The 56463-nt window shown below is 66.4% G+C and carries 53 protein-coding genes and 1 pseudogene (2 of these 54 running past the window's edge); 22 read left to right on the top strand and 32 right to left on the bottom strand.

From position 1 onward, the window contains the following. Positions 1–1430, top strand: the 3' portion of a protein-coding gene (gene glpD, locus B9N72_RS12195; RefSeq protein ID WP_085276671.1) for a glycerol-3-phosphate dehydrogenase. Its footprint begins 70 nt before the window's first position; 1430 of the gene's 1500 nt are visible here — the last part of the coding sequence; its start codon lies off the left edge, out of view; the stop codon is at positions 1428–1430. 145 nt (positions 1431–1575) lie between these two features. Here glpD and ugpQ read toward each other — a convergent pair whose 3' ends face one another. Beyond that, positions 1576–2322 carry a glycerophosphodiester phosphodiesterase gene (gene ugpQ, locus B9N72_RS12190; protein ID WP_085276670.1) on the bottom strand — a complete coding sequence of 249 codons (747 nt, stop codon included), beginning with the start codon at positions 2320–2322 and terminating at the stop codon, positions 1576–1578. 200 nt (positions 2323–2522) lie between these two features. Between ugpQ and B9N72_RS12185 the strand changes: the two genes are divergently transcribed. From B9N72_RS12185 to B9N72_RS21435, 5 genes and pseudogenes are all read left to right on the top strand, one after another. Beyond that, positions 2523–3278: a sulfite exporter TauE/SafE family protein gene (locus tag B9N72_RS12185; RefSeq protein ID WP_085276669.1), complete on the top strand. Its 756-nt coding sequence runs from the start codon at positions 2523–2525 to the stop codon at positions 3276–3278. Between the two features lie 230 nt (positions 3279–3508). Next, complete coding sequence (locus tag B9N72_RS12180; protein ID WP_085276668.1) at positions 3509–4669, top strand: Re/Si-specific NAD(P)(+) transhydrogenase subunit alpha; 1161 nt, start codon at positions 3509–3511, stop codon at positions 4667–4669. A gap of 17 nt (positions 4670–4686) precedes the next feature. Next, positions 4687–4983 (top strand): proton-translocating transhydrogenase family protein, encoded by a 297-nt coding sequence (locus tag B9N72_RS12175; protein WP_085276667.1) that lies wholly within the window; start codon positions 4687–4689, stop codon positions 4981–4983. Between the two features lie 9 nt (positions 4984–4992). Then, positions 4993–6363: an NAD(P)(+) transhydrogenase (Re/Si-specific) subunit beta gene (locus B9N72_RS12170; protein ID WP_085276666.1), complete on the top strand. Its 1371-nt coding sequence runs from the start codon at positions 4993–4995 to the stop codon at positions 6361–6363. Positions 6364–6506: 143 nt separating this feature from the next. After that, positions 6507–6667, top strand: a pseudogene (locus B9N72_RS21435) (IS110 family transposase); the annotation flags it as partial. 353 nt (positions 6668–7020) lie between these two features. Here B9N72_RS21435 and B9N72_RS12165 read toward each other — a convergent pair. The 5 genes from B9N72_RS12165 to parC form a co-directional block, all read right to left on the bottom strand. Continuing rightward, positions 7021–11280, bottom strand: coding sequence for an ATP-binding protein (locus B9N72_RS12165; protein ID WP_085276665.1), 4260 nt, complete (start codon positions 11278–11280; stop codon positions 7021–7023). Between the two features lie 3 nt (positions 11281–11283). After that, the gene (locus tag B9N72_RS12160; protein WP_085276664.1) at positions 11284–12009 is read right to left on the bottom strand and encodes a response regulator; all 726 of its coding nucleotides are present in this window, start codon (positions 12007–12009) and stop codon (positions 11284–11286) included. Positions 12010–12224: 215 nt separating this feature from the next. Further along, positions 12225–13571, bottom strand: coding sequence for a sigma-54-dependent transcriptional regulator (locus B9N72_RS12155; protein ID WP_085276663.1), 1347 nt, complete (start codon positions 13569–13571; stop codon positions 12225–12227). Beyond that, entirely contained in the window at positions 13555–15114 is a 1560-nt protein-coding gene (locus B9N72_RS12150) for a two-component system sensor histidine kinase NtrB (RefSeq protein ID WP_085276662.1), read from the bottom strand. Before B9N72_RS12150 ends, B9N72_RS12155 begins: the two co-directional genes overlap by 17 nt. Beyond that, a complete protein-coding gene (gene parC, locus B9N72_RS12145; RefSeq protein ID WP_085276661.1) occupies positions 15111–17486 on the bottom strand; it encodes a DNA topoisomerase IV subunit A in 2376 nt (791 codons plus the stop codon). The genes B9N72_RS12150 and parC overlap by 4 nt, the downstream gene beginning before the upstream one ends. 73 nt (positions 17487–17559) lie before the next feature. On the opposite strand from parC, the gene B9N72_RS12140 reads away from it, so the two are divergent. Then, entirely contained in the window at positions 17560–18027 is a 468-nt protein-coding gene (locus B9N72_RS12140; protein ID WP_085276660.1) for a GNAT family N-acetyltransferase, read from the top strand. A 280-nt stretch (positions 18028–18307) separates the two neighbouring features. Here B9N72_RS12140 and B9N72_RS12135 read toward each other — a convergent pair whose 3' ends face one another. Continuing rightward, complete coding sequence (locus B9N72_RS12135; RefSeq protein WP_085276659.1) at positions 18308–19057, bottom strand: BPSS1780 family membrane protein; 750 nt, start codon at positions 19055–19057, stop codon at positions 18308–18310. A gap of 219 nt (positions 19058–19276) precedes the next feature. On the opposite strand from B9N72_RS12135, the gene tkt reads away from it, so the two are divergent. From tkt to fba, 5 genes are all read left to right on the top strand, one after another. Beyond that, positions 19277–21265, top strand: coding sequence for a transketolase (gene tkt / locus B9N72_RS12130; RefSeq protein WP_085276658.1), 1989 nt, complete (start codon positions 19277–19279; stop codon positions 21263–21265). Between the two features lie 95 nt (positions 21266–21360). Then, the gene (gene gap, locus B9N72_RS12125) at positions 21361–22371 is read left to right on the top strand and encodes a type I glyceraldehyde-3-phosphate dehydrogenase (protein ID WP_085276657.1); all 1011 of its coding nucleotides are present in this window, start codon (positions 21361–21363) and stop codon (positions 22369–22371) included. Between the two features lie 137 nt (positions 22372–22508). After that, positions 22509–23687 carry a phosphoglycerate kinase gene (locus B9N72_RS12120; RefSeq protein WP_085276656.1) on the top strand — a complete coding sequence of 393 codons (1179 nt, stop codon included), beginning with the start codon at positions 22509–22511 and terminating at the stop codon, positions 23685–23687. Positions 23688–23997: 310 nt separating this feature from the next. Further along, on the top strand, positions 23998–24630 hold the full coding sequence (locus tag B9N72_RS12115; RefSeq protein ID WP_085276655.1) for a LysE family translocator: 633 nt from the start codon (positions 23998–24000) through the stop codon (positions 24628–24630). A gap of 90 nt (positions 24631–24720) precedes the next feature. After that, the gene (gene fba / locus B9N72_RS12110; RefSeq protein ID WP_085276654.1) at positions 24721–25785 is read left to right on the top strand and encodes a class II fructose-bisphosphate aldolase; all 1065 of its coding nucleotides are present in this window, start codon (positions 24721–24723) and stop codon (positions 25783–25785) included. A 213-nt stretch (positions 25786–25998) separates the two neighbouring features. Here fba and B9N72_RS12105 read toward each other — a convergent pair whose 3' ends face one another. The 5 genes from B9N72_RS12105 to B9N72_RS12085 form a co-directional block, all read right to left on the bottom strand. Further along, positions 25999–28122 (bottom strand): 3'-5' exonuclease, encoded by a 2124-nt coding sequence (locus tag B9N72_RS12105; protein WP_085276682.1) that lies wholly within the window; start codon positions 28120–28122, stop codon positions 25999–26001. 19 nt (positions 28123–28141) lie between these two features. Continuing rightward, positions 28142–28510 (bottom strand): response regulator transcription factor, encoded by a 369-nt coding sequence (locus B9N72_RS12100; RefSeq protein ID WP_085276653.1) that lies wholly within the window; start codon positions 28508–28510, stop codon positions 28142–28144. Positions 28511–28551: 41 nt separating this feature from the next. Next, positions 28552–31284, bottom strand: a complete 2733-nt coding sequence (locus tag B9N72_RS12095) for an ATP-binding protein (RefSeq protein ID WP_085276652.1) — start codon at positions 31282–31284, stop codon at positions 28552–28554. A 13-nt stretch (positions 31285–31297) separates the two neighbouring features. Further along, entirely contained in the window at positions 31298–31498 is a 201-nt protein-coding gene (locus B9N72_RS12090; RefSeq protein WP_085276651.1) for a hypothetical protein, read from the bottom strand. 152 nt (positions 31499–31650) lie between these two features. Continuing rightward, positions 31651–32814 (bottom strand): HPP family protein, encoded by a 1164-nt coding sequence (locus B9N72_RS12085; RefSeq protein ID WP_085276650.1) that lies wholly within the window; start codon positions 32812–32814, stop codon positions 31651–31653. A 113-nt stretch (positions 32815–32927) separates the two neighbouring features. On the opposite strand from B9N72_RS12085, the gene B9N72_RS21250 reads away from it, so the two are divergent. From B9N72_RS21250 to B9N72_RS12065, 5 genes are read left to right on the top strand one after another with little or no spacing between them, the layout of a single operon-like run. Further along, positions 32928–33065, top strand: a complete 138-nt coding sequence (locus B9N72_RS21250) for a hypothetical protein (RefSeq protein ID WP_200810974.1) — start codon at positions 32928–32930, stop codon at positions 33063–33065. Next, the gene (gene moaD / locus B9N72_RS12080) at positions 33066–33317 is read left to right on the top strand and encodes a molybdopterin converting factor subunit 1 (protein ID WP_085276649.1); all 252 of its coding nucleotides are present in this window, start codon (positions 33066–33068) and stop codon (positions 33315–33317) included. It abuts the gene before it with no gap. A gap of 1 nt (position 33318) precedes the next feature. Then, positions 33319–33777 carry a molybdopterin synthase catalytic subunit MoaE gene (gene moaE, locus B9N72_RS12075; RefSeq protein ID WP_085276648.1) on the top strand — a complete coding sequence of 153 codons (459 nt, stop codon included), beginning with the start codon at positions 33319–33321 and terminating at the stop codon, positions 33775–33777. Continuing rightward, a complete protein-coding gene (mobA, locus tag B9N72_RS12070; protein WP_085276647.1) occupies positions 33774–34364 on the top strand; it encodes a molybdenum cofactor guanylyltransferase MobA in 591 nt (196 codons plus the stop codon). The genes moaE and mobA overlap by 4 nt, the downstream gene beginning before the upstream one ends. Positions 34365–34395: 31 nt before the next feature. After that, the gene (locus tag B9N72_RS12065) at positions 34396–35190 is read left to right on the top strand and encodes a TIGR00266 family protein (RefSeq protein ID WP_085276646.1); all 795 of its coding nucleotides are present in this window, start codon (positions 34396–34398) and stop codon (positions 35188–35190) included. A gap of 100 nt (positions 35191–35290) precedes the next feature. On the opposite strand, the gene aroG is transcribed toward B9N72_RS12065, so the two are convergent. From aroG to B9N72_RS12035, 6 genes are all read right to left on the bottom strand, one after another. After that, positions 35291–36367 carry a 3-deoxy-7-phosphoheptulonate synthase AroG gene (gene aroG, locus B9N72_RS12060; RefSeq protein ID WP_085276645.1) on the bottom strand — a complete coding sequence of 359 codons (1077 nt, stop codon included), beginning with the start codon at positions 36365–36367 and terminating at the stop codon, positions 35291–35293. A gap of 179 nt (positions 36368–36546) precedes the next feature. Beyond that, entirely contained in the window at positions 36547–36957 is a 411-nt protein-coding gene (gene dksA, locus B9N72_RS12055) for an RNA polymerase-binding protein DksA (protein ID WP_008955367.1), read from the bottom strand. A 207-nt stretch (positions 36958–37164) separates the two neighbouring features. Then, positions 37165–37470, bottom strand: a complete 306-nt coding sequence (locus B9N72_RS12050; RefSeq protein ID WP_014088764.1) for a c-type cytochrome — start codon at positions 37468–37470, stop codon at positions 37165–37167. A 73-nt stretch (positions 37471–37543) separates the two neighbouring features. Beyond that, positions 37544–38125, bottom strand: a complete 582-nt coding sequence (locus tag B9N72_RS12045) for a YggT family protein (RefSeq protein ID WP_085276644.1) — start codon at positions 38123–38125, stop codon at positions 37544–37546. Between the two features lies 1 nt (position 38126). Continuing rightward, entirely contained in the window at positions 38127–38930 is an 804-nt protein-coding gene (gene proC / locus B9N72_RS12040) for a pyrroline-5-carboxylate reductase (RefSeq protein WP_085276643.1), read from the bottom strand. 50 nt (positions 38931–38980) lie between these two features. Beyond that, positions 38981–39676 (bottom strand): YggS family pyridoxal phosphate-dependent enzyme, encoded by a 696-nt coding sequence (locus tag B9N72_RS12035; RefSeq protein WP_085276642.1) that lies wholly within the window; start codon positions 39674–39676, stop codon positions 38981–38983. A gap of 165 nt (positions 39677–39841) precedes the next feature. Between B9N72_RS12035 and B9N72_RS12030 the strand changes: the two genes are divergently transcribed. Both B9N72_RS12030 and B9N72_RS12025 read left to right on the top strand, forming a co-directional pair. Continuing rightward, on the top strand, positions 39842–40879 hold the full coding sequence (locus B9N72_RS12030) for a type IV pilus twitching motility protein PilT (protein WP_008955372.1): 1038 nt from the start codon (positions 39842–39844) through the stop codon (positions 40877–40879). A 236-nt stretch (positions 40880–41115) separates the two neighbouring features. Next, entirely contained in the window at positions 41116–42252 is a 1137-nt protein-coding gene (locus B9N72_RS12025) for a PilT/PilU family type 4a pilus ATPase (RefSeq protein ID WP_085276641.1), read from the top strand. Positions 42253–42326: 74 nt separating this feature from the next. Here the strand turns inward: B9N72_RS12025 and B9N72_RS12020 are convergent, their stop codons facing one another. After that, entirely contained in the window at positions 42327–43541 is a 1215-nt protein-coding gene (locus B9N72_RS12020) for an EAL and HDOD domain-containing protein (protein WP_085276640.1), read from the bottom strand. Between the two features lie 33 nt (positions 43542–43574). Between B9N72_RS12020 and thpR the strand changes: the two genes are divergently transcribed. Further along, entirely contained in the window at positions 43575–44111 is a 537-nt protein-coding gene (gene thpR, locus B9N72_RS12015; protein WP_234985965.1) for an RNA 2',3'-cyclic phosphodiesterase, read from the top strand. A 302-nt stretch (positions 44112–44413) separates the two neighbouring features. Here the strand turns inward: thpR and B9N72_RS12010 are convergent, their stop codons facing one another. The 12 genes from B9N72_RS12010 to cyaY form a co-directional block, all read right to left on the bottom strand. Next, positions 44414–45325 (bottom strand): glutamate/aspartate ABC transporter substrate-binding protein, encoded by a 912-nt coding sequence (locus tag B9N72_RS12010; protein WP_085276638.1) that lies wholly within the window; start codon positions 45323–45325, stop codon positions 44414–44416. 29 nt (positions 45326–45354) lie between these two features. Further along, complete coding sequence (locus B9N72_RS12005) at positions 45355–45723, bottom strand: RidA family protein (RefSeq protein ID WP_085276637.1); 369 nt, start codon at positions 45721–45723, stop codon at positions 45355–45357. Positions 45724–45754: 31 nt separating this feature from the next. Further along, a complete protein-coding gene (locus B9N72_RS12000; RefSeq protein WP_085276636.1) occupies positions 45755–47005 on the bottom strand; it encodes a D-amino acid dehydrogenase in 1251 nt (416 codons plus the stop codon). Between the two features lie 226 nt (positions 47006–47231). Next, positions 47232–48140, bottom strand: coding sequence for a LysR family transcriptional regulator (locus B9N72_RS11995; RefSeq protein WP_085276635.1), 909 nt, complete (start codon positions 48138–48140; stop codon positions 47232–47234). Between the two features lie 136 nt (positions 48141–48276). Beyond that, entirely contained in the window at positions 48277–49011 is a 735-nt protein-coding gene (locus tag B9N72_RS11990; protein WP_085276634.1) for an amino acid ABC transporter ATP-binding protein, read from the bottom strand. 5 nt (positions 49012–49016) lie between these two features. Next, a complete protein-coding gene (locus B9N72_RS11985) occupies positions 49017–49691 on the bottom strand; it encodes an ABC transporter permease subunit (protein WP_085276633.1) in 675 nt (224 codons plus the stop codon). Next, a complete protein-coding gene (locus tag B9N72_RS11980; protein WP_085276632.1) occupies positions 49688–50431 on the bottom strand; it encodes an amino acid ABC transporter permease in 744 nt (247 codons plus the stop codon). Before B9N72_RS11980 ends, B9N72_RS11985 begins: the two co-directional genes overlap by 4 nt. A 246-nt stretch (positions 50432–50677) precedes the next feature. Further along, a complete protein-coding gene (locus B9N72_RS11975) occupies positions 50678–51583 on the bottom strand; it encodes a glutamate/aspartate ABC transporter substrate-binding protein (RefSeq protein WP_085276631.1) in 906 nt (301 codons plus the stop codon). Positions 51584–51678: 95 nt separating this feature from the next. After that, entirely contained in the window at positions 51679–52413 is a 735-nt protein-coding gene (locus tag B9N72_RS11970; RefSeq protein ID WP_085276630.1) for an amino acid ABC transporter ATP-binding protein, read from the bottom strand. A 142-nt stretch (positions 52414–52555) separates the two neighbouring features. Then, positions 52556–53332 (bottom strand): 16S rRNA (adenine(1518)-N(6)/adenine(1519)-N(6))-dimethyltransferase RsmA, encoded by a 777-nt coding sequence (gene rsmA / locus B9N72_RS11965; RefSeq protein ID WP_085276629.1) that lies wholly within the window; start codon positions 53330–53332, stop codon positions 52556–52558. Positions 53333–53611: 279 nt separating this feature from the next. Continuing rightward, complete coding sequence (locus B9N72_RS11960; RefSeq protein WP_234985966.1) at positions 53612–54025, bottom strand: YqaA family protein; 414 nt, start codon at positions 54023–54025, stop codon at positions 53612–53614. Then, positions 54025–54342, bottom strand: a complete 318-nt coding sequence (cyaY, locus tag B9N72_RS11955; protein ID WP_014088774.1) for an iron donor protein CyaY — start codon at positions 54340–54342, stop codon at positions 54025–54027. Before cyaY ends, B9N72_RS11960 begins: the two co-directional genes overlap by 1 nt. Positions 54343–54513: 171 nt before the next feature. Here cyaY and lptM point away from each other — a divergent pair, with 171 nt between their 5' ends. Further along, a complete protein-coding gene (gene lptM / locus B9N72_RS21245; protein ID WP_200810972.1) occupies positions 54514–54639 on the top strand; it encodes an LPS translocon maturation chaperone LptM in 126 nt (41 codons plus the stop codon). 121 nt (positions 54640–54760) lie between these two features. Continuing rightward, on the top strand, positions 54761–55858 hold the full coding sequence (locus tag B9N72_RS11950) for an aminotransferase class I/II-fold pyridoxal phosphate-dependent enzyme (protein WP_085276627.1): 1098 nt from the start codon (positions 54761–54763) through the stop codon (positions 55856–55858). Positions 55859–56205: 347 nt separating this feature from the next. Here the strand turns inward: B9N72_RS11950 and B9N72_RS11945 are convergent, their stop codons facing one another. Next, positions 56206–56463, bottom strand: partial view of a cupin domain-containing protein gene (locus B9N72_RS11945; protein WP_085276626.1) — the 3' portion only. Its footprint extends 75 nt past the window's final position; the window shows 258 of its 333 coding nt (coding positions 76–333); its start codon lies beyond the right edge, outside the window; its stop codon occupies positions 56206–56208.

Raw genomic sequence — 56463 nt, 5'->3', positions numbered from 1 at the left:
CCCAGTGCGGGCTCTCGGTGCTGCTGGTGGAGCAGGACGACCTGGCGGCACATACCTCGTCGGCGTCGAGCAAGCTGATCCACGGCGGCCTGCGGTACCTGGAGTACGGCGAGTTCCGCCTGGTGCGCGAGGCGCTGGCGGAGCGCGAGGTGCTGCTGGCGATGGCGCCGCACATCATCCGCCCGCTGACCTTCATCCTGCCGCATCACAAGGCGCTGCGCCCGGTGTGGATGATCCGCCTCGGGCTGTTGCTGTACGACCACCTCGGCAGCCGCGAGCAGCTGCCGGCCAGCCAGCGCCTGACGCTGGCCGAGCATCCGGCCGGCGCGCCGCTGCGCCCGTTCTACCACACCGGCTTCAGCTACGCCGACTGCTGGGTCGACGATGCCCGGCTGGTGGTGCTCAATGCGATGCAAGCACGCGAGTACGGCGCCGACGTGCTGACCCATACCCGCCTGGACGGCGCCTGCCGCAGCGAGGCGGGCTGGCTGGCGCGCCTGACCGACCCTTCGGGCGCGCCGCTCACGGTGACGGCGAGCGCGCTGGTCAACGCCGCCGGGCCGTGGGTGGAGCGGGTGCTGGAAACCACCCTGGGCCATGCCGGGCGCTCCCGGCTGCGGCTGGTCAAGGGCAGCCACATCGTGGTGCCGCGCTGCTACGAGGGCGAGCACGCCTACCTGCTGCAAAACGGCGACCGCCGCGTGGTGTTCGTGCTGCCGTATGGCGACTACACCCTGATCGGCACCACCGACGTGCCGTTCGACGGCGACCCGGCGACGCTGGCGGCGAGCGCGGAAGAGATCGACTACCTGTGCGGCGTGGTGAACGAGTATTTCCTGCGCCCGATCCGGCCGCAGGACGTGGTGTGGAGCTTTGCCGGGGTGAGGCCGTTGTTCGACGACGGTTCGCCCAGCGCCACGGCGGTGACGCGCGACTACCATCTGGAACTCGACGGCAGCGACGTGCCGCTGTTGTCGGTGTTTGGCGGCAAGCTCACCACGCATCGCCAGCTGGCACGCGCCGCGCTGGCGCGGCTGGCCAGCCGCTTCGACCTGGAGCTGCCGGACGAGCCGCCCCCGGCGCTGCCCGGCGGCGTCTTGCCGACACTGACGCTGAGCGCCTACCGGCACCAGCTGGCACAGCGTTATCCCTGGCTGCCGGCAAAACTGCTGACGGCGCTGCTGCAACGCCACGGCAGCCTGATCGAGCGGGTGCTGCACGGCGCGACGGCGCTGGCCGACCTCGGCACCGACCATGGCGGCGGGCTGTATCAGCGCGAGGTGGAATACCTGATCAGGGAGGAGTGGGCGCGCCTACCCGAGGACGTGCTGTGGCGCCGCAGCAAGTGCGGGCTGGCGATGAGCGCGGCCGAGCGGCAGGCTTTCGCTGATGCGTGGGAGACGCGCTATGCGGGGCTGGGGATGGGCTGAAAGTCCATTCCAGTAGGTGAGCGAGCCAAGGCAGGTTGAGTGCTGCCGGAGCACAGGAACCGGAATGGTCATGCAGTACATGAGGATCATGGCTGAGCACCGCCAGCGCTCAAGATGCGAAGGCGCAGCCACCTAATGGGATGGACTAGACCCGGCTTTGCAGCTCGCCCAGCCGGTCCGGCCTGTCGGTGCACAGCATGTCGACCCCCCAGGACTGCAGCAGCCGCGCTTCCATGACGTCGTTCACGGTGTAGGCCATGACGGCGTAGCCGGCGCTGTGGATGGATTCGACCAACTCCAGGTTGAGGCTGGCGTGGTGGCAGTGCAGCGCCAGGGCGCCGACGGCATCGAGCTGGGCGCGCCAGTTGGCCGGCACCCTGTCGAACAGCAGGCCGCGCGGCAGTTCCGGTGCCGCGGCACGGGCGGCGTGCAGTGCCTCGGCAGAGAACGACGACAGCAGTGGCGGCACCGCGGCGCGCTGCCATAGCCGCCGCGCCGCGCGGGCGACCACGCGCCCGGTCTCGGCCTCGTGCCCCGGGCAGGGCTTGATCTCGAGGTTGACCTGAATACCGCCACTGCGGCACAGCGTGGCCAGTTCCTCCAACAACGGCAACGCTTCGCCGGCGAAGGCGGCATGGAAGCGGCTGCCGGCGTCCAGTTCGCGCAGCTGCGCCAACGTCAGCGCGCGGGCCGGGCCGGCACCGTTGGTGGTGCGCTGCAGGGTGTCGTCGTGCAGCAGGAACGGCTCGCCGTCGGCCGACAGTTTGACGTCGCACTCCACCGCGCGCACGCCCAGCCGTGTCGCGATCAGCAAGCCGGCCAGGGTGTTTTCCGGTGCCAGCGCCCCGCCCAGACGATGGGCGAATACCAGCGGATAGGGCCATAACGGCATGGTCACTTCGGTACCTCGATCGGGATGACGGGCGGCATGACAAGCGGCTCATTACCGGCCCAACGTGAAAAACGTTGGAATCGATTATGCTTCACGTTCTCGCGTTTCCCCTTAATCGTAAACCCTGCTTTACAGCTCGTGTGACAAAAAGTTACTGTCATCATAGTTTGTGCGGCGCAACAAATAGAAGAAATAGCCCAATGGAAATGGTTTTTCTGTGCCTGATGGCGTTTTTTGCCGGGATGATCGATTCGGCCGTTGGTGGCGGTGGACTGATCCAGCTGCCCGCGCTGTTCAACGGTTTGCCGACGCAGGCCCCGGCCACGCTGCTGGGCACCAACAAGTTCGCCTCGGTATTCGGTACCGCCAGCGCCACGCGCAGCTTCGTGACACGGGTGAGGATGGCGTGGGGGCTGATTCTGCCGGCCACCGGCGCAGCCTTCCTGCTGTCGTTCGTCGGCGCCACCGCGGCGAGCCACGTGCCGAAGCAGGTGATGAAGCCGGTGGTGCTGGTGCTGTTGATCGCGATGGCGTTGTATACCTTGAAGAAGAAGGATCTGGGGCGGCTGCACAAGCCGACGGCGATCACCGCGCGGGAGAAGCGGCTGGCGCTGCTGATCGGCGGCGGCATCGGCTTCTACGACGGGATTTTCGGGCCGGGTACCGGGACGTTCCTGATCTTCCTGTTCGTGCGCTGTTTCGCCTTCGACTTTCTGCACGCCTCGGCCGCGGCCAAGGTGGTGAACCTGGCGACCAACATCGCGGCACTGTCGTTTTTTGTCACCACCGGCAACATTCTGTACGCGGTGAGCATTCCGATGGCGTTGTCGAACATCGTCGGCGCCCAGGTGGGGAGCCGCATTGCCATCAAGGGCGGGGCCGGGCTGGTGCGGGTGTTGTTCCTGATCCTGGTGACCGGGCTGATCGGCAAGTTCGCCTACGACATGCTGGGGTGACGCCTGGAGTCGGATTGACAGCGGCGCCTGACATGCCGGCGCAATCCGGGAGGCCTAAAGTCGCATTGACAGTGGACAAGTTTTCCGCAAAATTTGTCGCAAAAGTATAAAAGCGCTACGCTTAATAACAAATAAATACATAAAGATAAAACGAACGGCTGTTTAATCTTCGGGGAAAACAGCCGTTTGCCGTCTTTACTAACGCTTTTCACACAACTGAGGAACTGACCATGCAGATCGCAATCCCGGCCGAACGTCTGGCTGGCGAGGCGCGCGTGGCCGCTACACCGGAAACGGTGAAGAAACTCGTCGCCATGGGTCACACCGTGGTCGTCGAGTCGGGGGCCGGACGCCTGTCCGCCGTCCCCGATGCGGCCTATGCCGAGGCGGGGGCCAGCCTGGCCGCCAGCCGCGCGGCAGCGCTGTCGTCCGCCGACATCGTACTGAAGGTGCGCCCGCCCGAGGCCGACGAGATCGCCGAGTTCAAGACCGGCGCCACCGTCGTCTCGCTGATGAACCCCTACGCCAACCCGCATCTGGCGGCCATGGCGGCCAAGAAGCTGTCGGCCTTCGCCATGGAGCTGTTGCCGCGCACCACGCGCGCGCAGAGCATGGACGTGCTCTCTAGCCAAAACAACATCGCCGGCTACCGCGCGGTGCTCTTGGCCACGCACTACTACCCGCGCTTCATGCCGATGCTGATGACCGCCGCCGGCACCGTGAAGCCGGCGCGCGTGCTGATCATGGGCGTGGGCGTGGCGGGGCTGCAGGCCATCGCCACCGCCAAGCGCCTGGGCGCGGTGGTGGAGGCGACCGACGTGCGCCCGTCCACCAAGGAGCAGGTGGAGTCGCTCGGCGCCAAGTTCATCGAGGTGCCGATGACCGACGAGGAGAAGGCGGCCAGCGACGGCGTCTACGCCAAGGAGATGTCGGACGACTACAAGCGCCGCCAGGCGGAGCTGGTGACCAAGCACGCCATGGCGGCGGACATCATCATCACCACCGCCCTGATTCCGGGCAAGAAGGCGCCGCAGCTGATCAGCGCCGAGGTGGTGCGGGGGATGAAGCCGGGTTCGGTGATCATCGACATCGCGGCGGAAGCCGGCGGCAACTGCGCGCTGACGGTGCCGGGCGAGGTGAGCGTGACCGACAACGGCGTGACCGTGGTCGGCACCACCAACCTGCCGGCGCTGGTGGCGGCGGACGCCTCCAACCTGTACGCGCGCAACCTGCTGACCTTCCTGTCGCTGATGCTGAGCAAGGACGGTTTCACCCTCAACCTGGAAGACGACCTGCTAGCCGCCACGCTGATCACCCACGACGGCGCGGTGCGCTTCGGCCAAACTTCCTCCCCGTCCGCCGCCGCCCAGCCGGCCGCGACGCGGGCCTGACCTTCCGGGAGAGCATCATGATCGATCCTTTCATCACCAGTCTGACCGTGTTCGTGCTGGCCGTGTTCGTCGGCTATCACGTGGTGTGGAACGTCACGCCGGCGCTGCACACCCCGCTGATGGCGGTGACCAACGCCATCTCGGGCATCATCGTGGTCGGTGCGCTGCTGCAGGTGGTGGACATCAACGGTGAAACCCTCACCCTGACGTCCGTACTCGGCGCCATCGGCATCTTCCTGGCCAGCATCAACATCTTCGGCGGCTTCCTGGTGACCCAGCGCATGCTCGACATGTTCAAGAAGAAGAAAAAGTAAGGAGCCGCCATGGAAAATATCTCTGCAATCCTCTACCTGATCGCGGCGGTGCTGTTCATCCTCGCGTTGAAGGGGCTGTCCAGCCCCGTTTCCGCCCTGCGCGGCAACCTGTACGGCATGGTGGGCATGCTGATCGCCGTGGTCACCACCTTCCTGATCATGGACAAGCCGGTGCTGGCGCTGATCGGCGCGGCCATTGCCGGTGGCGCGGTGATCGGGGCGTGGCGCGCCAAGACCGTGCAGATGACCGGCATGCCAGAGCTGGTGGCGGCGATGCACTCGCTGGTCGGCCTCTCGGCGGTGCTGATCGCGGTGGCGGCGATCTTCCACAGCGGGGTGGAGCATACCCCGGTGCAGAAGGTGGAGCTGTTCATCGGCGCCTTCATCGGCGCGATCACCTTCACCGCCTCGGTGGTGGCGTTCGGCAAGCTGTCGGGCAAGTTCGGCTCCAAGGCGGTGTCGTTTAGCGGCCAGCATCTGCTTAACCTGCTGCTGGCGATCGCCATGGTGGGCTTCGGCATCGTCTACTTCGTCAGCGACAGCCACGCCGCCTTCCTGGCGATGGTGGCGGTGGCGCTGGTGCTGGGCGTGACGCTGATCATCCCGATCGGCGGCGCCGACATGCCGGTGGTGGTGTCGATGCTGAACTCGTACTCGGGCTGGGCGGCGGCGGGCATCGGCTTCACGCTGAACAACCCGGTGCTGATCATCGCCGGCGCCTGCGTCGGCTCGTCCGGTGCGATCCTGTCCTACATCATGTGCAAGGCGATGAACCGCTCGATCGTGAGCGTGCTGCTGGGCGGCTTCGGCGCCGAACCGGCCGCGGCGGCGGCGGGCGCGTCCGGTCCGAAGAACTACAAGTCGGGCTCGGCCGAGGATGCCGGCTTCCTGATGAGCAACGCCGACTCCGTGATCATCGTGCCGGGCTACGGCCTGGCGGTGTCGCGCGCGCAGCACGCGCTGCAGGAGTTCGCCGAGCTGCTGCACGAAGCCGGGGTCAAGGTGCGCTACGCCATCCACCCGGTGGCGGGGCGCATGCCGGGGCACATGAACGTGCTGCTGGCCGAAGCCGAGGTGCCGTACGAGCAGGTGCAGGAGATGGAGGAGATCAACTCCGACTTCTCCAACACCGACGTGGTGCTGGTGATCGGCGCCAACGACGTGGTGAACCCGGCGGCGCAGAAGGACAAGGCGAGCCCGATCTACGGCATGCCGATCCTGGAGGCGCACAAGGCACGCACGGTGATCGTGGTGAAGCGCTCGATGAACGCCGGCTACGCCGGTCTGGACAACGAGCTGTTCTACATGGACAAGACCATGATGGTGTTCGGCGACGCCAAGAAGGTGGTCGAGGACCTGGTGAAGAGCGTGGCGCATTAACGCCGGCCTTCGGCCAACCTTGACGCACTCGACCGCCCGGCCGGTAACGGCAGGGTGGTTACGGAGAAGGTCGAGCTGAATCAAACCGCCCTGCAGGCTATGCTGACCAGGGCGGTTTTTCTTTTCTGGCGAGAAGATCGGTCATGGCGGCCACCGCTTTGTTCGGACTGGATATTGGCAAACACACCGCTTCCACCTGGGAGAAGACGATGCCTGCGACAATCCGGTGTTCGAGCGACAGTTCACCCGAAGTGGCCTGATCGAGTTCCTTTCTCACCAAACCGCCTGCCGCATTGTGATGGAATAGTCGCCAAGGTCTAGCATCGCCCACAGCCCGGCACCTCGGTTTAGAAGCAAAACCGCCGTGGAGCATCCCGGCGGCGAATGAAGGCCTGCTTTTGCGACGGCAGACACTGATGATGACCACCGGCCCACGGCCTGACGGACAACCTGACCAACAAAACAGTCTTCAGACTGAGGGCTTTTTGAGGGCCGTCAGGAGCGGCTCACGGCAAGGATCGGGCTGAGCTGCCCGTCAAGCATCCGGATAGATTCGTGCCAGGCTTCAAAGTCAGTATGTGTCAGCGACCTGTTCTTCCGAAGCTCCGGCTGACCATGAGCTTTTTTATGGCGACACGGACCAGCGTGTGCGCCGGCTCAGGCCGACTGGCCTTCCGCCTCCAGCCAGTCGGTGAATTCCTGCAACCGGGCCTCGAAGTCCGCCATCGCGGCCGCGAACTCGCCCGGTTCCGGCCGGCGTGCGGCCGTTTCCAGCGTCTCGGCCACCGCACCCAGCGCCATGGCCCCGACCATGCGGCTGGCCCCCTTGATGCGGTGCGCGGCCCATGCCACGCGCGCGCTGTCGTTCGCGTCTACCGCGGCGCGCAGCGCGGCGACGTCTTCCAGGTTGCTCTGCAGGAAGTCCTGCAGGATTTCCCATTCCAGCATGCGGTCGCCATTGCTGTAGACCGCCAGGGCGGAGCGCTCCACCGGCTCGCCTTTCGGCGCCGCCGGCTCCCGGCCGGGCACAACCGCCGCCTTGTCCGCCACGACCGGACTGCACAGCCACTTCTCCAGCATCCCGCCAAGCTGGGCCAGGTTGAGCGGCTTGGTGAGAAAATCATCCATGCCGGCCGCCAGCGCGCGGTCGGCCTCTTCCTTGCCGGCGTTGGCGGTACAGGCGACGATCGGAATCCGGCCGCCGCCCTCGCCAAGCTGCTCGTGCTGGCGGATAGCGCGTGCCAGCTGATAGCCGTCCATCACCGGCATGTGACAGTCGGTCAGAATCAGCGAGAAGTGCCCGCTGCGCCAGCGCTGCAAGGCCTGCACGCCGTCTTCCGCCACCTCGACCGGGTAGCCCAGCAACTCCAGCTGCTTCTGTCCCAGCTTGCGATTGGTCGGGTTGTCCTCGACGAACAGGATCGGCTTGAAACCGGCCAGCGCCGCGCGGTCGAGGCCCAGGGGCGGGAACGGAGCGTCGGCCACCGGCGCGGCTGGCGCCGCCACCACCGCCGCCGACAGCGTCAGCGTGGCGCAGCTGCCTTGCCCCGGCTCGCTGTCGAGACCGACTTCCCCTCCCATCAGCCTGGCCAGGCGTCGGCAGATGGCCAGCCCCAGCCCGGTACCGCCGAAGCGGCGGGTGGTATCGCTCTCGGCCTGAGTGAACGGCTCGAACAGGCGCGCCACCGTATCGGCGGTCATGCCGATGCCGGTGTCGACGACGTCGAAACGCAGGGTCTGGGCCAGCGCGTCCTCCGCCAGCAGCGAGACGCGAATCTCGACCGAGCCTTGCTGGGTGAACTTGAGCGCGTTGCTGACGAAGTTCTGCAGGATCTGGCGTAGCCGCAGTGAATCCAGCAACAGGCAGGGTGCCACCCGATCGTCGACCCAGGTGGTGAACCATAGCCCCTTGCGCCGGGCGTTTTCCTGGTACAGCCCATGCACCTGGGCGACGATGTCGGCCACCGACGCCGCCTCGGGCGAGAGGTCGAGCCGGCCGGCCTCGATCTTGGAAAAATCCAGGATGTCGTCGATCAGGCGCAGCAGGGTCTTGGCCGACTCCTGGATGGTGTCCACCGCGTCACGCTGCTCGGAATCGAGCGGGGTCAGCGCCAGCAGCTCGACCATGCCCAGCACGCCGTTCATCGGCGTGCGGATCTCGTGGCTCATCGCCGCCAGGAAGGCGCTCTTGGCATGATTGGCGCTGTCGGCCTGACGGCAAGCCTCGATCAGCTCCGCCTCCTGCTGCTTGAGCGCGGTGATGTTGGCCCAGACCCCGACCGTGCCGCGCCCGGGAATCTGCCGTTCGTTGATCTGCCACCACGCCTCGCCCAGCTGCAGCGAAAAGGACGAGGCGCCCATACGGTGGCGATGCACCCGCTCGGCGAGCCACTGCTCGGCGTCAAAACCCGGCTCGGGACGCTCGCCACGCTGCAGCATCGCCCATACCGTGTCCTCGAACGAGATGCCGAGCAGGGCGTCGGACGACCGTCCCTCGCTGACCAGGTCGGCGAACCGCTGGTTGCACAGCAGCAGCTGATCGTGCGGGCCGTACAACACGAAGGCCTCGGAAATGGACTCGATCGCTCCCAGCAGCTGGTGGCGGGATTCCGCCGCCTCGTCGCGCGCCTGCTGCAGGGCGAACTCGGCCAGCTTGCGCTCGGTGATGTCGAGGCAGGCCAGAATCATGCCGCCCTGGACACTCTCGCCGTGCAGGGCCTGCCCCTCGATCAGCACCCACACCGGCATGCCGTTGCTGCGCAGGCATTCCGCCTCATACTGCACGCGGCCGCCCTGTTCGCGTGCGCTGCACAACGCCTGCCCGAGCGGAATCCAGATTTGCTGGTCGGCGACCAGTTCGAACAGATGCAACGGCAGCAAGCCGCCGCGTGCGGTGCCGAAGAGCTGTTCCGCCGCGTGGTTGGCGCGCAGTATCCGGAAGTCTTCGTCGATGCGCAGCAAGCCGACCGGCGAGGCCGCGTACACGGCCTCCTCTTCCTGCAACACGGTCCGCAGCCGCTGCTCCGATGCCTTGCGGCGGTTTTCTTCGGCGTAGAAGCCCATGATGCTGGCAAACGCCGCGAGCAGGGCGTCCTGCACCTGCACCATGGCGTCCCGGTCCGGTGCTTTCAGGCACACCAGCGCCACCAGCCGCTGTTCCTGCCGGACCGGCAGCAGCCACCACGGCGCCCCCCCGATTTCCCGCTCCATGTGGCCGTCGGCCATCACCAGCAGTTCGGAGAGCGAATCCAGCAGAACGTCCCAGGCCTGAGTGTCGCGGCATCCTTGCCGGGCCAGGAAACGGAAGCGCTGGCCGCCGTCCGGATCGGGTTCGACCACGATCAGCCCACCCTCGGCGGCATGGCAGAATTCGAGAAACAGCGCCAGCAGCCGGGTGAAAACGTGCAGGCGGGCACGATTGGCCAGCAGCAGCGAGGTCACTTCGGAGATCGCCGACAGCAGGGCCAGGCTGCGCGCGTGCGCCATTTCCGCCAGGCGTTGTTCGTGCTCGTCGCGCACCACCAGCAAGCGACGGGAATGGCGCCCGAAGCGCCCTCGCGCCATGCCGCTCAAGGTGACGCCGGTAAAGAAGCGGCTGCCGTCGCGGCGGATACCGACCCCCTGCAAGCGGGTCTCGACATGCTCCGGTGCGACGGCGTCCTCCGGCGGCGCGGCAGGCGCCAGCTCCAGCAGCTCGCCGTACGCCCGCCCCGGCAGTTCGTTGCGACGATAGCCGAACAGCGTCTCGGCCCCCACGTTGGCCATCTGGATGATGCCATCATCGTTAACCGTGAGGATGGCGTCGCGGGTGGCGTCCAGCACCTGCTGCAGGCGCCGGAGCGGGCGCAGGATGCGGCGCATCACGGCGAACAGCAGCGCCGCGTACAGCGCGAACGCCAGCAGGGAGGCGAACACCGTCAGCTGCAGCTCGCGATAAAGCGCCTGACGATGCTCCTCCAGCGTCGATTCCGCCAGCCGGGAGGCGTCGTCGAACAGGAACAGCACTTCGTCGTGCGCCCGGCGTATGGCCTCCACATAGACCCCACTGACCGGCAGCGAGGCCGCCGCGCCCTGCAATTCGGCAAGTTGCGCGTTGCTCATGCGGAACAGCTGGTAGGTCGCCGCGTTGAGCTTGGTCAGTCGCTGCGACAGCTCGCCCGGACCGAGATAGCGGATATTGCTCTGCAACAGCTCCAGCATCAGCAGGCCACGTTCGCGCTGGGACGCCAGGTCGGCCTCGTCACTGGCGTTGAGGCGCCGTTTCAGCTCGAGGCGCATCAGCAGGGCCGACCCTTCGCTGCCGATCGCACGGCGCAGCAGCCAGGCATTGAACTTGACCCCGGCAAGCCGGCTCAGGAACTCGTTGTCATCGTCGCCAAGGCGGTACGAGTGGTTGGCGAGTTCGGCGTCGATGCTTTCGAACAGGTGGTTGCTGGCCAGTTGCCAGCTGAAGGCCAGGCTTTCGTCGGCCCGGCCAGGGTGATGTTGCAGATAACGGTCGATCTCGCTGCGCAGCTTGGCAAGATGGTCATAACGCTGGCGGATCGCGGCCAGGTTGGCCCGGTCCTTCGTCCCTTCCAGCATCTCCACTCTGTGCAGCGCCTCGGCCAAGGCCCGGTCGCCCTGCTGACGCAGGCGCTGCAACTCGGGAAGCTCGTAGCGCCCCGGCGGCTGCGCACGCACCAGCAGGATGCGGGTCTGGGCGCCTTCCCGTTCCAGAAAGTCGGCGGCAAGGAACAGTTGGTGCGAGGCGCGGTTGAGGTCGTCCAGCCATTGGGCACGGCGGTACTGGTGCAGCGAGTCCTGGAGCAGCAGGTAGGAGGCCAGCCCCTGCAGCACGCCCAGCACGATCACCACCAGCACCACCGCCCGGCCGATGGCAACCGTCTGCGTCCAGCGCCCCTTGCCGTCGGTCATGGCTCAGTCCCGACCCGGCTGGTCAGGCTCCACGATGGAAAGATGGCTGACGCCGTAGCGGTCGCGGAAGTTGCGCAAGGCGGCAAGCTGGGTGGCGGTGATGCGGGTGCCCTTGGGCAGCAGCAGGTGGCCGGACAGATTGGTCAGATCGCGTGCCAGCACCATGCCGGGCTTGACCCCCTCCAGAGGCAGCAGGGTGCCGGCAGCATGGTGATGCTCGTCCAGCGCCGCGTGTTCGAGCAGGGTGGAGGCGTGGGGCTGGCTGAGGTGCTGCACTTGACCAGAGCTGGTCGACACCACGAAATAGCGGAACGGGTCCGCCTCAGGCCGCGGCTTGGTCATGGCCAGTTCGATCGCCTTTTCCACGTCGGCCGGCTTGGGTGGTTTGACGATGAAACCGTCGGCGTGCAGGCGCGCCGCGGCCAGCACGTTGCTGCGGTCGGCGTGCCCGGACAGGAAAATGAAGGGCAGGTTGGACGGGTTGGCGGTCTGCCCGCAGCGCAGTTCTTTCAAGAGTCCGATACCGTCCAGGCCGTCCATCTGGATATCGCACAGCACCAGGTCGACCTGGCGGATATCCAGGGTGCGAATGGCGGCAGCACCGTCGGCCGCCTGCAGGATGGCCTCCGGGCGCAGGCCCATATTGCGCAGGGCCTGCGTCATCAGGGTTCGGATCAGAATCTGGTCGTCCACCACCAAGACCTTGAGTCTGGCAAAGTCGACACTCATTCGGTAGCACCTCAGCATGGGGCTTGAGCCTCCATGATGGACGTGAAGCGGGCGCCGAAGCAAGAAAATTAGCCGTTTGGCATGGCGACGGAGAGCCGACAGCGACTCATCACCACCCCGCTTCAGATGCTGTCATGGTCCTGGATGACCCGGGGCTTGCCCGGCCAGGTTGGCCGAACCCCGAGACAGCCCGGCTTCGGCCAACCCGGGCGGGGCTACTTGATGCCCAACCGCTCCAGGCGATAGCGCAACGAGCGGAAGCTGACCCCGAGCAGCTTGGCCGCCTGGGTGCGGTTGAAACGGGTCGCCTGCAGCGCCTTGACGATGGCGTCGCGCTCGACGCGGTCGAGGTACTCCTGCAGCCCTTCGCCTCCGCCCGCCACCGGCGGCTCAGCGCCGCCCTCGCTGCATGCGGCATCGGACAACTGCAGGTCGGCCACGTCCACCCGCCCGTCGCTGGCCAGCGCCGCGGCGCGTTCGAGGATGTTTTCCAGTTCGCGGAAGTTGCCGGGATAGTTGTACCCCAACAGCGCCTTCACCGCGTCCGGGCTGAGGCGCGGGCGGGCGCCGTCGCCGGCCAGCCGCTCCAGCAGGCGGCCGACGAACAGCGGGATGTCCTCGCGCAGCTCGCGCAGCGGCGGCATGGTGAGCTGGATCACGTTGAGGCGGTAGTAGAGGTCCTGGCGGAACGCGCCGCTGTCGACCAGCGCCGCCAGGTCGTGGTGGGTGGCGCATAACAGGCGCACGTCGACCGCCTCCTCGGGGCCGCCGCCCAGCTTGCGCACGCGCTTCTCCTGGATCGCGCGCAATAGCTTGACCTGCATCGCCAGCGGCAGGTCGGCCACTTCGTCGAGGAACAGCGTGCCGCCGTTGGCCTGCTGGAAGAAGCCGTCGCGCTCATTGTCGGCGCCGGTGAAGGCCCCCTTGCGATGGCCGAAGAATTCGCTCTCCATCAGGTTTTCCGGGATGGCGCCGCAGTTGACCGGCACGAACGGACGCGCCGCGCGCGGCCCCTGCTCGTGGATCAGCCGCGCCGCCTGCTCCTTGCCGGTGCCGGACTCGCCGTGGATGTAGACCGCGGCCTGGGTGCGCGCCAGCCGCTCGATCAGCCGCCGCACCTCCTGCATCGCCGGCGATTCACCCGCCAGCCGCACCGTGCCGTCCACGGCGCCGCCGGCCGTGCGCCCCTCCAGCGCCAGCGCCGACTGCACCAGCGTCCTCAGCTGCGCCAGGCTGACCGGCTTTTGCAGGTAGTCGAAGGCGCCGGCCTTCATCGCCGCCACCGCGTTGTCGGCGCTGCCGTAGGCGGTGATCACCGCCACCGGCACGTCGAGCCCGGCCTGGCCGATGTGCTCGACCACCGCCAGCCCTTCGCCATCCGGCAGGCGCATGTCGGTCAACGCCAGGTCGAACGGCTGGCGCGACAGCTGGCGGCAGGCGTCGCCGACGCTGGCGGCGGTGACCACCTCCAGCCCCATCTTGATCAGCGTCAGTTCCAGCAGTTCGCGGATGTCCGGCTCGTCGTCGACGACCAGCACGCGGCGATTAAGGGTTTTGGTCATAGGCTTTCCGGCAGTACAGTCTGAAACGTCCGCCCGGACTCAGGTAGGCGAGCAGGGCATCGTTGGCTTCGGCCAGCTCGCGGGCGATGTAGAGCCCGAGGCCGGTGCCGCTGCTTTCGGTGGTGTAGAACGGTTCGAACAGGCGGGACTGGTGCTCGGCGCCGACGCCGGGCCCGTCGTCCACCACGTCGATCAACAGCGCGCTCTCGCTCTCGTCGACCTCGATGCGCAGGGAACCGGTATGGCGCTGGCAGTAACGCCAGCCGTTGGCCAGCAGATTGCCGACAATCTGCGCCAGGTGGCCACGGTCGAAGATCATGGCGCGCGGGCTGTTGAAGGTGGTGATGATGCGCCCGGCGGCGGCGGTTTCGCCGAGCACGAACTGCTCCACCAGCTCGGCCAGCACCGTCGCCGGGCGCAGCACCTCGGGGCGCACCCGGTCGCGTCGGTTGAGCGCCAGCACCTCTTCCACCAGGCGGTCGATGCGCCGCGTATTGTCGCGCACCATCGTCGTCAGGCGCCGCGTGGAAGGGTCGACGGCGTCCTCGCCCAACAGCTCGGCGGCGTGGCTGATCGCCGCCAGCGGGTTGCGGATTTCGTGGGCGATATTGGCCGTCAGCCGCCCCAGCGCCGCCAGCTTGAGCTGGCGCGCCTCTTCCGCCAGCTCGCGCGTCTCGCGCAGGAACAGCAGCAGCGTCGGGGTCTCCCCGGTCAGGATCGGCACCATGCGCCCGATCAGCGGATGGGGCTGGGCGTTGAGCTGCACCGGCCGCGCCAGCAAGGGAGAGCCGTCCTGGCGCCAGTGCGCCACCGGCGCCGCCAACTCGGGCAGCAGCTTGCCACGCTCGACCAGGCCGAAGTGGCGCGTGGCGGCATCGTTGAACTGGCGCACCCGACCTTCCTGGTCGAGCACCAGCACCGCCTCGCGCAGGCTCTGCAGGGCCAGCTCGTTGAGGCGGTTGAGCTGGGCGATCTCGCTGCCGCGCGCCGCGGCGAGTTGCTCCGACTCGCGCGCCACCCGGGCCAGTTGGTGGGTAGTGACGCTGGTGACGAAACCGGCGCTGGCCAACAGCGCCGCCTGTACCAGTTCGCCGGTGGTGCCGTTCAGCGCCAGGATGTCGTACAGCGTGACTCCCAGCAGCGCCAGGCTGGCCAGCGCGGCGTAGAACAGCGCGTAGCGCCCCGACGCCAGCAGACCGGCCACCGCCAGGTAAGGCAGCAGTAACACGCCGTAACCGCTTCTCACGCCGCCATTGAGCGCCATCAGCGCAACGATCATGACGATATCGACGCTGACCCCCAGCGTGACCTGCACGCCGTGCGCCAGCGGGCCGCGCCCGAGCGACAGCCACAGCCCGATCAGGATGGAGTAGGCCAGCACCCAGCTGTAGAACGCCGGCCCGGCCACCAGCAAGGGTTCGCCGTCGAAGCCGTGCAGCTGCGACACCAGCAGCAGCACCAGCACGATGGTGCCGCGGAACGCGTTGAACAACCTGAGCGCGTTGGCCGAAGGCAGCGTGAGCGAACGCGGCAGCTCGATCATGCGCGTCCGGCCGGATCGACGATGGCCGTCACCAGCCATTTCTTCGGCAGCAGCTGGCCGCGCCGCGCGCGCTTGCCGTCGTACTCGGCGAGCGCGATCTTCTCCTCGCTCTGCTTGCCGCGCACCGACTGCGCCGCCAAGAGCGCCTTATCGCCGCCGACGAGGCCGATCGCGGTGAGCGCTTCGCCCTCGCCCAGCTGCATCAGCATCAGGCCGCGGCCCTTGGCCAGTTCCTTCAGCTCGCCGGCCGGGAACGCCAGCAGGCGGCCGTTGTCGGCGGCCGCCACCAGCCGCAGCGCCTCCAGGTTGGCCGAAGACGGCACGGCCAGCGGCGGGAGCACGCTCTCGCCGTCCTCCAGCGTCATGAACGCCTTGCCGGCCTTGACCCGCCCGGCCATGTCGCCGAGCTTGGCGATGAAGCCGTAGCCGCCGGAGTTGGCCAGCACGAAGCGCGTGCTGTCCGGACCGGACAACAGCTGCGCCGGCTTGGCGCCGTCCTGCAGCTCGACCAGCGACGCCACCGGCACGCCGTCGCCGCGCCCGGTCGGGACCACGGCGGGATCGACGGTGTAGGCGCGGCCCTTGGAATCCAGCACGATGACCGGCCACACGGTGCGCGTTTCCACCACGGTGGCGAGCGCGTCGCCGTCCTTGAAGGAAAGCGCGCTCAAATCGACGTTGTGGCCGACGCGGGCGCGGATCCAGCCCTTCTGCGACAGGATGATGGTGACCGGTTCGTCGGCGATGGTCTGCGTCAGCACCGCGCGCTCGGCGGCCTTGATCTCGCTGCGGCGCGCGTCGCCGTACTTGGCGGCGTCGGCCTGGATCTCGTCGCGCATCAGCCCGGTGAGTGCATCGGGCGTGGCCAGGAGGTGGCGCAGCCCTTCGCGCTCCTCGCGCAGTTCGGACAGCTCCTTCTCCAGCTTGAAGCCTTCCAGCCGCGCCAGCTGGCGCAGGCGGATTTCCAGGATGTCCTCGGCCTGGATTTCGGTCAGGCCGAAGGCCTTGATCAGGTCGGGCTTGGGCTCGTCCGATTCGCGGATGACGCGGATCACCTCGTCGATGTGGATGAAGGCGATCATCCGGCCTTCGAGGATGTGGATGCGCTTGTCCACCTGGGAGAGACGATGCTCGAGGCGGCGCGTCACCGTGGTGCGGCGGAAATCCAGCCACTCGGCGAGGATGGGCTTCAGCCCCTTCTGGCCAGGGCGGCCGTCGAGCCCGATCATCACCAGGTTGAGCGAGGCGTTGCCCTCGAGGCTGGTTTGCGCCAGCAGCACGTTGATGAACTCGTTCGGGTCCTGCCGGCTCGACTTGGGTTCGAACACCAGCCGCACCGGCTGCTCGCTATCGGATTCGTCACGCACGCGGTCCAGTAGCGACAGCATCAGGCTCTTCAGGTTCTGCTGCTCCTGGGTCAGCGCCTTCTTGCCAGCCTTGACCTTGGGGTTGGTCGCTTCCTCGATCTCGGCCAGCACCTTCTGGGCAGAGGAACCCGGCGGCAGCTCGGACACGATCACGCGCCACTGGCCGCGCGCCAGTTTTTCCACTTCCCACTTGGCGCGCACGCGCACGCTGCCACGGCCGCTTTCATAGGCGGCGAGGATGTCTTCGGCCGGAGTGATGATCTGGCCGCCGCCGGGGAAGTCCGGCCCCGGCACGTAAGCCATCAGCTCGGCGGTGCTGAGTTCGGGGTTGTCGAGCAGGGCGACGGCGGCGCCAGCCACCTCGGTCAGGTTGTGCGGCGGAATCTCGGTGGCGAGGCCGACCGCGATACCGGAGGCGCCGTTGAGCAGCACCATCGGCAGCCGGGCCGGCAGCAGTGCCGGCTCGTCGAAGGCGCCGTCGTAGTTGGGCACGAAGTCGACCGTGCCCATGTCGATCTCGGACAGTAACAGTTCGGCGATCGGTGTCAGGCGCGCTTCGGTGTAACGCATCGCCGCCGCGCCGTCACCGTCACGCGAGCCGAAGTTGCCCTGACCGTCAATCAGTGGGTAGCGCAGCGTGAAGTCCTGCGCCATGCGCACCAGCGCCTCATAAGCCGAGCTGTCGCCGTGCGGGTGGTATTTACCGAGGATTTCGCCGACCACGCGCGCCGATTTCACCGGCTTGGCGCCATGTGTCAGGCCCATGTCGCGCATGGCGTACAGGATGCGGCGCTGCACCGGTTTCTGGCCGTCGGCCACTTCGGGCAGCGCACGGCCCTTGACCACGCTCATGGCGTATTCGAGGTAGGCGCGCTCGGCGTACAGGTCGAGCGGAATCCACTCGCCGGCGTCGCCGTCGGCGACGGGCGGCGGCGGCGCGGCGGGGGGAGTGCCGGCCACGGCAGGCTCGGCGATATCGTCTGCGAAGAGGTCGTTGTTGTCCATGGCGGGCCGGACACGCGCCAAGGCGCATGTCATGGTATGTTGGTTGTCGGAATTGATCGGGGAGGATTGTACTATGGCCAGCTTCATCCAGTGGCAATGCCACCGTTTCGACGGCTTCACTCTGCACACCCTGTACGAAATGCTGCAGCTGCGCGGCCGGGTGTTCGTGGTCGAGCAGCGCTCGATCTACGAGGACATCGACGGCACCGACCTCGATTGCTGGCATCTGACCGGCCGCGACGGCCAGGGCAGGCTGGTGGCCTACGCCCGGCTGATCGCGCCGGAACGGAAATACCCGGACGCCGCCGCCATCGGCCGCGTGGTGGTGGAACCGGACTGGCGCGGCAGCGGCGTCGGCCGCCAGCTGATGGCCGAGGCCGTGCTGCGCACCGCGCGGCTGTTTCCCGGCGCGCCGATGATGCTGTCGGCGCAGGCCTACGCCCAGGACTTCTACGTCCACTTCGGCTTCGAGCGCGTGTCCGAACCCTACGACGACGGCGGCATCCTGCACGTCGACATGCGCCGCCCGCTCGACGAGTGAGACTTCAGTCCCGCCTTCCCGATCAGGCGTCAACCTGCCACAGTAGGCGAGCGAGCGAAAGCAGGTTGAGTGCTACCAGCCCAGCGGCACCGGAATGGACACAGAGTCTATGAGGATTCCGTATCGCTGAGCCAATCTCTGCGTGCCAATCTTTAGATTGGCTCAGCGATGGATCGGCTCACAGGGATCGGCTCACAGGGATTGGCGCAGCGCCGGATTGGCGCGCAGTACGTCCGGCCACCGAGCGGCAGCGGCACCACCGCCTGATGCGGAGTGGTTCTCAAGGTTGGCCGAACACATCCTTCCACGCGGTATAGCCGGTGACGTAAACCACCGGGAACCACAGCAGCAGGCCAAGAAACAAGGGCAGAGCCGCCAGCACGAACAACACGGTCAGCATCAGTCCGCAGGTCAGCACCGCCGGCCAGTTGACGAGTCCGGCACGGATGCTGAGCTTGAGGGCCGGCCACGCCGCCAGGCCGTTCTGCACCACCAGCGCCGGCGCGAACCAGTAGGCTAGATTGACCACGAACACGATCACGCCCCCCAGCAGCATGCTCGCCATCATGGTTCCGACGTGGCCCGGCGCGCTCATCATCTCGGGCGTCGGCACCGTCCCCCCCAGCAACCGCAACAGCACCCCGAACCCCAGCAGCGCCGCCAGCAACAGCGCCAGATAGAGCAGGCCGACGCCGAACAGGGCCTGGCCGGCGCGGCGGAAACCACCGAACAGGTCGGCCACCCCCAGTTCGTCATGGTGCTCGGCACGTGCTGCCGCCAGCACGAAGCCGCCGGCGAACAACGGCCCCAGCAGGAACGCCAGCAGGCCGCCGATCATCGGCAGCGAGCTGACCAGAAGATGCAGCCCGAAATAGGCCAGGGCGAACAGCGCCCAGGTCAGTGGCTGGTCACGCACGATCAGGAAAGATTCGACGATCCAGCGCCAGCCATGCGCCGCGCCCACCTGGCGCGGTTGCGGCGGCGACGTCGGGGTGATGGTCCCCGGCGGAGAGGTAAAAAAATCGCTCATAAACTCCGATCCTCGGGGCTCAGCTTCCATCATAGCCCCAACAATATGACAAGGTTGATCGCTGCCGTCCCGAACTGGCGGCAGCCGGTTGCCGCCCGGGGGTCAAATCAGCGATAATTTCATGATTTAGCGACGGTTCCGCCGCTTCGGCCACTGTAACGGCAGCGGCCCGCGCCGGTTTCCGTAGTTGACCCACTACAGTTTCGAGGTTTCTCCCGAATGGTCTCCCGTACCGAGCTTGCCAACGCCATCCGCTTTCTCGCCATGGACGCGGTGGAACAGGCCAAATCCGGTCACCCCGGCGCCCCGATGGGCATGGCTGATATCGCCGAAGTCCTGTGGCGCGATCACCTGAAGCACAATCCGGCCAACCCGCACTGGTCCAACCGCGACCGCTTCGTGCTCTCCAACGGCCACGGCTCGATGCTGCTGTACAGCCTGCTGCACCTGACCGGTTACGACCTGTCGATCGAGGACCTCAAACACTTCCGCCAGCTGCACTCCAAGACCCCGGGCCACCCGGAATACGGCTACGCGCCCGGCATCGAGACCACCACCGGTCCGCTGGGCCAGGGCATCACCAATGCCGTCGGCATGGCGCTGGCCGAGAAGATGCTGGCCGCCGAGTTCAACCGCGAAGGCTTCCCGGTGGTTGATCACACCACCTGGGTGTTCCTCGGCGACGGCTGCCTGATGGAAGGCATCTCGCACGAGGCCTGCTCGCTGGCCGGCACCTGGGGCCTGGGCAAGCTGGTGGCATTCTGGGACGACAACGGCATCTCCATTGACGGCGATGTCGAAGGTTGGTTCACCGACGACACCCCGGCGCGCTTCGAAGCCTACGGCTGGCAGGTGATCCGCAACGTCGACGGCCACGACGCCGAAGAAATCCAGACCGCGATCCAGACCGCCAGGAAAACCGCCGACCGCCCGACCCTGATCTGCTGCAAGACCGCCATCGGCAAGGGCGCCCCGAACAAGCAGGGCGGCCACGACGTGCACGGCGCGCCGCTGGGCGCGGCCGAGATCGCCGCCGCGCGCGAACACCTGAACTGGCCGCACGCGCCGTTCGAGATGCCGGCCGAGATCTACACCGCCTGGGGCGCCCGCGACGCCGGCGCGGCCCGCGAAAACGAGTGGAACAGCCTGTTCGCCCGCTACCGCGCCGCCTACCCGGAACTGGCCGCCGAATTCGAACGCCGCATGCAGGGCGCGCTGCCGCAGGGCTGGGAAGACGCCAAGGCCGCCGCCATCGCCAAGATCAACGACGCCGCCCAGACCGTGGCCACGCGCAAGGCGAGCCAGATCGCGCTCGAGGCGTTCTCGCCGCTGTTGCCGGAATTCGTCGGCGGCTCGGCCGACCTGACCGGTTCCAACCTGACCAACTGGTCCGGCTCGAAGTGGATCGACGAGCAGGGCAACGGCAACTACATCAGCTACGGCGTGCGCGAATTCGGCATGGCCGCGATCATCAACGGCATGACGCTGCACGGCGGCCTGCGCCCGTACGGCGGCACCTTCCTGATGTTCAGCGAATACGCCCGCAACGCGCTGCGCATGGCCGCGCTGATGAAGACCAACCCGATCTTCGTGTTCACCCACGACTCGATCGGCCTCGGCGAAGACGGCCCGACCCACCAGCCGGTGGAGCAGGTCGCCACGCTGCGCTACATCCCCAACATGAACACCTGGCGTCCGTGCGACACCACCGAGACCGCCGTGGCCTGGGCGCACGCCATCGAACAGAAGACCACGCCGAGCAACCTGATCCTGAGTCGCCAGAACCTGCCGTTCGTGGCACGCGACGCCCAGCAGATCGCCGACATCGCCCGTGGCGGCTACGTGCTGCGTGAAGCCCAGGGCGAGCTCAAGGCGGTGCTGATCTCCACCGGTTCCGAAGTCGAGCTCGCGCTCAAGGCCCAGGCCGCGCTGGCCGAGCAGGGCGTGGCGGTGCGCGTGGTGTCGATGCCGTCGACCAACGTGTTCGACAAGCAGGACAAGGCCTACCAGGCCAGCGTGCTGCCCGCCGGCGTGCCGCGCGTGGCGATCGAGGCCGGCGTGAGCGACTTCTGGCGCAAGTACGTGGGCCTGGAAGGCGCCGTGGTCGGCATCGACCACTTCGGTGAATCCGCTCCGGCCTCCGTGCTGTTCAAGGAATTCGGCTTCACCGTCGACAACGTGGTGGCCCAGACGCTGGCCGTCATCTGATCCTGAATAAATAAAATCAAGGCCATCCCGCCATGACGGGATGGCCGACAAGCAACAAAATTCGCCTTTATCTTAAAATCCGGGAGAGAACCAACATGACCATCCGTATCGCGATCAACGGCTACGGCCGTATCGGCCGCCAGGCCCTGCGCTCGATCTACGAATACAATCTGCGCGGCGATTTCGAGATCGTGGCCGTGAATGCCTCGGGCGACCTGGCCACCAACGCCCACCTGACCAAGTTCGACACCGTGCACGGCCGCTTCGCCGCCGAGGTGAGCCACGACGAGAAGAACCTGATCGTCAACGGCGACGTGATCCCGTTCTTCTCCACCCGCAACCCGGCCGAACTGCCGTGGAAAGCGCTGAACGTGGACCTGGTACTGGAATGCACCGGCGCCTTCACCAGCAAAGAAAAGTGCCAGCTGCACCTGGACGCCGGCGCCAAGAAGGTGCTGATCTCCGCCCCGGGCGGTGACGACGTCGACGCCACCATCGTCTACGGCGTCAACCACGACGTGCTGACCGCCGACATGACCGTGGTGTCCAACGCCTCCTGCACCACCAACTGTCTGGCCCCGGTAGCCAAGGCGCTGAACGACGAGCTCGGCATCGTCAAAGGCCTGATGACCACCATTCACGCCTTCACCAACGACCAGGTGCTGACCGACGTGCGCCACAAGGACCTGCGCCGCGCCCGTTCCGCCACCGAGAACATGATCCCGACCAAGACCGGCGCCGCCAAGGCCGTGGGCCTGGTGCTGCCGCAACTGAAGGGCAAGCTGGACGGCTTCGCGGTGCGCGTGCCGACCATCAACGTGTCGCTGGTCGACCTGACCTTCGAAGCCGGCCGCGCCACCTCGGTGGAAGAAGTGAACGCCATCGTCAAGGCTGCCGCCGAAGGCCCGATGAAGGGCATCCTGGGCTACAACACCCTGCCGCTGGTCTCCAGCGACTTCAACCACACCACCGAAGGCTCGGTGTTCGACGCCACGCTGACCAAGGTCTCCAACGGCAACATGGTGAAAGTGCTGGCCTGGTACGACAACGAGTGGGGCTTCTGCCAGCAGATGCTGCGCACCGCCCGCGCGCTGTTCGCCCAGTAAGAGGATGCGGGTAGGGCGGATGCCCCGCAGGGGCGATCCGCCAAACGAGACCTCAGCGACGACGGCGGATCGCCCCGAAAGGGGCATCCGCCCTACAACCGCCGCGCCCCCGGCGCGGCGTCCGTACGGATAGAGCCATGCAATTTCTCAAACTGACCGAACAAGACCTCGCCGGCAAGCGCGTGCTGATCCGCGTCGACATGAACGTGCCGCTCAAGCACGGCACCATCGGCGACGACACCCGCATCCGCGCCAGCCTGCCCTCCATCCTGCACGCCCTGAAGGCCGGCGCCGGGGTGATCCTGATGACTCACCTCGGCCGCCCCACCGAAGGCGAGCCGAAGCCGGAAGACAGCCTGGAGCCGGTGGCCGAGCGCCTGTCCGAACTCCTGGGCCTGAGCGTACCGGTCAACAACAGCTGGCAAGAGCAGCCGCTGGTGGTGCACCCAGGTGAAGTGGTGATGCTGGAAAACGTGCGCCTGAACCGCGGCGAGAAGAAGAACAACGACGAACTGGGCCGTGCCTACGCCGCCCTGTGCGACGTGTTCGTCAACGACGCCTTCGGCACTGCGCACCGCGCCGAAGCCTCGACCCACGCCGTGGCCAAGCACGCCCCGCTGGCCTGTGCCGGCATCCTGCTGACCGCCGAACTCGAAGCCCTGTCGCTGGCGCTGGAAGCCCCGGCACGCCCGCTGGTGGCGATCGTCGCCGGCTCCAAGGTATCGACCAAGCTGACCATCCTCGAGGCGCTGGCCGACAAGGTCGACCAGCTCATCGTCGGCGGCGGCATCGCCAACACCTTCCTGCTGGCCGAAGGCCATGGCATCGGCAAGAGCCTGGCCGAGCCGGAACTGGTGGCCGAGGCCAAGAAGGTCATCGCCAAGATCCGCGCCCACGGCGGCGACGTGCCGCTGCCCTCCGACGTGGTGTGCGCCAGCGAGTTCGCCGAGAACGCCGAGGACACGCTGAAGCTGGTCGACGAGGTCACCAAGAACGACATGATCCTCGATATCGGTCCGGATTCGGCCAAGGCCCTGGCCGACATCGTCGCCCAGGCCGGCACCGTGGTGTGGAACGGCCCGGTCGGCGTGTTCGAGTTCGAGCAGTTCAGCCACGGTACCCGCGTGCTGGCCGAGGCGATCGCCGAATCCGACGCCTTCTCGATCGCCGGCGGCGGCGACACCCTGTCGGCCATCGCCAAGTTCGGCGTGACCGACAAGATCAGCTACATTTCGACCGGCGGCGGTGCCTTCCTCGAATTCCTCGAGGGCAAGGAACTGCCCGCGGTGGCGATTCTGCAGCAGCGCGCGCGGTAAAGCGGCCGTAACACCTGTTCAGAATCTGTTACGAGCGGCCCTCAGCGGGGTGAAGAGCAGCACAGGAAGCGGAATGTACTGGGGTACAGGAGGATTTCCGCTCGCGGAGCGAATCTCTAACGTGCACATCTTCAGATGTGCCCAGCGAAAGATTCACACGCCGTGCACATGAGCCCCGATCAGGGCCGCGCAGCAGGATGATGAACCGGTTAAACGGTGGCGGCGCCGCAACAACCCGGCAAGTAGGCTGGACACTACAGCGAAGCTGGCGGACCCTATAAGGTCCGCCACCCCAAACGGAGTCAAACCCATGTCGCTCAATACCTGGCTGCTGTTCCTCGTCACCGTGTTCTTCGTCTCGGCCACGCCGGGCCCCAACATGCTGCTGGCGCTGTCGCACGGTATCCGCTACGGTGTGCGCCGCACCCTGCCCACGCTGGCCGGATTGCTGACCGCACTGGGGCTGATCATGGCGGGCTCGGCGGCCGGCCTGGGGGCGATCCTGGCGGCGTCCGAACTGCTGTTCTCGCTGGTCAAGTACGCCGGCGCGGCCTACCTGATCTGGCTCGGCATCAAGACCTGGCGCGCGGCGCCGCAGCCGCTGGGGCAGGGGCCGGATAGCGGCAGCCGCGCCGAAGGCAGCGCCTGGCAGCGCTTTCGCACCGGCTTCTTGGTGGCGATGAGCAACCCCAAGGCCTTCGTGTTCTTCACCGCGCTGTTTCCGCAGTTCATGGACGCCAGCGCGCCGCAGGGCCCGCAGCTGATGGCGCTGGCCGGCACCTTCTACGTGATCGAGAGCAGCTGGCAGCTGGCCTACGCCGCCGGCGGCTCGCGTCTCAGAAGCTGGCTCAACAGCCCGCTGCGGCTCTCCTGGATGAACCGCTTCGCCGGCGGCTCGTTCATGGCGGCGGGCGTGGCGCTGTCCGGTATCAGCCGACACTGAGCGCCGTTTGGCATCGGCTTCGGCCAACCTTTTGATTTGATACCGGTGCCGTCGCCATGACGGCACCTTGCCTTATTCTGGAGAATTACCATGGCACTCGTTTCGATGCGTCAGCTGCTGGACCATGCAGCCGAATTCAGCTACGGCCTGCCGGCCTTCAACGTCAACAACCTGGAACAGATGCGCGCCATCATGGAAGCCGCCGACAAGGTTGACGCCCCGGTGATCGTGCAGGCGTCGGCTGGTGCCCGCAAATACGCCGGCGCCCCGTTCCTGCGCCACCTGATCCTGGCCGCGGTGGAAGAATTCCCGCACATCCCGGTGGTGATGCACCAGGACCACGGCACCAGCCCGGACGTGTGCCAGCGCTCGATCCAGCTCGGCTTCTCCTCGGTGATGATGGACGGCTCGCTGAAGAGCGACGGCAAGACCCCGGCCGACTACGACTACAACGTCGACGTCACCCGCACCGTGGTCAACTTCGCCCACGCCTGCGGCGTGTCGGTGGAAGGTGAAATCGGCTGCCTGGGCAGCCTGGAAACCGGCATGGCCGGTGAAGAAGACGGCGTCGGCGCCGAAGGCGTGCTGGACCACTCGCAACTGCTGACCGATCCGGAAGAAGCCGCCCGCTTCGTCAAGGATACCGGCGTGGACGCGCTGGCCATCGCCATCGGCACCAGCCACGGCGCCTACAAGTTCAGCAAGAAGCCCACCGGTGACGTGCTGCGCATCGACCGCATCAAGGAAATCCACGCCCGCATCCCCAACACCCATCTGGTGATGCACGGCTCCTCCTCGGTGCCGCAGGAATGGCTGCAGATCATCAACGAATTCGGCGGCGAGCTGGGCGAAACCTACGGCGTGCCGGTGGAAGAAATCGTGGAAGGCATCAAGCACGGCGTGCGCAAGGTCAACATCGACACCGACCTGCGCCTGGCCTCGACCGGCGCCATCCGCCGTTTCCTGGCGCAGAACCCGAAAGAGTTCGACCCGCGCAAATACCTGGCGGCCAGCACCATCGCCATGCGCGACATCGTGATTGCCCGCTACGAAGCCTTCGGCGCCGCCGGCATGGCCAGCAAGATCAAGCCGGTGAGCCTGGACACCATGACCAACAAGTACCTGAAGGGTGAGCTGGCGCAGATCGTCAAGTAAGCCGCTGGTAAATAAATCGGCTGCGCGGCCCCATCCCGGCCCTCTGATGCTCGCCGTACCACTTGTACGGCTGTGCTTCTCGAACCGGCCGGGGGACGCGGCGATGACCGCAGGGAATCCCTGTGGGACGATTTCTTTCACCAGCGCCAATCGCCCGACCCGACCGACCACACCGCCGCGGCTGAACAGCCCGGCGGTGTTTTTTATTCCCGCTCAGTAGCGGACACGCGCGTAGAAAGTCCGCTCGGACGCCTCGCGCGCCTCGCGCAGCGTGCGGATGCCCTTTTCCGCCAAGAGCGGGATCATCTTCAGGAACACCTCGCCGGTGACGATGGCATCGCCCATCGCGGTGTGTCGCCCGATGATGGTCACTCCCAGCCGCTCCGCGATCGCCTCCAGGCGGTGCGATTCCTGGTTCGGGTGCAGCACCGCCGACAGCAGCAGCGTGTCGAGCACGGGCTGGTCGAAACGCACCCCGGTCGCCTCTTCCTTGAGCTGCAGGAAGCGCATGTCGAAGGCGGCGTTGTGCGCCACCAGCACGGTGTCGGCGCAGTAGGCCCGGAACGCCGGCAGCACGGTGTCGAGGTGCGGCTGACCCGCCAGCATCTCCGGGGTGATGCCGTGGATCTTCACCGAGTCCTCCGGCAGCGGCCGCCGCGGATCGACCAACTGCTCGAAACCCTCGTGCTGCAGCAAGCGACGGTTGACGATGCGGGTGGCGCCGATCTGGATGATCTCGTCGCCGGCGGCGGGCTCCAGCCCGGTAGTCTCGGTATCGAACACGGTGTAGGACAGTTCGGACAGCAGGCGCTCGTCCAGGGCGTGCCCGCCCTCCGACCAGCGGAACAGGTCGAAGTCGTAGAACTCCGGCCGGCTGCCGCCGCGCAGGAAGCGCGTCTCTTCGTGACGCTCACGGCGCGGCTCGACCAGCGGCAGCAGCAGCCGGAACAGGGCGCGGTGCGCGGCGCGCTGGCGCTCGAACCACATCTCGCCATTGCAGCGCTCGACCACCTCGCGCACCGATGGCGCGCTCGTCCCGGCACCCTGCATGGTGTCGAGCTCCCAGGACATCGCGGTCTCGGTATTCATGGCGGTGCCGCTCCAGATCAGGTCGAGCTGGGCGTGGTGCTCGGCGCGAGACAGCGCCAGGCGCACCTCGCGCACACCGTACTCGTCGTGCAGGCGGCCGGTGAGGTAGCTCAGCGCCTGCAACAGCGAGAAACTGTCGACCTTGATCCACAGCGTGTCGTCGAGATCCTCGGCCTTGCACGGCACGCCGGTCTGCGCCGTGACCCGCTGCAGCGCGGCCGTCACCACGTCCACGCCGCGCACCACCTCCAGTGGCCAGCGCGCCTTGAGCGCGTCGCCGTAGTCGCTGGCGGCACACTCCAGGCGCTGCGACAGCTGCTGCGCCTCGTCGCGGATCACCCCGAGGAAACGGCGCCGCTCGTCTTCACCCATGTCGCCGTAGTCCGACAGCATTTCGGCGGCGGCGCGCAGGCTGCCCAACGGTCCGCGCACGCCTTCGGTAAAGGCCTGGATCACGGTGTCGCGCCGCGACTCCTCGGCGAAGCTGGCGGTGATGTCGTCGAGGATCAGCACGAAGCCGGCGATGGCCGGCGCGGCCGTGGCCGCCTCCTGGGCGTCGCCGCCCAGCACCGGCGCCAGGTGCACGCGCAACAGCCGGCCGGCTGCAGTGGCGGCGACGAACTCGGCCGCCGGCACCGTCTCGCGCCCGAGGCGCTGCCCCACGCTCTCCAGCGCGTAGGCGATCAGGCCGTGATCGAAAATGGCGTAGATCGAGCGCCCCAGCCCCAGCAGCTCGTCGCCGACCTCGGCACGGGCGCGCTGGTTGTAGAGCAGGATGCGGCCGTCGAGGTTGCACACCACCACGCTCTGGTGCAGCTCCGCCATCAGCGCCGCGAGGCGGTTCTTCTCGGCTTCGAGCGAGTGCTGGGCGCGGCGCACCTGTTCCGCCACGTCGCGCTGCAGCGCCGCGCGCGCCGCCGCCAACTCGTTGATGGCCTGGGCCAGCCCGTGCAACTCGCTGCCGCCATCGCTGTTTACCCGGCGCGACGCGTCGGCCACCACGGTGGCGACTTCCTCGGCCAGGCGCAGCGGCGCCCGCACGTAGCGCGCCACCGCGTCGCGCAACGCCGCCACTGCGCTGCCGCACAGCAGCAGGGCGAGAATCAGCAGCGCCGTCACCAGGTCGTTGAGAGCAAGCCCGGTGCCGCGGGCGGCGTGCCAGGCAAGCCACGCCGTGGCTGCCAGTGCCGCAACGATGGCGAGACAGGCGGTGCCGGCAGCCAGCCCCAGTTTGCGCGACGGCGTCATCGGTTCGGCCTCCGGCAACTCATTGACCGACCAGCTGGCGTACCTTCTCCACCAGCTCGCGGGTCGAGAACGGCTTGGTCATGTAGACGTCGGCCCCCAGCGCCAGGCCCTTGGCCACCTCGGTGTCGCGCCCCTTGGCGGTCAGCATCAGGATGCGCACCCCAGAGAGCGTGGGATCGGCACGCACCTCCTGGCACACGTCGAAACCGTTCATCTTGGGCATCATCACGTCGAGCAGCACGATGTCCGGCCGATGCTGCCGGATCTTCGCCAACGCTTCCTCGCCATCGCCCGCCACCAGCACCTCGAACCCCTCGCGCTTCATCAGGTACTCGACGGAAATCACGATGTTGGGTTCGTCATCGGCTATCAACAGTGTCTTGCTCATGCCCGGTCTCCTGTCGCAGTCTGAACGCTGCGTATGTCATGTCATTGTCCCACAGCCGCGCGCGGCAGCACGAAGGAAAAGGTCGCGCCGGCCCCCGGAACACTCTCCACCCACAGCCGGCCGCCGAAGTGCTCGATGATGTGGCGGCTGATCGGCAGGCCGAGGCCGGTGCCGGCGGGCTTGTCGGTCATGCCGCCGCCCTGGCGGAAGCGCTCGAAGATCAGCTGCTGCTCCTCCGGCGCGATGCCCTTGCCGTTGTCGGCGACGTCCACGCGCAGCCCCTCCGGGGTCTCGGCGAGACGCACCGTCACCTTGCCGCCGCGGCCGACGAACTTGGCGGCGTTCGACAGCAGGTTAAGCATCACCTGGATCAGCCGGTCGCGATCGGCCAGGAGCGGCGGCACACGCTCCGGCAGCTCGAGCGACAACGCCACCTCCTTGTCGCGGAACAGCTGCCCGGTGGCTTCGGCCGACTGTGCCACCAGTTGCTTCAAGTCGATTTCGGTGGTGTGCCACTCGGCGTTGCCGGACTCGATCTTGGCCAGATCGAGGGTCTGGTTCACCAGCCGCGTCAGGCGTTCGGTCTCGCCGACGATGATGGTATGGAAGCGCTGGCGCTCCGGCGGCGGGATGTCGGGGTCGTCGCGCAGGATCTCGGACAGGGCGCGGATCGAGGTCAGCGGCGTGCGCAGCTCGTGCGTCACCGACGACATGAAATCGTCCTTGAGCCGGTCGAGTTCCTGCAGGCGCGCGTTGGCGGCGGTGAGCTGGTGCGTCGCCGCCTCCAGTTGCTGCGATTTGCGCTCCAGTTCGCGGCTGTAACGGCGCAGCTGCGAGGCCTCGTCGAGAATCTCCATTACCTCGGCCGGCGACAGCGGCTCTTCCTGCGCCACCGAGGCCACCACCGCCCGCGCCGAGGCGCTGCCGATGGCGCCCGCCAGCTGCGACTCGGCGAAGTGCACCAGATCGGCGTCGGCCTCCAGCGTGGCGGGATCGGCCACGCCGTGCCGCCGCGCGTAGCCGGCAAACGCGGCGCGCGCCCGTTCCGGGCCGAGGAAACGACCGACCAGCGTTTGCAGTTCGCCACTGTCGGCGCGGCCGCGCCACAACGCCACGCCGACCGGACGGCTCAGCTTCAGGGCGTCGACGAACAACCGCGCCTGGCCCGCCTCGACCGCCGTGGGCGGCCGGCGCAGCGACACCACGACGTAGGCGCCGAGGTTGGCGCACAAACTCCAGAACAGGCTGTGCGAAATCTCGTCCAGCCCGGTGAGGCCGAACAGTTGCTGCGGCCGCAGCAGCCCCAGGGCGAACGGCCCGTCGGTGAGGAAGCTGGCCGGCAGCCAGCCGGACTTGGCGAAGGACGGCAGCAGCAGGGTATAGCCCCACACCAGGAAACCCGCGCTCAGCCCGGCCAGCGCACCGTCGCGCGTGCCGCCGCGCCAGTACAGGCCGCCGATCATCGCCGGGGCGAACTGGGCGACCGCGGCGAAGCTGATCAGGCCGATGCCGACCAGGGCGTAGGCCTCGCCGGCCAGGCGGAAGTAGAGGTAGCCCAGCAGCAGGATGGCCAGGATGGCGCCGCGCCGGATCGCCAGCAGCAGGCCGGAAAGATCGCGCGCGCCGCCCTGCGCCAGTCCCGTCCAGCGCAGCAGAAGCGGCATCACCAGGTCGTTGCAGACCATGGTGGAAAGCGCGATGGTCTCGACGATGACCATGCCGGTGGCGGCCGAGAGCCCGCCGATGAACACCAGCAACGCCAGGGCATCCTGGTGCGCGGCCACCGGCAACGTCAGCACGAAGGTGTCGGCGTCGACGCCCTGTCCGGAAAAACGCAGCAGCCCCCCCAGCGTGATCGGCAGCACGAACACGTTGATCAGCAGCAGGTAGAGCGGAAACAGCCAGATGGCGCGTTTCAGGTGCGATTCGTTGACGTTTTCCACCACCGCCACCTGGAACTGGCGCGGCAGGAACAACATCGCCAGCGCCGCCAGCAAGGTCAGCGAGAACCAGGTGGCGTAGCCCTGGCCCGCCGCCAGCGAACCCGCCAGCACGCGCAGCCGCTCCACCGCCTGGGCGCGCTGGAAAATGTCGCCGAAGCCGTCGTACAGGCCGTAGGTGACAAACAGGCCGGCGGCGCTGAACGCCACCAGCTTGACCACCGACTCCAGCGCCACCGCCGCCACCATGCCTTCGTGGCGCTCGGTGGCGTCGAGGTGGCGCGTGCCGAACAGCACGGTGAAGGCGGCGAGGATCAGGGCGATGTAGAAGGTGCTGTCGGCAAAGAACGGCTGCGCCGCGTCATGGCGCGGCAGCAGCGCTGCCGGCTGCTGCAACAGGATGCCGAGGCTGCCGGAGACCGCCTTGAGCTGCAGCGAGATGTACGGCACCACGCCCACCACCGCGATCACCGTCGCCAGCCCGCCCAAGAGCTGGCTCTTGCCGTAGCGCGAGGCGATGAAGTCGGCGATGGAGGTGATGCGGTTGGCCTTGGCGCTGCGGATCATCTTCAACAGCAGGAACCAGCCCAGCGCCATCACCAGGGTCGGCCCGAGGTAGATCGGCAGGAAGCCGACCCCCGAGCCGGCGGCGCGTCCGACGCTGCCGTAGAACGTCCAGGTGGTGCAGTACACCGCCATCGACAGCGCGTACACCGTGGGGTTGGCGATCACCGAGCGCTGCTGATCGGCGCGGCGGTCCGCCCACCAGGCGACCGCGAACAGCAAACCCAGGTAGAGCAGGGCGACGACGGCGAGGAGGGGGGCCAGGGTCAAGGTCGGTTCCGCCTCAGTCGCGCCGACGCTCGATGATCCACGCCATCAGCGCGATCAGGCCGAACCAGGCGGCGAACAGGTAGACGAACAGCAGGGGCAGGCCGAACAGCTCGACCGGGCGATCGAACAGGGCCAGCACGGGGTAGTTGAACAGCAGGCAACCAGCGAGAAACAGCGCGACCAGGCGCGGTCCCCTGAGAATGCTGCCCTGCATGGCCCTCTCCCCGATATGGTTATGCCTGCATTATAAGCACAAGCCACGGGTCGCAGGCAGGGGCTGTCTACCGCCGGAGTAGCACAGCGATACGGTCAAAATGGGCGGGTGGGCGGGGCGGAGGACGCGCCACGCCCCGCGGCCACGTCGCCTCAACCGGCCAGCTTGCCCTGGTACAAGGCGGCGATCAGGTCAGACTGGCTGATCATTCCACACAGGGTGCCATCCGTCCCGACCACCGGCACGTGGTGCAGGCCGCGGTCGGCGAACAGCGGCACCAGCTCGACCAGGTGCAGCGCCTCGCGCACGCTCACCACTGGCGTGCTCATGATCGCCGCCACGCGGTTGTCGGCACCCCGTCCGCTCAACAGCTTCGCCACGCGCTCGCGCAGGCCCTGCGGCGTGCCGTCCAGGCGCTTGAGGAAGTCCACCAGCGACACCATGCCCACCACCTGACCGAACTCGCCGACCACCGGCAGCGCGCGGACCTTGTGCCGGCGCAGCAGGCGCCATGCCTCCTGCAGGCTGGCTTCCGGCCGCAGGCTGATCAAGTCGCGCGACATGATGTCGCGGCAGCGGATGTCGCCGAGCCGGCGCCGGTAAGAGTGCATCTCGGCCAGGGTCATCACCTGTTCCAGGTCGCTGCGGCTGATGTCGAGCAGGTGGTTGAAACCGGCCAGCGCGGCTTCGACGTCCTCGTCGCGGATGCCCATGCGCTCCAGCGGCTTGGGATCGCTGATCAGGTTGCGGTTGGGCTGCGGCAGCGGGCGCGGGTAAGGGCGGCGCAGCACGCGGTTGTTGAGCAGCAGCGCCAGCGCCAGCATGGCGAGCGCGTTGAGCAGTACCGGCCACAGCACGAAGCCGAAGCCCATGGCGTGGATCGCCGGGCCGCCGATCACCGCGTTGAGCGCGATCGCGCCGCCCGGCGGGTGCAGGCAGCGCAGCGATATCATTGCAAAAATGGCGAGCCCGACCGCCATCCCGGAAGCCAGCCAGGGATTGGGCACCCAGCGCGCGCAGGCGACGCCGATGGCGGCCGACAGCACATGGCCACCGACCAGCGGCCAGGGCTGCGCCAACGGGCTGCTCGGCAAGGCGAACAGCAACACCGCGGCGGCGCCCATCGACGCCACCAGCCACGGCGCGTCGCCGACGGTCAGGTGGGTGATCAGCGCGGTCAAGGCGATGGCCGCCAGCGCGGCCACGGCCACCGCCAGCTGCTCGCGCCGGCTGATAACCAGGGGTTCGGGCCACCAGCGGCCGAGGCGGCGACGCACGGTGGCAAACAGGGGAAGGGTGGGGGCGAAAGTAGTCATCCCGCCATTGTAAAGAACATGTATTCCATATACCACTTCTACTACTTTCGGCCAGCCGGCCCTCTGCCACCCGGCGCATTGGCCTGGGCCGCCGGCTTGCGTACACTGGCAACATGAGCGAACTGCTATCTCCCCTGGAATGGGTTTTCGTCGTCATCATGGCGCTGGTGCCGCTGGCCGGGCTGGCCTTTCACCTGTGGGTGATGCTGGCCGGACGCGGCAAGCCGGATGCCGACCAGGAGTCCAAATAGATGAAACTGAAGCTGTTGTATTTTGCGCGACTGAAGGACGCCTTCGGCCGCGATCACGAAACTCTGGAGAGCGATGCCGCCAGCGTCGGCGCACTACTCGCCGAGCTGCGCGCGCGCGGCGGCGCCTGGGCCGACGAGTTGGCCGAAGGCCGCGTATTCCGCGTGGCGCTCAACCAGGAGCTGGCGACCGCGGACGCCGGGCTCGCCACCGGCGACGAAGTGGCGATCTTCCCGCCGGTCACCGGGGGCTGACATGGACGCCTTCACCATCCGCGTCGACGCCGCCGCCTTCGACGCCGGCCAGGAAATCGCCCGGCTGTCGGCCGACCCCGGCGTCGGCGCCGTGGTCAGCTTCGTCGGCGTGGTGCGCCGCCATGGCGACGGCGACAACGTCGCCGCGCTGGAACTGGAACACTATCCCGGCATGACCGAGAAGTCGCTTGCCGCCATCGTCGCCGAGGCGCGCGCGCGCTGGCCGCTCTCCGCCGCGCTGATCCACCACCGCGTCGGCCGGCTGGCACTGGGCGAACCGATCGTACTGGTGGTTACCGCCAGCGCGCACCGTGCCGCCGCGTTCGCCGCCTGCGAATTCCTGATGGACTTCCTGAAGACGCAGGCACCGTTCTGGAAAAAGGAAATCGACGCCGACGGCCACAGCCGCTGGGTCGAGGCCAAGTCCAGCGACGAGGGCGCCGCCGGACGCTGGCAATGAGCTACAGCGCGCTGATCCTGGCCGGCGGACGCGCCACGCGCATGGGCGGCCAGGACAAGGGGCTGCTCGAGCTGTTCGGCCAACCCCTGATCGCCCACACCCTCTCCGCGCTGGCGGCGCAGACTCCCGCCCCGGCGCGCATCCTGATCTCCGCCAACCGCCACCTCGACGCCTACCGCGCCTTCGGCCACCCGGTGCTGCCGGACACGTTGCCGGACTACCCCGGTCCGCTCGCCGGCCTGCTGGCGGGTCTCGCCGCCGCCCCACACGACACCCTGCTGATGCTGCCCTGCGACGCGGTGCGGCTGCCAGCCGAGTTGGCGACGCGGCTGCTGACGGCGCTGGATGGCGGCATTGACGCCGCCTCGGCGAGCGATCCGGAACACTGGCATCCCACCTTGCTGGCGCTGCGTCCTGGGCTACAGGGCGCGCTCGAAGCCTACCTGGCCGGCGGCGGCCGCTCCATCCGCGGCTGGCTCGCCACGCTCGAGCACCGCATCGTGCCGTTCGACCAGGCCCTGCCCAACCTCAACACCCCCGACGCGCTGGCAGCACTGGCCGCGGCCGGACCCGCTGGGCTAGCATGATGCAATAGCCACCCCAGTCAGGAGAATGCGCATGGCGATGGACGTGATCGATTACGAGATCTTCGGCGACGACATGCAGTACGTCGAAGTGGAGCTGGACCCGGGCGAAGCCGCCGTCGGCGAGGCCGGCGCCATGTACTACATGGAGGACGGGATCAGCATGGACACCGTGTTCGGCGACGGCTCGGCGGCCCAGGGCGGCCTGCTCGGCAAGCTGATGGGCGCCGGCAAGCGCCTGCTCACCGGCGAGTCGCTGTTCACCACGGTGTTCGTCAACCAGGGACTGAGCAAGAAACGGGTGGCCTTCGCCGCCTCCTACCCCGGCAAGATCGTGCCGGTGCACCTGTGGGAGCTGGGCGGCACGCTGTACGCACAGAAGGACAGCTTCCTAGCCGCCGCCAAGGGCGTCAGCCTCGGCATCGCCTTCCAGAAGAAGATCGGCACCGGGCTGTTCGGCGGCGAGGGTTTCATCATGCAGAAGCTGGACGGCGACGGCTACGCCTTCCTGCACGCCGGCGGCACGCTGACCGAACGCCAGCTGGCGGCGGGCGAGATGCTGCGCGTCGATACCGGCTGCGTGGTAGCCTACCAGCCCTCCGTCGACTTCGACATCCAATACGTCGGCAAACTGAAGAGTGCGCTATTCTCCGGCGAAGGGCTGTTCCTCGCCACCCTGACCGGCCCGGGGAAGGTATGGCTGCAGTCGCTGCCGCTGTCGCGCCTGGCCGACCGGCTGATCGCCGCCAGCCCCAAGGCGGGCGGCCGTTCCAGCGAACAGGGCTCGGTGCTGGGCGGACTGGGCGACCTGCTCGACGGCCGGGACTGAACCCTCAGGTTGGCCGAAGCCCGCCGCACCGCACCCGGCACTCGCCCTTGAAAACAAAAAACCCGGCCTAGGCCGGGTTTTGTCATGCGGTGGCGCAGGCTCACTTGCCGGCCGGCACACCCACCTTGGCACGGCGCGCCTTGACCGCGTCGGCCAGAATCTGCACCAGATCCTCGGTATCCTGCCAGCCGATGCAGGCATCGGTGATGCTCTGGCCGTAGGTCAGCTCGCAGCCCGGCTTCAGGTCCTGGCGCCCTTCCACCAGATGGCTTTCCACCATCACACCGAAGATGTGGGTGTCACCCGCGGCCAACTGGCCGGCCACGTCGCGCGCCACTTCCATCTGGCGCTTGTAATCCTTGCGGCTGTTGGCGTGGCTGAAGTCCACCATCAGCTTCTGCGCCAGACCGACGCCGGCCAGCTCGGCCGCGGCAGCGCGCACGTGCTCGGCCGAGTAGTTCGGTTCCTTGCCGCCGCGCAGGATCACGTGGCAATCCGGGTTGCCGCCGGTAGAAACGATGGCGGAGTGGCCGGTCTTGGTCACCGACAGGAAGTGGTGCGGCTGACTGGCGGCGCGGATAGCATCGACCGCGATCTTCAGGTTGCCATCGGTACCGTTCTTGAAGCCCACCGGGCAGGACAGCCCCGACGCCAGCTCGCGGTGCACCTGCGACTCGGTGGTGCGCGCACCGATGGCGCCCCACGAAATCAGGTCGGCGAAGTACTGCGGCGTGATCATGTCGAGGAATTCGGTGGCCGCCGGCATGCCCGCGTTGTTCAGATTCAGCAACAGGCGACGCGCCAGGCGCAGGCCGGAGTTGATGTCGTACGATTCATCCAGGTGCGGGTCGTTGATCAGCCCCTTCCAGCCCACCGTGGTGCGCGGCTTCTCAAAGTAGACGCGCATCACCACGATCAGCTCGCGGGCATGCTCGTGGCGCAGCTTCATCAGGCGTTCGGCATACTCCTCGGCCATGGCCGGATCGTGGATCGAGCACGGGCCGATCACCACCAGCATGCGATCGTCCTCGCCGCGCAGCAGGGCGGCGATTTCGCGGCGGGTATTGTAGATCAGCTCGGAGGCGGTTTCGGTGATCGGCAGCTCGTAGAGGTGCGCAATCGGGGGCAGGAGTTCCTTGATTTCGCGGATTCGGACGTCGTCGGTCTGTCGTTGCATGGTGATGTGCCTCGGGGCATTTTTCTGTGTATTGACTGCATCACACAATACCTGCATTTTGCGCACTGCGACAAGTCCCGCGCCCACCCGGCCGCCGCTTGGCGGCACGCCGCCAACCCGGATAAAAAACAAAAAAAGCGCCCTTTTGGGACGCTTTTTTCATTCACCCTCGCCACGGATTAGTCGGCGTACTGGCGCTTCATGCGTTCGCGGCGCTCCTGTGCCTCCACCGACAGCGTGGCGGTCGGGCGCGCCATCAGGCGCTTGAGCCCGATCGGCTCGCCGGTGTCTTCGCAGAAGCCGTAGGAACCGTCTTCGATATCGCGCAAGGACGACTGAATCTTCTGCAACAGCTTGCGCTCACGGTCGCGGGTACGCAGCTCCAGCGCGTATTCTTCCTCGAGCGTGGCCCGGTCGGCCGGGTCGGGAGTGGCCTCTTGCTCCTGCAGATGGTTCGCCGTCGCGTTGGCGTTGCTCAACAACTCCTGCTGCATCTGCAACAGCCGCTCTTTGAAGAACTCAAGGTGGTCGGCGTTCATGTAATCCTCGCCTTCCCAGTTGAGGATATCCTGTTCGGTCAGCTTGGCCATAATTTAGTGCTTCCAGCATAGAGTTGGCAGACAAGCGCTGAAGATTACCGGTGGCATGGTCTTTGTGCAACTATATTGGACAGACGACTCGCCGGGAAAATCCCTCCTCATGTGCCCCGGTATAGTGCGATTCGCACACAATGACAAGCCTTATTACACGACAAAGGGCAGCCGAGGCCGCCCTTTGCCAATTCCGAGCCCGGCCGCTTATTTCAGCGACAGCACCCACTTCACCAGGGTCTTCAGGTCGGCATCGCTGACCTGCGGGTTCGGCGGCATCGGCACCGCGCCCCACACCCCGGAACCACCGGCCTTGACCTTGGCGATCAGCTTGGCTTCGGCCCCCTTGTCACCAGCATATTTCTTGGCAACATCCTTGTAGGCCGGACCCACTACCTTCTTGTCCACCGAGTGACAGGCCAGACAATTGTATTTCTGGGCAAGTTGCAGGTTGGCCATGGCCGGCGTGGCGACTACACCCAGCATGACCGCAGCCAGCAGCGTCTTTTTCATACCTCTCTCCTTAAAGATTTGGATAGGACACACCCGTAATATCGGGATCCAACCCGACAGCAAACCATAACACCTATAACGCGACCTTGAGTTGCATCAGAAAAACGCTTTCCAGCGCCCGCACCGGCAGCATCAGGATCACCTGGATGATCAGGAACAGGATCAGCGGCGACAAATCCACCCCGCCGATGGCGGCCCGGCGGAATGGCCGCAGGAACGGCCGGGTCAGCGCGTCCAGGATCGGCGTCAGCGGATTGTACGGATTCACCCAGCTCAGGATGGCCTGGACGATGACCGCCCCCATCAGAAGGTACAGCGACTGGCGGAACACGTCCAGCAGCGACAGGCACACGAGGCCCAGCCAGGTTTCCGGTGCGGCAAAACTGTACGGCAGGGGATTGAGCGCCAGCATCAGCACGTTGCTGAGCAAGCCGACCAACAGCGCCAGCAGCAGCGTGGCCGTGTCATAGCCGTGCACGCTCGGCACCAGCTTGCGCATCGGCAGCACCGCGAAATTGCTGACCGCCATCACGAACTGCGACAGCGGGTGCTTGAACGGCGCGCGCGCCACCTGCAGGTAGAAACGCAGCAGCAGCACCAGCACGAACAGGTCGGCCAGCGTCTTGATCAGGAATTGCAGGGTCTCGGCGATCATCTCAGTCTTGGCTCAGTATCTGGCCCAATTCCACCGAACGTGCACGGCAATCCTGCATCCCGGCCTGGATCGCCGCCTTGACGCCTTCGGCCTCGAAGCGGGCGATGGCGCGCTCGGTGGTGCCGCCCTTGGAGGTAACGTTGGCGCGCAGCGTGGCGACATCGAGATCGCTCTGCTTGGCGAGCGCCACCGCGCCGTCGAAGGTACCCAGCACCAGCTGACGCGCGGTGGCGTCGTCGAAGCCAAGTGCACGTGCCTCAGCGATCATCGACTCGATGAAGTAGAACACATAGGCCGGGCCGCTGCCGGAGATGGCTGTGATGTCGTCGATACCGCTCTCGCTCTCGAGCCAGAACACTCTGCCCACCGCCGCCATGATGTCCGCGGCGTTTTTCTTGTCGGAGGCCCCCACCCCGAGCGGCGCGAACAGCCCGGAGACGCCCTTGCCGACCATGGCCGGGGTGTTGGGCATCACCCGCACGATGCGGTCGCTGCCGAGCCAGCGTGCCAGCGCCGCGATGCCGACACCGGCGGCGATCGACACCACCAGCGCGTTACCCAGCACCGGCGCGAGCGAGAGGCACACGTCCTTGAGCTGTTGCGGTTTGACGGCCAGCACTACCACGTCGTCGGTAGACAGTTGTTGCGGCGGCTGTTCCAGCGCCGTCACGCCATAGGTCTGTGCCAGCTGGGCGCGTTTGTCGGCTGAGGGCTCGACCACACTGATGCCGTGGCCGCCCTGCTTGACCAGGCCGCTGATGATGGCAGAGGCCATGTTGCCGCCGCCGATGAAGGTAATCTGCATGCTGAGTCCTCTATTTGTCGATTGTATACTGTAGCCAAATTGGCGATTCATTATGCCGGATACGTCCGGGAGCCGAAAATGGCCGTGCCGACCCGTACCAGCGTCGAGTCTTCCCGCACCGCCAGCTCCAGGTCTGACGACATCCCCATCGACAGGGTATCGAGCACCATGCCCTGCGCCGCCATCTCGTCGCGTAGCCCGTGCAACAGGGCAAACTGCTGCGCCAGCCGTGCCTGATCGGCGGTCGGTTCGGGGATGCACATCAGGCCGCGCAGCCTGAGCCGGGGCAGGGCGGCGACGGCTCGCGCCAGCGCCAGCGCCTCATGCGGTGCGCAACCGCTCTTGCTCTCCTCGCCCGAGACGTTCACCTGCAGGCAGACGTTGAGCGGCGGCAAGGATTCGGGGCGCTGCGCCGACAAACGCTCGGCGATCTTCAGGCGCTCCACCGAGTGCACCCAGTGCGCCAACTCGGCGACCGGCCGAGTCTTGTTGGATTGCAGCGGCCCGATGAAGTGCCATTCGATATCCAGCCCCGCCAGCTCGGCGCTCTTGGCCTGCAGCTCCTGCACGTAGTTCTCGCCGAAAGCGCGCTGGCCGGCGTCGTACGCTTCCTGAATGGCGTCAGCCGGAAACGTCTTGCTGACCGCCAGCAGGCATACCGAGCCGGCGGCACGCCCGGCGGCGGCCTCGGCCGCGGCAAGCCGCTGGCGGACCGCGGCCAGAGAGGAAGAAATAGCTGAAGTCATGATGTCCTTGGTGCAACCGCAACAATGCCGCCGCCCCACGTCGGGACGACTCCCACTGCATCAGCATACCAAGTCCCGGCGCTTATGCTTACAATCAGGAAAGGTCATGCCGGTGGTCTGGCGCTGACGGCCCGCCGTGCGGTATCGAATTGGGGAGAATTATAAATGGAAATTTCCGAGCTCTTGGCGTTCACCGTCAAGAACAAGGCATCTGACCTGCACCTGTCGGCCGGCCTGCCGCCGATGATCCGGGTCAACGGCGACGTGCGACGCATCAACCTGCCGCCGCTCGAGCACCATGAGGTACACGACAAGGTGTACGACATCATGAACGACTTCCAGCGCAAGGCGTTCGAAGAAATGATGGAGTGCGACTTCTCGTTCGAGCTGCCGGGTATCGCCCGCTTCCGGGTCAACGCCTTCATGCAGAACCGCGGCATGGGCGCCGTGTTCCGGGTGATTCCGTCCAAGGTGCTGACGCTGGAGGAGCTGTCGGCGCCGAAGATCTTCCAGGAGATCGCCAGCTACCCGCGCGGCCTGGTGCTGGTGACCGGGCCGACCGGCTCCGGCAAGTCCACCACGCTGGCAGCGATGATCGACTATATCAACGATAATGAATTCTCCCACATCCTCACCGTGGAAGACCCGATCGAATTCGTGCACCAGAGCAAGCGCTGCATGATCAACCAGCGCGAACTGGGGCAGCAGACCCACAGTTTCGCCAACGCGTTGCGCTCGGCGCTGCGCGAAGACCCGGACGTGATTCTGGTAGGGGAAATGCGCGACCTGGAAACCATCCGGCTCGCCATGACCGCGGCGGAAACCGGCCACCTGGTGTTCGGCACCTTGCACACCAGCTCGGCCGCCAAGACCGTCGACCGTATCGTCGACGTGTTCCCGGCCGGCGAGAAGGAGATGGTGCGCTCGATGCTGTCGGAGAGCCTGCGCGCGGTGATCTCGCAGACCCTGCTGAAGACCAAGGACGGTAGCGGACGGGTGGCGGCGCACGAGATCATGGTCGGCACGCCGGCGATCCGCAACCTGATCCGCGAGAACAAGATCGCCCAGATCAACTCGATGATCCAGACCGGCCAGCAGTACGGCATGCAGACGCTCGACCAGTGCCTGCAGGAACTGGTACGCCGCAACATCGCGTCGCCGGCCGAGGCACGGCTGAAAGCCAGCAACAAGGATTTGTTCTAAGCGCCCATTTCACGAGACGGCAAGCCCTTGTCCCGACGAGCGTCCGTGTGCCGCGCCCATCCCATGCCGAGCGAGCCGACGATTGGCCCGGCGCGATGGTGCCGCGACGCGGAATCTCCATGCGCTCCCGCGATCTCGAGGTTCCGCCACTCCGGCGCCTCGCAACAGGCCGGGGACCCCCCTCGTGAGACAGGCCTGACACCGGCGTTCAGCGCCGGCAACGATGGAAAACGATCATGGAAAGAGACCAGGCCTCGAAGTTCATCCACGACCTACTCAAGCACGCCGTAGGCAAGAACGCTTCGGACATCTTCATTTCCGCGGACTTCCCGCCGGCCATGAAGATCGACGGCAAGATCATCCCGGTGTCGCCGCAGCCGCTGTCGGCGCAGCACACCAAGGAGCTGGTGCGTTCGGTGATGAACGACCGCCAGATGGAGGAGTTCGAATCCTCGATGGAGGCGAACTTCGCCATCAGCCCGCCGGGCATCGGCCGTTTCCGCGTCAGCGCCTTCATCCAGCAGGGCATGGCCGGCATGGTGCTGCGCAAGATCAATACCGAGATTCCCACCTTCGACCAACTGCGCCTGCCGGAAGTGCTGAAGGACGTAGCCTTGATCAAGCGCGGCCTGGTGATCTTCGTCGGCGGCACCGGCTCGGGCAAGTCCACCTCGCTGGCCGCACTGGTGGACTGGCGCAACAGCCACAGCCAGGACCACATCATCACCATTGAGGACCCGATCGAATACGTGCATCCGCACAAGAAATCGATCGTGACCCAGCGCGAGGTCGGGGTCGATACCGACAGCTGGGACATCGCACTGAAGAATACCCTGCGCCAGGCGCCGGACGTGATCCTGATGGGCGAAATCCGCGACCGCGAGACCATGGGCTATGGCCTGCAGTTTGCCGAAACAGGCCACCTCTGCCTCGCCACCCTGCACGCCAACAACGCCAACCAGGCACTCGACCGCATCCTGAACTTCTTCCCGGAAGAGCGTCACCAGCAGGTACTGATGGACCTGTCGTTGAACATGCGCGCGATCATCTCGCAGCGGCTGGTCCCGCTCGCCACCGGGCGCGGCCGGGTGGCTGCGGTGGAGGTGATGCTCAACAGCCCGCTGATGGCGGACCTGATCTTCAAGGGAGAAATCGCCTCGCTGAAGGAGGTGATCGGCAAGTCGCGCGAGAGCGGCATGCAAACCTTCGACCAGGCGCTGTTCGATCTCTACGAGGGCGGCCTGATCAGCTACGAGGATGCGCTACGCAACGCCGACTCGGTCAACGACCTGCGCCTGAAGATCAAGCTGTACGGCGAGGGCGCCAAGGATCGCGACCTGCTCGAGGGCATCGACCACCTCGACATCATCTGAACACCCGCTAGCGCCCGGCGGCGTGGCAAAGACCGGGAAGGGGAGGCAGGGACGGGGAAGCGGTCCGGGCCGGCTTACGCCCACATGCGTTTGACCCAGTCCAACGACTCGGTCTCGATTCGGGTGAGGAGTTCGGCATCGTAGCCGGCGGGCTGCACCGTGTTTTCGTCTTCCAGCGACACGGTGACCTTGAGCCATTCGCCGAGGATGTGCCGGCCATCGAGCACGGCGTCCTTGATGATCTGATCGACCGGCAGCTGTGGAATCAGCTCGGTCTTGGGGCGCAGCATCAGGGCGTCGACCAGCGACAGGATGCCGACCATGAAGGCTTGTTCGGCCAACTGCGGCGCCTCCGGCCGCAGGCTCTGGGCCAGCCGCTCCATGATGCGGCCGCGCATGGCCGCCAGTTCGAGCAGTGGATTGTGGCGGACCTTGTCGCCCTGGGGCGTGGCCGTGGCAAACATCAGGAGCAGGGTCCAGCGCTTGATCTTGTCCCGTCCCAGGAGCAGGATGGCCTGGCGGATCGAGGTGACCGCCGACTTGTCGGCCATGACCGCGGTGGAGGTGAGCCGGAGCAGCATCAGCGCAATGTCGGGAGCGCTCTTGAACGCCTCTTCCAGCGCGTCGGTTTCGGCGTCGCTCAGGATCAGCCCCAGCAGGCGCAGCAGCACCGACACCTTGGGCCGGACCTGGCGCGAGTGGATCACTGTGGGGTGAGCGAAGAAGTAGCCCTGGAACAATTTGAAGCCGAACTCGCGGCAGGTTTCGAACTGCTCGGGGTTGTCGACCTTTTCCGCCAGCAAGCTGCCGCGGAAACCTTCCAGCGATTGCAGCAGCGCCGGCAACGCGCCCAGCGCGACCTGGCTGAGGTCGACCTTGGCGATGTCGACGTAATCGAGCAGGGCACGCTTGTCGCTGGTGAGCGACACCAGGTCGTCCAGCGCCATGCGGAAGCCGCGCTGGCGCAGCTCGGCCAGCCGGACCAGCAGGGCGGGCGTCGCCCGGACCGTTTCCAGGATTTCCAGCACCACAGTGTCGTGCGGCAGCACGTTGATGAGATCACTCATCAACAGCTGTTCGTCGACGTTGATGTAGCCCAGCCGGTCGCCCAGCACCTCGGCGACGCCAAGGTCGACAAAGGCATGGCGGATCACCGTAGCGGTGGCGGCGAAATCGTCGACGACGTGCGCGGCGTTGACCGGGCTGGAACGGAACAACAATTCATACCCCACCAGGTTTTCCCTGGCATCGACAATCGGCTGCCGCCCCAGATAGTGCGTTGAGTACATGAAGAAACCTGTGTCGTCCCTGAAAAGCGTCGAGTGATCAGTTTAGGGGAAAGGAATCGGGTCTTGAGACTCTTTTTTGCCATCATACCGGACAAGTCGACTTCCGTGTCATTGCATGCCAATGGCAACTTCATGGCGAAGCACAGCCGTGGCCATGTCGTCGCCGCCGAGCGACTGCACCTGACCCTGGCCTTTCTGGGCGAGGTCGCTCCCGAACGGCTGGACGAGCTCCTGACGATCGGGGAGAGCCTGCCGCGTCTGGATGGGACAGTATGGATGATAGACCGCGCCGGCGGCTGGCCCAACGGCATCGTCTGGGCCGGCAGTTCTCAGCCATGCCTCGTGCTGAGCGAACTGGTGGCCGCCTTGCAGCAAGGACTGGCACAGGCCGGGTTCCCGACCGAGACGCGTCCCTACGTGCCGCACGTGACGCTGCTGCGCCGGGCGCGCCGCCGGCTGCCGCCCCAGGATATCCCCCCCTTGCCGTTCGTCTTGCGGCGCGTGTCGCTGATGGAGTCCACACTGACGCCGCAGGGGCCGCAGTACCGCGAGCTGCAGCACTGGCCGTAGTGGGCACAAGAGGCAAAAGCCGCCCGTCACTGAGTGTGACGGGCGGCTGGATGGGGAAGGGAGCACCCGCACCGAGTCACCTGGCGCGACCGCACGACGTTTCACGTGAAACCGGGTGGAGCCGGCCCATGCCGCACTCTCGCTACAACCAACATCCGCTGGGGCTCCTTGCTGTCGCGGGTACGCGTCAGAGCCACGCACGCCAGGGACGGGTAAGGACCATGGGATGCTCTTCTTAGTCGATCAGACGAAGGGAGGCCGGGCAGGAGGCTCCGCCATCCCCTGGCGGATGCCAACGACGGTCACAACTGCTCGGACGGCCTGTCGGTGGGGTTCTTCAGGAAGGCCTTCAGCTCGTCCGACATCGGAAAGTTCAGGTTGAGACCTTTCGGCGGCACTGGGCTGGTGAACCACTTGGCATAGATCTTGTTGATCTCGCCAGACTGGTAAGTGGCGCGCAGCGCGTCGTCGACCACCTTCTTGAACGCCGGGTCGCCCTTGCGCAGCATGCAGCCGTAGCTCTCGAACGATTGCGGCTTGCCGGTCACAGTCCACTCGGCCGGGTTCCTGGCCTTGGCCATTTCGCCGTACAGCAGCGGGTTATCCATGTAGAACGCGGCGGCCCGGCCCGACTCCACGATCATGAAGGCTTCGCCGTGATCCTTGGCCGAGATGACGTTCATGCCCATCTGCTTGTCGGCGTTCATCACCTTCAACAGGCGCTCATTGGTGGTGCCGGCGGTGGTCACCACGTTCTTGCCCTTGAGGTCGGCAAAGTCCTTGATGCCGGAGCTTTTCTTGGTCAGCAACTGGCCTTTCACCAGGAAGAAGCCGAGCGAAAAGTCGACCTGTTTCTGGCGTTCCAGGTTGTTGGTGGTGGAGCCGCACTCCAGGTCGACGGTACCGTTCTGCACCAGCGGGATGCGCGTCTGCGAGGTCACCAGGTTGTACTGGACCTTGAGGCTCGGCAGCTTCAGCTCTTTTTTGACCGCCTCGACCACCTTGTTGGCGATGTCGACCGAATAGCCGACCGGCTGCTGGTTGTTGTCGAGGTAGGAGAACGGGATCGACGCGTCGCGGTAGGCCAGCACGATGCTGCCGGACTCCTTGATCTTCTGCAGTGTGCCGGCCGGTTCGGCGGCGAAGGCCGGGGCGGTCAGGCAGGCGGCGGCGAGACCGCTGGCGAGAAGGGTGCGGGTGAAACGCTGGGACATGGTGAGTCTCCTTGGTGGACGGCGTGTTGTTATCGGTCAGGTACAGCAATGACGGCGGCGGTCAGCATGATTTCCACCAGCACGTCGGGAGAGGCCAGCTGGGCTTCGGTGGTCGCCCGGGCCGGGCTGGCGCCCGGCGGCAACCAGGCGCTCCATTCTTCGTTCATGGCGGCGAAGTCGCGGGCGATGTCCTTCAGCCAGAGCGTGGCGGATAGGATGTGCGCACGGTCGCTGCCGGCGGTGGCGAGCAGCCGGTCGATCTTGGCCAGCACCTCGCGCGTCTGGCCGCGGGCGTCCTGCGTGCGGTCGCCCGGTACCTGGCCGGACAGGTACACCAGCTGGCCGAACACCACGGCGTCGGACAGGCGGGGATTGCTGTGGATACGGGAAATCGTCATGACAAGGCTCCGGTCGAGAGAAGGGTCGGGTTCAGCGTGCGGGTGATAGGGCAAACGCGTGCGTATCGATACTGTCCTGCCGGCCGGCGATGAGGTCGCTCAGCAGGCGAGCGCTGCCGGCCGCCAGGGTGAAGCCCAGCGCGCCGTGGCCGAGGTTGAGCCACAGGTTGCCAAGCGGCGTGCCCCCCAGCACCGGCAGGCCGGTCGGCGTGGCCGGACGCAGGCCGGCCCAGGGCTCGGCGCGGTCGAAGTCGCCGGCGTGGGGGAAGGTCTCGCCGGCGATGCGCCGCAGGCTGGCGAGCCGCGCCGTGGGCAGGGTCTGGTCGTAGCCGACGATGTCGACCATGGCGGCGATGCGCAGCCGCTCGCCGAGCCGGGCGTAGACCGTCTTGCGCTCGAAGTCGGTGACACTGATGTCCGGGGCCGTGTGGGTGCCGCTCAGCGGCAGGGTCAGGCTGTAGCCTTTCAGCGGGTAGATCAGCGGGTCGATGCCCAGCGGAGCGAGCAACGGCCGGCTGGCCCAGCTGGTCGCCAGCACGAAGGCATCGGCGGGATGCTCGGCGCTGGCGCTGCAGGCCGCCTGCAGGGTGTTCCCCTGGCGCCGGAAGTGCGTCACCGCCTGGCCGGTGACGAGGGTGCAGCGCCCCGAGCGCTGCAACTGCTCCTGCAGGCGCAGGCAGAACTGGTAGCAATCGGCCACGGCGTCGCCCGGGGTGAAGATGCCGCCGGCGAGCTGGTCGGCCACGTGTTCCAGCGCCGGCTCCAGCCGGAGGCAGTCGGCCGGCGTCAGCACCTGCTGTTGCGGATCGAGTAGCTGGCGCGCGGCACCGCCGAACCCGGCAGCCGAGCGATACACCACCAGCTTGCCGTTGTCGCGCCAACTGAAATCGACCAGACCGTCCTCAGTCTGCCACTGGCCCAGCGTCTGCCGGCTCAGCAACGACAGTCGCAGCAGGTGCGCGCTGTTGGCCTGGTTGACCGTGCGGCGGCAGGCGGCAAGGAACTGCCACAGCCAGCGCCACTGGCGCGGGTCGAGCCGCAACCGCAGCCGCAGCGGCGCGTCGCCGGACAGCATCCACTGCAGTCCCTTGAGCGGTACTCCGGCATCGGCCAGCGGCGACACGTAGCGGTAGCTCAGCTGCCCACCGTTGGCGAAGCTGGTGCTGCGCGCGATTGCCTCGCCCGCTTCCAGCAGGGTAACCGTAAAGCCCTCCCGTACCAGAGCGTAGGCGGTGGACAAGCCGATCACGCCGCCGCCGATCACACACACATGCTTTGCCATGCCGCACTCGCTTCAGATTGAAGGTTGGAAGGAATGCCTTCACTGTAAGAGCCCATACGGGAGCGTGGCCAATGAAAAAATGACGAAAGGGTATAACCTTTGGTACGGCTGGCACCGGCGCAGACGACCCCAACCAACGGCAAAATGGCCACCCCAATGGGCGGCCGTTCCAGATGAAACAACGTTGGCCGAAGACTCCTGCCTTGCCGGACCGACTGGTTACACGTCAAACGACGCCGTCCAACCCCATCTCATGCGCCAACGAGCGGATCAGGGTGATCAGCTGACGCGCTGGCAGTGACAGCGGAGCATCGACGGCATGCACGGCGTAGAGCCGCACCGGCAGAGGCGGATCGAGCGCGCGCAGCTGGACCCGAGCCGGGCTCGGCCCGCGCGCGGTGAACGGGTCCACCAGCGCGATGCCCTGTCCCAGCGCCACTAGGTCGTAGGCCAGCTGGTAGGTCTGCACCGTGGTCAGCACCTGCGGGACGATGGCGCGGTCCTCCAGCATCGCCGCCAACCCGCCCCACAACGGGTCGTCGTCCATCAGACCGATGCACGATGCCCCGTCCAGTTCCTCGATGGGCAGGTCGCGCGGCAGTTTGGCTTCCGGCCACCAGCCCAGCGGGGCGATGACGGTGAGCTGGCCGTGTGCTAGCGGGGTCACGACGACACCGGGATGATCCGGCCGGCGCAGGGTGAAGCCGAGGTCGGCTTCGTGCAGGCACAGGCTCTGCACCATCTGCGTGGTGTGGTGGGTGGCGAGCGAACAGGGGTGGGCCGGGAACGCCCGGCGCCAGCGACCCAGTGCGGCGGGCAGCACGGCCTGGGCCACGGCCGGGGTCGCCTGCAGCCGCAAGGGGCGGTCACGTTGATGGCGCAGGCTGCTGGCCAGCCGCTTGACCGCTTGCAGGCTGTCGAACAGGGTGGCGATCTCCCTCTGCAGCAACTGTGCCTCCGGGGTGGGGTAGAGCTTGCCCTTGACCCGCTCGAACAAGGCAAAGCCCAGCTGCTGCTCGGCGTGCATTAGCGTCTTGCTGACGGCGGGCTGGGAAATGCACAGCAGCTCGGCCGCCGCGCTGAGCGAACCGGTCTGCATGATGGCCTGGAACACCTCGACGTGGCGAAGGCGCATGTCATCTCTCCTCATCTGATCCGCTCGAGCGGCAGAATACCGTCCGCGACCAGGGAATGAAAAACGCCACCGGGTGGCGGTGGCGTTGTGCGGTCAAGGCGGGCAGAAGATCGTTCGGCCCGCCGTCATCGGTGGCTCAGTGCTGCAGGATCTTCGACAGGAAGTGCTGGGCACGCTCGGAGCGGGCCTTGATGTCGCCGAAGAACTCTTCCTTGGCACAGTCTTCGACGATGGCGCCCTTGTCCATGAAGATGACGCGGTTGGCCACCTTGCGTGCGAAGCCCATTTCGTGGGTTACGCACATCATGGTCATGCCTTCGTGCGCCAATTCCACCATCACGTCCAGCACCTCGTTCACCATCTCCGGGTCGAGTGCCGAGGTCGGCTCGTCGAACAGCATGGCGATCGGGTCCATCGACAGCGCACGGGCGATCGCCACGCGCTGCTGCTGCCCGCCGGAGAGCTGCCCGGGGAACTTGGCGGCGTGCGCCTTAAGGCCGACGCGGTCGAGGTAGTGCAGGCCCTTCTGGCGCGCCTCGTCCTTGCTGCGCCCCAGCACCCTTTCCTGGGCGATGGTCAGGTTCTCGGTGATCGACAGGTGCGGAAACAGTTCGAAGTTCTGGAACACCATGCCGATCCGGGCACGCAGCTTGGGCAGGTCGGTCTTCGGGTCGCCCACCGACATGCCGTCGACGATGATCTCGCCCTTCTGGAACGGTTCCAGCGCGTTGACGGTCTTGATCAGGGTGGACTTGCCGGAGCCGGACGGTCCGCACACCACCACCACTTCGCCCTTTTCCACGGCGGTCGAGCAATCGGTGAGCACCTGAAAGTCACCGTACCATTTGCTGACGTTCTTGAGAGTAATCATCGCGCTCATACTGCCAACCTCTTTTGCAGACGCTTCACCACGGTGGAAGCGCCGAAACTGATAACAAAATAAACCACCCCGGCCAGGATCAGGAACTCATTCGGCTGACCGACGATGTCCCCCTTGGAGCGGGCGGTGTTGAGGAAGTCCATCAGACCCACGGCGTACACCAGCGAGGTGTCTTGGAACAGGATGATGGACTGCTGCAGCAGCAGCGGCATCATCTTGCGGAAGGCTTGCGGCAAGATGATCAGCCGCATCGCTTGGCCGTAGGTCATGCCCAGCGCGTAGGCGGCGTTGAGCTGGCCCTTGGAAATGGACTGGACGCCGGCACGCACAATCTCAGCATAGTAGGCCGCTTCGAACATCATGAAGGCCACCAGGCAGGAGGTGAAGGCGCCGACCGCGACGAACTCGCCGGAAATCCACTTGAAGATCAGCGGCACCACGAAGTAGAACCAGGTGATCACCAACAGCAGCGGAATCGAGCGGAAATAATTGACATAGAACTTGGCGCCACCGGACAACAGGCGGTTGCTGGACAGACGCATCAGCGCCAGCACCGTCCCCAGCGCCACGCCGCCGCTCACCGCCAGGAGCAGCAGCTTGAGCGTCAGCACCATGCCGTCCATCAGGCCAGGCAGGGCCGGACCGATCTGGCTGAAATCGAAACCCATCATTTGGCACCTCCCATCATGCCCGGCACGCGCAAGCGGGTTTCCACCCAGCCCATGAACTTCATCAGGCTCATGTTGAGCACGAAGTAGATCACCGTGGCGAGCGTGAACGCTTCAAACAGGTTGGCCGAAAACTCGGCGGTCTGCTTGGTCTGTGCCAAGAGTTCCATCAGGCCGATCAGCGAGGCCACCGAGGAGTTCTTGAAGATGTTCAGGAACTCGCTGGTGAGCGGCGGAATGATGATGCGGAAGGCCTGCGGCAGCAGCACGTAGCGATAGACCTGTGCTTGCTGGAAACCCATCGCCATGGCGGCGTAGTTCTGTCCCTTGGGCAGCGCCTGGATGCCGGTGCGCACCTGCTCGCACACCCGTGCGGCGGTAAACAGGCCGAGGCAGACCACCACCGACAGGTAGGCCGAGGTGGCCGGGCTCAGGTCCTGCTTGAACCAGATCTGCGCGCGCTCCGGCAGCAGGTCGGGCACCAGGAAGTACCAGATGAACAGCTGCACCAGCAGCGGCACGTTGCGGAACAGCTCGACGTAGGTGGTCGCGATACGCGCCGCCCACTTGTTGGGGAGCGTGCGCATCACGCCCAGTACCGATCCCAGCGCCAGCGCGATGATCCAGCCGGCCAGCGCCACGGCGATGGTCCAGCCCAGACCGGAAATGAACCAGTCGAGGTAGATTTCCTTGCCGATGCCGGTGGACTTGAAAAAGACGTTCCAGTCCCAGTTGTAATTCATACCGAATCTCCAAACAAAAAGGGGGAGACGACCTCCCCCCGGAGCCTGGCATGTTCCTGTCCGTCAGCCATACCGGGAGGAGGGTATGGCGCGGGCAGCAGCACCCCTCACGACCAATGCGGGATTGGCTGTGAATCGTCCCGCCACAGGCGGCGGGTTGGTGCTGCGAGCCGGCGCGTGGTGGCGGCAACGCCGCCGGTCCGCGCCGGGAACAGGTTCACGACAGGCTCGAGTCGCCCGTCAGGATTACATCTGCTCGGCAGACTTGTCGGTCGGGTTCTTGATCAGAGCCTTGAGTTCGTCCGACATCGGGAAATTCAGATTGAGGTTTTTCGGCGGAACCGGGCTGGTGAACCACTTGGCGTAGATCTTGTTGATCTCGCCGGACTTGTAGGTGGCCTTGATGGCATCGTCGACCACTTTCTTGAAGGCCGGGTCGCCCTTGCGCATCATGCAGCCGTAGATTTCGAACGACTGCGGCTTGCCGGTCACCACCCACTCGGCCGGGTTCCTGGCTTTCACCATTTCGCCGTACAGCAACACGTCGTCCATCATGAAGGCGACGGCACGGCCGGATTCGGCCATCAGGAACGATTCGCCATGGTCTTTGGCCGAGATGATGTTCATGCCCATCTGCTTCTCGGCGTTCATCGACTTGATCAGGCGCTCGGAGGTGGTGCCGGCGGTAGTCACCACGTTCTTGCCCTTCAGATCGGCGAAGTCCTTCACGCCGGACGTTTTCTTGGTGAGCAGGCGGGTGCCGATTTCGAAGATGCCGACGGAGAAGTCGACCTGCTTCTGGCGTTCCAGGTTGTTGGTGGTGGAACCACACTCGATGTCGACGGTGCCGTTCTGGACCAGCGGAATGCGGGTCTGCGAGGTGACCAGGTTGTACTGGACCTTCAGGCCCGGCATCTTCAGGTCTTTCTTGACGGCTTCGACCACCTTGTGGGCGAGGTCCATCGAGTAGCCGATCGGCTGCTGGTTGTTGTCGAGGTAGGAGAAGGGAATGGAGGCATCACGGTGGCCGATGACGATGGTCCCGGAGTCCTTGATCTTTTTCAGGGTGCCGGTCAGCTCGGCGGACATGGCCGGAGCAGCGAGCAGGGCGCCAACGGTGGCGGTGCAGATGAGTCGAGTGGTAAAGCGCATGCAAGTTTCTCCTGTTCTATTGATCTCGGCGCCCCCGTTATTCGGGGGTCGCTGTGCTGACAGCGTGCCCCGCCCCCGTTGCCTGCTTCGCCGGCTTATTGCATCGGCGTCAGCAACTGGCGCAGAAACTGCTTGGCCCGATCATGCTGGGGGTTCATGAAAAACTCCTCAGGCTGGGCTTCTTCGATGATCTGGCCATGATCGACAAACACCACCCGGTCGGCCACTTCGCGAGCGAAGCCCATTTCATGGGTCACCACCATCATGGTCATGCCCGATTCCGCCAGGTCTTTCATCACGCGCAGCACTTCACCGATCATTTCCGGATCCAGCGCCGAGGTGGGCTCGTCGAACAGCATTACCTGAGGTTGCATGGCCAGGCCGCGGGCAATAGCCACACGCTGCTGCTGCCCACCGGAAAGCTGTGCCGGGAAGGCGTCTTTCTTGTGGGCCAGTCCCACGCGTTCTAGCAATTGCAATGCCAGCTTCTCGGCAGCCGCCCGTTCCATCTTCTTAACCATTAGAGGCGACAACGTGATGTTGTCAAGTACCGACAGGTGCGGGTAGAGGTTGAAGTGCTGGAACACGAAGCCCACTTCGGCGCGCAGGGCGTTGAGATCGGTCTTGGGGTCGACCACGTTCTTGCCGTCCACCCAGATCTCGCCGGAGTTGATCGATTCGAGCTGGTTGACGGTGCGAATCAGCGTGGACTTGCCCGAGCCGGACGGGCCGCACACCACTACCACCTCGCCGGCCGTGACGTTCAGGCTGACGTCATTGAGGACATGCAGGTCCTTGAACCACTTGTGCACGTTCATGAATCGGATCATCGTTACCGCTCTTTCTGTTTACTGATTTTCATTTATGTTTCAAGGCGTTGTCCTTGCCTGCCGGCCGCAGGCCGGTGCGCCGCGCCACGATTTTCGGGGCAGGCCGCGGCCGGCGCAAGTTGCAACGCAGCAAGGGCCGGGGTCAGCGCCGGCGGCTCAGCAGGTTGGCCATCGCCACGTACTGCTCCACCGTCAGGTTCTCCGGCCGCAACCCCGAGTCGATGCCGAGCGCGGCGAAGTCCGCCTCGTCCAGCACGCCCTTGAGGTTGTTGCGCAGGGTCTTGCGGCGCTGCGAGAAGGCTAGGGTGACCAGGGCCTCCAGTTCGGCTTCGTCCGTCGCCACGCCGCAGCGGCCGGGTGCCGGGATCATGCGCACCACGGCCGATTCCACCTTGGGCGGCGGCCAGAAGGCGCCCGGCGGCACATGCAGAATCTGTTCCATTTCAAAGCGATATTGCAGCATCACCGTGAGCCGGCCGTAGTCGGCGGTGGACGGTTCGGCCACCATGCGCTCGATGACTTCCTTCTGCAACATGAAGTGCATGTCGACCACGCGGTCGCCGTAGCTCGCAAGGTGGAACAGCAGCGGCGTGGAGATGTTGTAGGGCAGGTTGCCGATCAGCTTGAAACGCGTGCCGATGGTGGAAAAATCGAAGGCCAGCGCGTCGCCTTCGTGGATGGTGAGGCGCTCGGGCGGGAACTCGCTTTTCAGCCGGCTGATGATGTCGCGGTCGATCTCGACCACGTGCAGGTGCGGCAGTCGCGCCAGGAGCGGGCGGGTCAGCGCGCCCAGGCCGGGGCCGATCTCGACCACGATGTCGCCGGGCTGCGGGTTGACCGCGTGCACGATGCTTTCGATCACGCTGGCGTCCTGCAGGAAGTTCTGGCCGAAGCGTTTACGGGGTATGTGTTTTGTCATGGGCTTTCGTCATGAAACGCTCATCCGATCCATGACGGATGGCGAAAAAAAGAGTGGCCGGTGTGGTTTTTTTGTCTCACTGGCGTGGTAATACGCCAATAAAATCAATCGATATTAAAATTTCCATAGAAAAATTTTCCAGCTCCGCGCCGATTTTGGCAGCCTGCACGCGCTCAGCCGGGCCGGCCCATCGCCAGTGCGGCGTGGGCAACACGGCGTTTTGTTCGGAAAACCGAACAACTGCGACACCGGCATGACGGAAATCCGAACGCGACGACGTCAGTGCGTCAGTGCCTGCAGTGTCAGCGCGATGGCGGCATAGCGCAGCCCCTTGCCGGCGGTCAGCCACAGCACGCTCGGCAACAACGGCAGACGCAGCCAGCCCGCCGCCAGCGGCAGCGCGTCGCCGATCAGCGGCACCCAGGCCAGGAGCAGGGTGGCCGGACCGAAGCGCTCGAACCAGCGCGCGATCCTCGGCGGCAGCTCCTTCCGTGGCGCGAGCCGCCCCAGCCACAGGCTGCTGACGCTGCCGGCGCTGTTGGCCAGCGTCGCCGACAGCAGGGCCGGCCACAACCAGTCGGGCCACTTGTAGAGGAAGGCGGTAAGCGCGAGCTCGGAGTTGCCGGGCAGCAGCGTGGCGGAGAGGAAGGCCGAGGCGGCCAGTCCGGCCAGCGCCAGCGCGGCCGTGTCCATCACTCGGCGAGCTCGAAGTCCTGGCCGGAGGCTTCGCGTATGGCCTGCGACAGGGTGGCGAAGAATTCGGCGCCGTCGCGCGCGGCAAGCCACTGACCGTCGCTCAAGGCGAAGTGGTAGCCCCCGCTCTTGGCGGCGATCCACAGTTCGTGGTTGCTGCTGTGGCGGTTGACCACGATCTTGGCGCCGCTGTCGAACTCGATTTCCAGCACGTTGCCGTTGGTGAGGAAGTCGGCGTCGAGGCCGGCGTCGTCGATGGCGTTCTCGATGCGGGCGAAGATGCCGTCGGTCAGGATGAGGAATTCGCTGTCGGTCATGTCGTCTTGTCCAGTTGGGTCGGCGCGCCGCCGCATGCCGGTTTCGCCAGGCGGACGGGCCAGGGCAGCCGGATGGGCTGCGGGGAGAGGACCGCCGGAAGAAACGGGCGCTATGTATCGGTACGGCACGCTTTGCTAGTATCGTAATTTTGCCACATCGGACCCGCCTCCATGCGAACCATGATCTCCCTCGCGGCCTTGTGCCTTATCGCCACGGCCTGCGGCTACAAGGCCCCGCTCTATCTGCCCAAAGATGCGCCGGCGAAACACCAGCACCACGATGCCTCGGCGCCGTGACCCCGGCCCGCTGCCATGCCCCGCCAGCCGGGGCATTTTTCATCGGAACCGCCGCTGCGGTGGCGGACCCTGCCGCCGCCATGGCCTAGAATGATCCGCATTGCGTTTGTGGAGTGACCCCATGACCCGTTTTGCCCGCCATCTCGAACATCACCCCATCGTCAACCCGTTTCCCGGCATCGTGAAGCTGGAGGCGGCGCTCGGCCACCCGATCCGCACACGCATCGGCTCCAACGAGAGCATGCCGCAGCCGGCGTCGCCGCTGCTGCAGCTGCTCGGCGCCGCCGGGGCCGAGCTGGCACGGCTCTACCCCGACCCCTACGCCCACGCGCTGCGCGCGCGCGCCGCGGCGCTCAACGGCGTGACGGCGGACGAGGTGCTGTTCGACACCGGCGCCGACAGCCTGATCCTGCTGACGCTGCGCCTGTTCTGCAACGTCGGCGACACGGTGGTGAGCACGGCGGGAACGTACCCGACCTTGCGCTACTTCGCCGAGGGCGTCGGCGCGCAGGTGGTCGAGGTCGACTACGCGCACGGCGACGGCCTGCTGGCACCCGATCTGGCGGCGCTGGCCGAGGCCGCCCAGCGGCACCGGGCGGCGCTGGTCTACCTAGCCAACCCGGACAACCCGAGCGGCCACTACCACCGTGCCGACGCCATCGCACGGCTGCGCGCGGCGCTGCCGGCCGACTGCGTGCTGCTGCTGGACGAGGCCTACGTCGACTTCTGCGTGGAGCAGGACGACGCGCCGCCGGCCGGCGTGCTGCCGGGTACGGTGCGGCTGCGCACGCTGTCCAAGGCCTACGCGCTGGCCGGACTGCGCGTAGGCTACGCCATCGCCGCCGCCGACATCGTGGCCAAGGCCGACCAGATCCGCCCGCAGTACGCGCTGTCGGCGGTCGCCCAGGCGGCGGCACAGGCGGTGCTGGACGAGCCGGACTACGCGCGCCGGCTGATCGCCGACACGCTGGCGCTGCGTGTGCAGTTGGCCGAAGCGCTGCGCGCACGCGGCCTGACCGTGCTGCCCAGCCGCACCAACTTTGTCGCCATCGCCTACCCGGACGCCGCCGTGGCGGAGCGCATCCAGCGCGCGCTGCTGGCCGACGGCGTGGCGGTGCACCGTCCGCCGCATGCGGCGATGAAGCATCTGCTGCGCGTCACCGCCCATCCGCAGGCGCTCGATGCGGCGGTGCTGGACGTACTGGCAGGCTCCGCCTAGCCATGCCAAGACGCCTGCGCAACCACGACGCGAAGGTCAGTGAGCAGGGCCGCTGGCCGTTCAGGGAGCATGGCAAGCGCTCACTGAGCGAGTCTCTGCGTGCCAGTCCATCGTTGCGCCGATCGCAAGACTGACACGCCGCGATTTGCCCAGGGCTAGCGCCGCAGGCTGGTTGCGCAACGCTACCGGCGAAGCCATCGCGGCTAAGAACCTGTTCACGATCTGTCGCGAGCGGCCCTCAGCGGGGTGAAGAGCCGCGCAGGAACCGGAATGTACTGGAGTACATGAGGATTCCGAGCAGCACATGAGCCCCGATCAGGGACGCGCAGCAAGATCGTGAACAGGTTCTAAGGCAAATGGGAATAATGCACCGCGAGCCACACCGTGGGCTGCTCCGGGTCGGTCCAGTCGACGCGGTGGCGGCGGTGCGGGGCGATGTCGAGCCAATCGCCCGGGCGCAGGTCGCGCGGCATGCCTTCGTCCTCGAACAGCAGCTTGGCCTCGCCGGCGAGCAGCAGCACCCACTCGCCATCGGGCTGATCGAACCAGTAGCCGGGCGGGCTGGCCTGGCCGAACGAGACGATGCGTTCGATCTTCACGCCAGG

Origin of the sequence: Pseudogulbenkiania subflava DSM 22618 (assembly GCF_900177275.1) — a bacterium.
Lineage (GTDB): Bacteria > Pseudomonadota > Gammaproteobacteria > Burkholderiales > Chromobacteriaceae > Pseudogulbenkiania > Pseudogulbenkiania subflava.
The sequence above is the reverse complement of the archived record's forward strand: the minus strand, read 5'-3'. Positions and strand labels throughout refer to the sequence as shown.

Coding starts and splice junctions, on each gene's coding strand:
- ugpQ (WP_085276670.1), bottom strand. CDS start 2,322: ATGCCGTTATGGCCCTATCCGCTGGTATTCGCCCATCGTCTGGGCGGG.
- B9N72_RS12185 (WP_085276669.1), top strand. CDS start 2,523: ATGGAAATGGTTTTTCTGTGCCTGATGGCGTTTTTTGCCGGGATGATC.
- B9N72_RS12180 (WP_085276668.1), top strand. CDS start 3,509: ATGCAGATCGCAATCCCGGCCGAACGTCTGGCTGGCGAGGCGCGCGTG.
- B9N72_RS12175 (WP_085276667.1), top strand. CDS start 4,687: ATGATCGATCCTTTCATCACCAGTCTGACCGTGTTCGTGCTGGCCGTG.
- B9N72_RS12170 (WP_085276666.1), top strand. CDS start 4,993: ATGGAAAATATCTCTGCAATCCTCTACCTGATCGCGGCGGTGCTGTTC.
- B9N72_RS12165 (WP_085276665.1), bottom strand. CDS start 11,280: ATGACCGACGGCAAGGGGCGCTGGACGCAGACGGTTGCCATCGGCCGG.
- B9N72_RS12160 (WP_085276664.1), bottom strand. CDS start 12,009: ATGAGTGTCGACTTTGCCAGACTCAAGGTCTTGGTGGTGGACGACCAG.
- B9N72_RS12155 (WP_085276663.1), bottom strand. CDS start 13,571: ATGACCAAAACCCTTAATCGCCGCGTGCTGGTCGTCGACGACGAGCCG.
- B9N72_RS12150 (WP_085276662.1), bottom strand. CDS start 15,114: ATGATCGAGCTGCCGCGTTCGCTCACGCTGCCTTCGGCCAACGCGCTC.
- parC (WP_085276661.1), bottom strand. CDS start 17,486: ATGGACAACAACGACCTCTTCGCAGACGATATCGCCGAGCCTGCCGTG.
- B9N72_RS12140 (WP_085276660.1), top strand. CDS start 17,560: ATGGCCAGCTTCATCCAGTGGCAATGCCACCGTTTCGACGGCTTCACT.
- B9N72_RS12135 (WP_085276659.1), bottom strand. CDS start 19,057: ATGAGCGATTTTTTTACCTCTCCGCCGGGGACCATCACCCCGACGTCG.
- tkt (WP_085276658.1), top strand. CDS start 19,277: ATGGTCTCCCGTACCGAGCTTGCCAACGCCATCCGCTTTCTCGCCATG.
- gap (WP_085276657.1), top strand. CDS start 21,361: ATGACCATCCGTATCGCGATCAACGGCTACGGCCGTATCGGCCGCCAG.
- B9N72_RS12120 (WP_085276656.1), top strand. CDS start 22,509: ATGCAATTTCTCAAACTGACCGAACAAGACCTCGCCGGCAAGCGCGTG.
- B9N72_RS12115 (WP_085276655.1), top strand. CDS start 23,998: ATGTCGCTCAATACCTGGCTGCTGTTCCTCGTCACCGTGTTCTTCGTC.
- fba (WP_085276654.1), top strand. CDS start 24,721: ATGGCACTCGTTTCGATGCGTCAGCTGCTGGACCATGCAGCCGAATTC.
- B9N72_RS12105 (WP_085276682.1), bottom strand. CDS start 28,122: ATGACGCCGTCGCGCAAACTGGGGCTGGCTGCCGGCACCGCCTGTCTC.
- B9N72_RS12100 (WP_085276653.1), bottom strand. CDS start 28,510: ATGAGCAAGACACTGTTGATAGCCGATGACGAACCCAACATCGTGATT.
- B9N72_RS12090 (WP_085276651.1), bottom strand. CDS start 31,498: ATGCAGGGCAGCATTCTCAGGGGACCGCGCCTGGTCGCGCTGTTTCTC.
- B9N72_RS12085 (WP_085276650.1), bottom strand. CDS start 32,814: ATGACTACTTTCGCCCCCACCCTTCCCCTGTTTGCCACCGTGCGTCGC.
- B9N72_RS21250 (WP_200810974.1), top strand. CDS start 32,928: ATGAGCGAACTGCTATCTCCCCTGGAATGGGTTTTCGTCGTCATCATG.
- moaD (WP_085276649.1), top strand. CDS start 33,066: ATGAAACTGAAGCTGTTGTATTTTGCGCGACTGAAGGACGCCTTCGGC.
- moaE (WP_085276648.1), top strand. CDS start 33,319: ATGGACGCCTTCACCATCCGCGTCGACGCCGCCGCCTTCGACGCCGGC.
- mobA (WP_085276647.1), top strand. CDS start 33,774: ATGAGCTACAGCGCGCTGATCCTGGCCGGCGGACGCGCCACGCGCATG.
- B9N72_RS12065 (WP_085276646.1), top strand. CDS start 34,396: ATGGCGATGGACGTGATCGATTACGAGATCTTCGGCGACGACATGCAG.
- aroG (WP_085276645.1), bottom strand. CDS start 36,367: ATGCAACGACAGACCGACGACGTCCGAATCCGCGAAATCAAGGAACTC.
- dksA (WP_008955367.1), bottom strand. CDS start 36,957: ATGGCCAAGCTGACCGAACAGGATATCCTCAACTGGGAAGGCGAGGAT.
- B9N72_RS12050 (WP_014088764.1), bottom strand. CDS start 37,470: ATGAAAAAGACGCTGCTGGCTGCGGTCATGCTGGGTGTAGTCGCCACG.
- B9N72_RS12045 (WP_085276644.1), bottom strand. CDS start 38,125: ATGATCGCCGAGACCCTGCAATTCCTGATCAAGACGCTGGCCGACCTG.
- proC (WP_085276643.1), bottom strand. CDS start 38,930: ATGCAGATTACCTTCATCGGCGGCGGCAACATGGCCTCTGCCATCATC.
- B9N72_RS12035 (WP_085276642.1), bottom strand. CDS start 39,676: ATGACTTCAGCTATTTCTTCCTCTCTGGCCGCGGTCCGCCAGCGGCTT.
- B9N72_RS12030 (WP_008955372.1), top strand. CDS start 39,842: ATGGAAATTTCCGAGCTCTTGGCGTTCACCGTCAAGAACAAGGCATCT.
- B9N72_RS12025 (WP_085276641.1), top strand. CDS start 41,116: ATGGAAAGAGACCAGGCCTCGAAGTTCATCCACGACCTACTCAAGCAC.
- B9N72_RS12020 (WP_085276640.1), bottom strand. CDS start 43,541: ATGTACTCAACGCACTATCTGGGGCGGCAGCCGATTGTCGATGCCAGG.
- B9N72_RS12010 (WP_085276638.1), bottom strand. CDS start 45,325: ATGTCCCAGCGTTTCACCCGCACCCTTCTCGCCAGCGGTCTCGCCGCC.
- B9N72_RS12005 (WP_085276637.1), bottom strand. CDS start 45,723: ATGACGATTTCCCGTATCCACAGCAATCCCCGCCTGTCCGACGCCGTG.
- B9N72_RS12000 (WP_085276636.1), bottom strand. CDS start 47,005: ATGGCAAAGCATGTGTGTGTGATCGGCGGCGGCGTGATCGGCTTGTCC.
- B9N72_RS11995 (WP_085276635.1), bottom strand. CDS start 48,140: ATGCGCCTTCGCCACGTCGAGGTGTTCCAGGCCATCATGCAGACCGGT.
- B9N72_RS11990 (WP_085276634.1), bottom strand. CDS start 49,011: ATGATTACTCTCAAGAACGTCAGCAAATGGTACGGTGACTTTCAGGTG.
- B9N72_RS11985 (WP_085276633.1), bottom strand. CDS start 49,691: ATGATGGGTTTCGATTTCAGCCAGATCGGTCCGGCCCTGCCTGGCCTG.
- B9N72_RS11980 (WP_085276632.1), bottom strand. CDS start 50,431: ATGAATTACAACTGGGACTGGAACGTCTTTTTCAAGTCCACCGGCATC.
- B9N72_RS11975 (WP_085276631.1), bottom strand. CDS start 51,583: ATGCGCTTTACCACTCGACTCATCTGCACCGCCACCGTTGGCGCCCTG.
- B9N72_RS11970 (WP_085276630.1), bottom strand. CDS start 52,413: ATGATCCGATTCATGAACGTGCACAAGTGGTTCAAGGACCTGCATGTC.
- rsmA (WP_085276629.1), bottom strand. CDS start 53,332: ATGACAAAACACATACCCCGTAAACGCTTCGGCCAGAACTTCCTGCAG.
- B9N72_RS11960 (WP_234985966.1), bottom strand. CDS start 54,025: ATGGACACGGCCGCGCTGGCGCTGGCCGGACTGGCCGCCTCGGCCTTC.
- cyaY (WP_014088774.1), bottom strand. CDS start 54,342: ATGACCGACAGCGAATTCCTCATCCTGACCGACGGCATCTTCGCCCGC.
- lptM (WP_200810972.1), top strand. CDS start 54,514: ATGCGAACCATGATCTCCCTCGCGGCCTTGTGCCTTATCGCCACGGCC.
- B9N72_RS11950 (WP_085276627.1), top strand. CDS start 54,761: ATGACCCGTTTTGCCCGCCATCTCGAACATCACCCCATCGTCAACCCG.